27 protein-coding genes, 6 tRNA genes and 1 riboswitch are annotated in these 42,009 nt (G+C 72.3%); of the genes, 15 read left to right on the top strand and 18 right to left on the bottom strand.

What is annotated here, in order from left to right:
• Window positions 1–392 precede the first annotated feature (392 nt).
• Window positions 393–941, bottom strand: a complete 549-nt coding sequence (locus ACZ4Z4_RS32900; RefSeq protein WP_468335544.1) for a MarR family winged helix-turn-helix transcriptional regulator — start codon at window positions 939–941, stop codon at window positions 393–395.
• 135 nt (window positions 942–1,076) lie between these two features.
• On the opposite strand from ACZ4Z4_RS32900, the gene ACZ4Z4_RS32895 reads away from it, so the two are divergent.
• Window positions 1,077–2,363: an MFS transporter gene (locus tag ACZ4Z4_RS32895; protein WP_468335541.1), complete on the top strand. Its 1,287-nt coding sequence runs from the start codon at window positions 1,077–1,079 to the stop codon at window positions 2,361–2,363.
• Window positions 2,364–2,396: 33 nt separating this feature from the next.
• Here the strand turns inward: ACZ4Z4_RS32895 and ACZ4Z4_RS32890 are convergent, their stop codons facing one another.
• Together ACZ4Z4_RS32890 and ACZ4Z4_RS32885 are read right to left on the bottom strand one after the other, a co-directional pair.
• Window positions 2,397–4,094 carry an ATP-binding SpoIIE family protein phosphatase gene (locus ACZ4Z4_RS32890; RefSeq protein WP_468335538.1) on the bottom strand — a complete coding sequence of 566 codons (1,698 nt, stop codon included), beginning with the start codon at window positions 4,092–4,094 and terminating at the stop codon, window positions 2,397–2,399.
• A 165-nt stretch (window positions 4,095–4,259) separates the two neighbouring features.
• Complete coding sequence (locus ACZ4Z4_RS32885; RefSeq protein WP_468335535.1) at window positions 4,260–5,654, bottom strand: NAD(P)/FAD-dependent oxidoreductase; 1,395 nt, start codon at window positions 5,652–5,654, stop codon at window positions 4,260–4,262.
• Window positions 5,655–6,026: 372 nt separating this feature from the next.
• Here ACZ4Z4_RS32885 and ACZ4Z4_RS32880 point away from each other — a divergent pair, with 372 nt between their 5' ends.
• Together ACZ4Z4_RS32880 and ACZ4Z4_RS32875 are read left to right on the top strand one after the other, a co-directional pair.
• Entirely contained in the window at window positions 6,027–6,797 is a 771-nt protein-coding gene (locus tag ACZ4Z4_RS32880) for a TetR/AcrR family transcriptional regulator (RefSeq protein ID WP_468335532.1), read from the top strand.
• A gap of 203 nt (window positions 6,798–7,000) precedes the next feature.
• The gene (locus ACZ4Z4_RS32875; protein WP_468335529.1) at window positions 7,001–8,857 is read left to right on the top strand and encodes a sigma-70 family RNA polymerase sigma factor; all 1,857 of its coding nucleotides are present in this window, start codon (window positions 7,001–7,003) and stop codon (window positions 8,855–8,857) included.
• Window positions 8,858–8,868: 11 nt separating this feature from the next.
• Here ACZ4Z4_RS32875 and ACZ4Z4_RS32870 read toward each other — a convergent pair whose 3' ends face one another.
• Together ACZ4Z4_RS32870 and ACZ4Z4_RS32865 are read right to left on the bottom strand one after the other, a co-directional pair.
• Window positions 8,869–12,168 carry an ATP-binding protein gene (locus ACZ4Z4_RS32870; RefSeq protein ID WP_468335582.1) on the bottom strand — a complete coding sequence of 1,100 codons (3,300 nt, stop codon included), beginning with the start codon at window positions 12,166–12,168 and terminating at the stop codon, window positions 8,869–8,871.
• A 97-nt stretch (window positions 12,169–12,265) separates the two neighbouring features.
• Window positions 12,266–14,350 carry an asparagine synthase-related protein gene (locus tag ACZ4Z4_RS32865; protein WP_468335526.1) on the bottom strand — a complete coding sequence of 695 codons (2,085 nt, stop codon included), beginning with the start codon at window positions 14,348–14,350 and terminating at the stop codon, window positions 12,266–12,268.
• 813 nt (window positions 14,351–15,163) lie between these two features.
• On the opposite strand from ACZ4Z4_RS32865, the gene ACZ4Z4_RS32860 reads away from it, so the two are divergent.
• The 4 genes from ACZ4Z4_RS32860 (at window position 15,164) to ACZ4Z4_RS32845 (ending at window position 20,257) form a co-directional block, all read left to right on the top strand.
• Window positions 15,164–16,609, top strand: a complete 1,446-nt coding sequence (locus ACZ4Z4_RS32860; RefSeq protein ID WP_468335523.1) for an MFS transporter — start codon at window positions 15,164–15,166, stop codon at window positions 16,607–16,609.
• A 152-nt stretch (window positions 16,610–16,761) separates the two neighbouring features.
• A complete protein-coding gene (lhgO, locus tag ACZ4Z4_RS32855) occupies window positions 16,762–17,997 on the top strand; it encodes an L-2-hydroxyglutarate oxidase (protein WP_468335521.1) in 1,236 nt (411 codons plus the stop codon).
• A gap of 87 nt (window positions 17,998–18,084) precedes the next feature.
• Window positions 18,085–18,867, top strand: a complete 783-nt coding sequence (gene trmB / locus ACZ4Z4_RS32850) for a tRNA (guanosine(46)-N7)-methyltransferase TrmB (protein WP_468335579.1) — start codon at window positions 18,085–18,087, stop codon at window positions 18,865–18,867.
• A 43-nt stretch (window positions 18,868–18,910) separates the two neighbouring features.
• Window positions 18,911–20,257: a PrsW family intramembrane metalloprotease gene (locus ACZ4Z4_RS32845; RefSeq protein ID WP_468335518.1), complete on the top strand. Its 1,347-nt coding sequence runs from the start codon at window positions 18,911–18,913 to the stop codon at window positions 20,255–20,257.
• Between the two features lie 10 nt (window positions 20,258–20,267).
• On the opposite strand, the gene ACZ4Z4_RS32840 is transcribed toward ACZ4Z4_RS32845, so the two are convergent.
• From ACZ4Z4_RS32840 to ACZ4Z4_RS32825, 4 genes are all read right to left on the bottom strand, one after another.
• Window positions 20,268–21,212: an aldo/keto reductase gene (locus ACZ4Z4_RS32840; RefSeq protein WP_468335515.1), complete on the bottom strand. Its 945-nt coding sequence runs from the start codon at window positions 21,210–21,212 to the stop codon at window positions 20,268–20,270.
• A 116-nt stretch (window positions 21,213–21,328) separates the two neighbouring features.
• Entirely contained in the window at window positions 21,329–22,414 is a 1,086-nt protein-coding gene (locus ACZ4Z4_RS32835) for a M23 family metallopeptidase (protein ID WP_468335512.1), read from the bottom strand.
• Between the two features lie 11 nt (window positions 22,415–22,425).
• Window positions 22,426–22,573: riboswitch (cyclic di-AMP (ydaO/yuaA leader) on the bottom strand.
• A 221-nt stretch (window positions 22,574–22,794) separates the two neighbouring features.
• The gene (locus tag ACZ4Z4_RS32830) at window positions 22,795–24,021 is read right to left on the bottom strand and encodes a PP2C family protein-serine/threonine phosphatase (protein WP_468335575.1); all 1,227 of its coding nucleotides are present in this window, start codon (window positions 24,019–24,021) and stop codon (window positions 22,795–22,797) included.
• A 93-nt stretch (window positions 24,022–24,114) separates the two neighbouring features.
• Window positions 24,115–24,188 (bottom strand) — tRNA-Met (locus ACZ4Z4_RS32825).
• 144 nt (window positions 24,189–24,332) lie between these two features.
• Here ACZ4Z4_RS32825 and ACZ4Z4_RS32820 point away from each other — a divergent pair.
• Entirely contained in the window at window positions 24,333–24,878 is a 546-nt protein-coding gene (locus ACZ4Z4_RS32820) for a YceI family protein (RefSeq protein ID WP_468335509.1), read from the top strand.
• 56 nt (window positions 24,879–24,934) lie between these two features.
• On the opposite strand, the gene ACZ4Z4_RS32815 is transcribed toward ACZ4Z4_RS32820, so the two are convergent.
• The 5 genes from ACZ4Z4_RS32815 to ACZ4Z4_RS32795 all read right to left on the bottom strand — a co-directional run bounded on the left by ACZ4Z4_RS32815 (window position 24,935) and on the right by ACZ4Z4_RS32795 (window position 31,192).
• Window positions 24,935–25,007: transfer RNA gene (locus ACZ4Z4_RS32815), tRNA-Lys, on the bottom strand.
• Window positions 25,008–25,153: 146 nt separating this feature from the next.
• Entirely contained in the window at window positions 25,154–27,250 is a 2,097-nt protein-coding gene (locus ACZ4Z4_RS32810; RefSeq protein ID WP_468335506.1) for a LamG domain-containing protein, read from the bottom strand.
• A gap of 192 nt (window positions 27,251–27,442) precedes the next feature.
• Entirely contained in the window at window positions 27,443–29,704 is a 2,262-nt protein-coding gene (locus ACZ4Z4_RS32805) for a DEAD/DEAH box helicase (RefSeq protein WP_468335502.1), read from the bottom strand.
• 224 nt (window positions 29,705–29,928) lie between these two features.
• Window positions 29,929–30,477 carry a hypothetical protein gene (locus ACZ4Z4_RS32800; RefSeq protein ID WP_468335499.1) on the bottom strand — a complete coding sequence of 183 codons (549 nt, stop codon included), beginning with the start codon at window positions 30,475–30,477 and terminating at the stop codon, window positions 29,929–29,931.
• Between the two features lie 364 nt (window positions 30,478–30,841).
• Window positions 30,842–31,192, bottom strand: coding sequence for a metallopeptidase family protein (locus tag ACZ4Z4_RS32795; RefSeq protein WP_362991921.1), 351 nt, complete (start codon window positions 31,190–31,192; stop codon window positions 30,842–30,844).
• Between the two features lie 71 nt (window positions 31,193–31,263).
• On the opposite strand from ACZ4Z4_RS32795, the gene ACZ4Z4_RS32790 reads away from it, so the two are divergent.
• The 4 genes from ACZ4Z4_RS32790 to ACZ4Z4_RS32775 all read left to right on the top strand — a co-directional run bounded on the left by ACZ4Z4_RS32790 (window position 31,264) and on the right by ACZ4Z4_RS32775 (window position 33,180).
• Window positions 31,264–32,814, top strand: a complete 1,551-nt coding sequence (locus tag ACZ4Z4_RS32790; RefSeq protein ID WP_468335495.1) for a metallophosphoesterase family protein — start codon at window positions 31,264–31,266, stop codon at window positions 32,812–32,814.
• Window positions 32,815–32,895: 81 nt separating this feature from the next.
• A tRNA-Glu gene (locus tag ACZ4Z4_RS32785) sits at window positions 32,896–32,968 on the top strand.
• 39 nt (window positions 32,969–33,007) lie between these two features.
• Window positions 33,008–33,082: transfer RNA gene (locus ACZ4Z4_RS32780), tRNA-Asp, on the top strand.
• A 24-nt stretch (window positions 33,083–33,106) separates the two neighbouring features.
• A tRNA-Phe gene (locus ACZ4Z4_RS32775) sits at window positions 33,107–33,180 on the top strand.
• Window positions 33,181–33,476: 296 nt separating this feature from the next.
• On the opposite strand, the gene ACZ4Z4_RS32770 is transcribed toward ACZ4Z4_RS32775, so the two are convergent.
• The 4 genes from ACZ4Z4_RS32770 to ACZ4Z4_RS32755 all read right to left on the bottom strand — a co-directional run bounded on the left by ACZ4Z4_RS32770 (window position 33,477) and on the right by ACZ4Z4_RS32755 (window position 36,817).
• Window positions 33,477–34,601 (bottom strand): ABC transporter permease, encoded by a 1,125-nt coding sequence (locus ACZ4Z4_RS32770; protein WP_468335492.1) that lies wholly within the window; start codon window positions 34,599–34,601, stop codon window positions 33,477–33,479.
• Between the two features lie 38 nt (window positions 34,602–34,639).
• Window positions 34,640–35,509, bottom strand: a complete 870-nt coding sequence (locus ACZ4Z4_RS32765; RefSeq protein ID WP_468335489.1) for a cytochrome c biogenesis CcdA family protein — start codon at window positions 35,507–35,509, stop codon at window positions 34,640–34,642.
• Entirely contained in the window at window positions 35,506–36,324 is an 819-nt protein-coding gene (locus tag ACZ4Z4_RS32760; protein ID WP_468335486.1) for a DsbA family protein, read from the bottom strand. The genes ACZ4Z4_RS32765 and ACZ4Z4_RS32760 overlap by 4 nt, the downstream gene beginning before the upstream one ends.
• Window positions 36,325–36,439: 115 nt before the next feature.
• Window positions 36,440–36,817, bottom strand: a complete 378-nt coding sequence (locus ACZ4Z4_RS32755) for a hypothetical protein (RefSeq protein ID WP_468335484.1) — start codon at window positions 36,815–36,817, stop codon at window positions 36,440–36,442.
• Window positions 36,818–36,900: 83 nt separating this feature from the next.
• Here ACZ4Z4_RS32755 and hrpA point away from each other — a divergent pair, with 83 nt between their 5' ends.
• The 3 genes from hrpA to ACZ4Z4_RS32740 all read left to right on the top strand — a co-directional run bounded on the left by hrpA (window position 36,901) and on the right by ACZ4Z4_RS32740 (window position 41,680).
• Window positions 36,901–40,887, top strand: coding sequence for an ATP-dependent RNA helicase HrpA (gene hrpA, locus ACZ4Z4_RS32750; protein ID WP_468335481.1), 3,987 nt, complete (start codon window positions 36,901–36,903; stop codon window positions 40,885–40,887).
• 95 nt (window positions 40,888–40,982) lie between these two features.
• Window positions 40,983–41,057: transfer RNA gene (locus ACZ4Z4_RS32745), tRNA-Asp, on the top strand.
• Between the two features lie 392 nt (window positions 41,058–41,449).
• Entirely contained in the window at window positions 41,450–41,680 is a 231-nt protein-coding gene (locus ACZ4Z4_RS32740; protein ID WP_468335478.1) for a DUF6274 family protein, read from the top strand.
• The last annotated feature ends 329 nt before the right edge of the window (window positions 41,681–42,009 follow it).

Genomic DNA, 42,009 nt, shown 5'->3' with positions numbered 1-42,009 from the left:
CTATCAGACTCTTTCGTGTCCGATTTCCTCGGTGCCTTTCCGGTTCCCGCTCCGGCCTTTCGGCTTTCGCGTTTCCCTTTCCGGCGGTTCCGACTCTATCAGATCCTTTCGGGCCTGACTCCCAGTCAGCGGGAGGTGTCTTCGCGGCTGTTGGGCCGTTCCGACGTCTCAAACTCTAGCGGGTTTTCCCGGCGACTCATAATCGAGCCTTTGGAATTGAATTCGGGCATGCCGAATTGCATCCGTTGGGAGGTCGTGCTGAGTTTGGTTTGCCGCTCGATCAGCGGCGGGATGTGCTGTCGCAGAACCGTTACGGCTCCGTGGCAACCCGAAGAACCTTACGGATCCATTGGGTGGCTGTCAACCCCACCCTGTGCCCCGCCGGAGGCGGTTCAGTCCAGATCGGTGAGGCGTCCGCCGGCGTCCGGCTGGGCGTACTCCACGCGACGTAGAAGACGGGTGAGCACCTCGCCCAGGGCGCCGCGCTCCTCCTGGGACAGGTCCTGGAGGAGATCCTCCTCGAAGACCGTGGCCAGGCGCATCGCCTCCAGCCACTTCTCGCGGCCCTCTGCGGTCAGCTCGACGATCACGCGGACCCGGTTGGACTCGTCGCGGTCCCTGGTGACCAGGCCCTCCGCCACCATGCGGTCGATGCGGTGGGTCATGGCCGCGGGCGTCAGGCCAAGCCGCTTGGCCAGCTCACCGGGGCCCATTTGGTACGGGGCCCCCGAGAGGACGAGGGCCTTGAGGACCTCCCACTCGGCGTTGCTTATCCCGAGGGTCGCCGTCTGGCGCCCGTAGGCCACGTTCATCCGGCGGTTCAGGCGGCCGAGGGCCGAGACGATCTGCTCGACCTGCGGGTCGAGGTCCTGGAACTCGCGCTGATACGCGGCGATCTGTTCTTCAAGTGTCGGCTCGGTCGGGCCGGGGGTGTCACCCATGGGCCGAGTATGGCACGGGCCCGCTTGGCATTGAAGTCCTTCAGTGTGTACTGTTTAGATCCTAACTTTAGCTTCGAAGTCTTCACTTCTAAGGCTTCGCATCGACTCTCAAGGCAGGTGAAAGTGACCAGGGCGATGGGCGCAGCGATGCGTCGTATCCAGGCAGGCAGCGCGCTGAGCGCGTTCGGCATCGGTTTCACGGTCCCGTTCCTCTACGTCTACGTGGCGCAGGTGCGGGAGCTCGGATCCAGTGCGGCGGGCATCGTGCTCGCCGCGTTCGCCATGGCCGCGCTGATCGTCCTGCCCATCACCGGCCGCGTCATCGACCGTCGGGGTCCTCTCCCCGTGCTGGTGGGCGCGGCGGTCGTCGCCTCCGTGGGCGCGGTCGCGCTCGGCGTCGCGGACAGTGAGACGACGGCGATCCTCTCCGCGGCCCTGCTCGGCGCGGGTACGGCCGTGATGCAGCCCGCGCTGGCGACGATGATCGTGTGGTCGTCGACGCCCGCCACCCGTACGCGGTCCTTCGCGATGCAGTTCTTCCTCCAGAACCTGGGCCTCGGCATCGGTGGTCTCATCGGCGGCCAGATCGTCGACGAGGACCGGCCCGGCAGCTTCACGCTGCTGTTCTCCATCGAGTCCGTGATGTTCCTGGTGCTCGCGGCCATCGCGCTGACCGTGCGGCTGCCGCACGCGCCGTCCATCCAGGACTCGATGCCCAAGGACGCCTCGGCGCCGCGGGGCGGCATGCGCGCGCTCCTGAAGCACAAGGCCATGGTGCAGCTGTGCGTGCTCGGCTTCGTGATCTTCTTCGCCTGCTACGGGCAGTTCGAGTCGGGCCTCTCCGCGTACGGCGTGGAGGCCGCGGGGATCTCGCCGTCGACGCTCGGCATCGCGCTGGCCGCCAACACGGCGATGATCGTGCTCGCGCAGTTCGCCGTCCTGAAGTTCGTCGAGCGCCGCAAGCGGTCCCGGGTGATCGCGGCCGTCGGTCTGATCTGGGCCTTCGCATGGCTCCTCGCCGGGTACGCCGGGCTCGGGCACGGCAGCCAGGCGATGGCGACCGCCGCGTTCGTGTCGACGTACGCCCTCTTCGGGCTCGGTGAGGCGATGCTGTCGCCGACCGTCGCGCCGCTGGTCGCGGACCTCGCGCCGGGCGGCATGGTCGGTCAGTACAACTCGGCGTTCGCCCTGGTGAAGCAGCTCGCTCTCGCGGTCGGTCCGGCCGTGGGCGGGCCGATGGGTGCCGCGCTGCACGTCCCGTACATCGTGACGTTCGTGCTGTTCTCGCTGGGCATCACGGTGCTCGCGGTGCGGCTCGGGCGCGGGCTCACCCCCGTGCAGAACCAGCCGTCGCTGGCGAAGAGCCCGGTGGTGGCGCAGGGCGGCCCTACTGCGGCCGCGCCCGCCACGGCCGACGCGTAACACCCGCCGCGCACGGCCGGCGCGGGACGCGCGCTACTTGGGAAGCGCGAACTCGCACCAGACGGCCTTGCCGCCGCCCGGTGTGCGGCGCGAGCCCCAGTTCGACGCGATCGTGGCGACGATGGCGATGCCGCGTCCCGCCTCGTCGGCCGGTTCGGCGCGGCGGCGGCGCGGCAGGTGGTCGTCGCCGTCGGTGACCTCGATGATCAGCCGGCGGTCGGTGCGGCGCAGGCGGAGCCGCATCGGCGGGGTGCCGTGCTGGAGGGAGTTGGCGACCAGTTCGCTGGCGGCGAGGACGCCCAGGTCGTGCAGTTCCGGGGAGAAGCGCCAGCTGGCGAGGACGCCCGTGGCGAAGGCACGCGCGCGTGGTGCCGCTTCGACGCCGCCGAGGAGTTCCAGGGCCGCGTTCCTGAAGAGCTCGGCGTCCGAGCCGGCGCGGGCGGGGTGCTGGAGGACCAGGACGGCGACGTCGTCGTCGTGGTCGGCGGTCACTCCCAGGGCGCGGATCAGGCGGTCGCAGACCACTTGGGGGGTGCCGGTGGCGCCGGCCAGGGCGCGCTCCAGGGCGGCCACGCCTTCGTCGATGTCCTCGCTGCGCCGCTCGACGAGGCCGTCCGTGTAGAGGACGGCGGTCGAGCCGGGGCCGAGGGGTACGGAGCCCGAGGTGTGGAGCCAGCCGCCGGTGCCGAGCGGGGGTCCTGTGGGCTCCTCCGCGCGGTGGATGGTGCCGTTCTCGTCGCGCACGAGGATGGGGAGGTGGCCCGCGGAGGCGTAGACGAGGCTTCCTTCGTTCGGGTCGTGCACTGCGTAGACGCAGGTGGCGATCTGGCTCGCGTCGATCTCGGCGGCGAGGCCGTCGAGGAGCTGGAGGACCTCGTGCGGGGGCAGGTCGAGGCGGGCGTAGGCGCGCACGGCGGTGCGGAGCTGGCCCATGACGGCCGCCGCGCGGACGCCGCGGCCCATGACGTCGCCGATGACGAGGGCGGTGCGGCCGCCGCCGAGGGTGATCACGTCGTACCAGTCGCCGCCGACCGCGGCCTCGGTGCCGCCCGGTTGGTATGTGGCGGCGATGCGGAGGTCGTCGGGCTGCTCCAGCTCCTGGGGCAGGAGGGACTTCTGGAGGGTGACGGCTGTCTCGCGCTGGGCCCGCTCGCTGGTGCGCAGGCGCTCGGCCGCCTCGGCGTGGTCGGTGACGTCGGCGGCGAAGACCAGGACGCCGCCGCCCGCTCCGGGGCCCGTGGCGGAGCCGCCGAGGGGCAGCGTCACGGGGGTGCACGTGAAGGTGTACGACCGGCCGGTGGGGGCCTTGCGGGACTTGACGGTGCGCGGCTTGCGGCTGCGCAGGACCTGGTCGAGGAGGGGCAGCAGGCCCAGCTCCTCCAGCTCGGGCAGTGCCACGCGCGCGGTCTCGCCGACGGGGCGGGGGCCGAAGGCGGCCACGTACGCGTCGTTGACGTACGCGATGCGGTGGTCGGTGCCGTGCACGAGGGCCACGAGGGCGGGGATGCGGTCGAGCACCTCGCGGATCGGCAGTTCGTCGACGCCGTCGGGTCCCGGGCCGCCCGCGGTGCCGTCCGGGGGTGCGGTCTCCGCTCCGTCGGTGGGCCGCTCGGCGCGGGCCGCGGGGACGGAGCCGTCCCCGCGCGGTGCCGGGGCGATCGCTTGTTCGGTCCGCGCTGCTGCGCGGCGCTGCGTTCCGGGGAGCCGGGCGCTCCAGCGCGTGAAGTTCACTGCGGTAGGCCTCGTGGTGTCGCTTCTGGATCGGGAACACAGCATGTCGCGAGCGGACGTCCCTGGTGTCGGCCTGACGGCCTGCCCATGGTCACACGGACAGTCTGGCCGAACGGACTGACAACCGTCAGACGCCGGTGCCGTGCGGGGAGTTCCTGACTCCGGTCAGGAGGACTCCTTCGGGCGTTCGCCACCGGCTGCGAGTTCGAACTCCGCACGGGGGTGTTCGAGCGACCCCAGGGAGACGATCTCGCGTTTGAACAGGCCGGACAGGGTCCATTCGGCGAGCACTCGGGACTTGCGGTTGATGGTCGGCACTCTGCTCAGGTGGTAGACGCGGTGCATGAACCAGGCAGGGTAGCCCTTTAGCTTGCGTCCGTAGACGTGCGCGACACCTTTGTGCAGTCCCAATGAGGCGACGGAGCCCACGTATTTGTGCGTGTACTCCTGGAGGGGCCGGTCGCGCAGGGACGCGACGATGTTGTCGCCGAGGACCTTGGCCTGGCGTACGGCGTGTTGGGCGTTGGGCGCGCACTCCGTGCCGGCCCGGACCGCCGTGACGTCGGGGACCGCGGCGGCGTCTCCCGCGCCCCACGCGTGCGTGGTGCCTTCGACGGTCAGCCGTGCGGTGCAGGTGAGGCGGCCGCGTTCGTTCAGCGGCAGGTCCGACGCGGCGAGTACGGGGTGGGGTTTGACGCCCGCGGTCCAGACGACGGTGCGGGTGGGGTGGCGGGCGCCGTCGCTGAGGACGGCCACGCGGTCCTCGCAGGAGTCAAGCCGCGTGTCGAGGCGTACGTCGATATTGCGCCTTCGCAGTTCGCGCACCGTGTACTTGCCCATTTCGTCGCCGACTTCGGGCAGGATCCGGCCCGTCGCCTCGACGAGGATCCACTTCATGTCCTCGGGCTTGATGTTGTGGTAGTACCGGGTGGCGTAGCGCGCCATGTCCTCCAGCTCGCCGAGCGCCTCGACGCCCGCGTAGCCGCCGCCCACGAAGACGAAGGTCAGGGCGGCGTCGCGGATCGCGGGGTCGCGGGTGGAGGAGGCGATGTCCATCTGCTCGATGACGTGGTTGCGCAGCCCGATGGCCTCTTCGACGGTCTTGAAGCCGATGGCGTACTCGGCGAGGCCGGGGACGGGCAGCGTGCGCGCGATGGAGCCGGGGGCCATGACGAGGTGGTCGTACGCGATCCGGACGGGCCCGGTGCCCTCCTCCTCGGTGGCGAGGGTGGTGAACGTCGCGGTGCGCTTGGCGTGGTCGACGGACCCGACCTCGCCGATGACGATGCGGCACTTGTCGAGGACGCGGCGGAGCGGCACGACGACGTGGCGCGGCGAGATGGAGCCGGCCGCCGCCTCGGGCAGGAACGGCTGGTACGTCATGTACGGGTCGGGAGTGATCACGACGATCTCGACCTCGCCCCGCTTGAGCTCCCGTTTCAGCTTTCGTTGGAGTCTCAGCGCGGTGTACATGCCGACGTAGCCGCCGCCGACGACGAGAATGCGCACACAGTCCGGAGGTACGGGGGTCGTCCCCCGGGAGATCGCAGCCTTCACCATCCCATGACGCACCCGGCTCCGGAGTTTGTCCACAGGCCCGGCAATTTGTGTGACCGGACGCGGTGTGCGGGAAAGGCCCGGCGGCGTGCCGAGGGGTGGCGGAGGTGCCCAGGTCAGCCTGGGCGGGGAGGGTGCGGAAGAGGGGTGCGACAAGGCCTGAAAGGGCGCGTACTCCGATCGGGGGGCGCGCTGTGCGGAACCCGCCTCTTCTGAATTGACTCCCGCTCAACTATGTTCGTGGGACGTCGGGGTGTCGGGGGATGCGCTCGTCGGGCCGGATTCCCGGCTCACGGAAGGGCTCGCTCCTCACACGTCGGTAGTCAATGGCGGGGAGTGTCTCCGGGGGGAGACGTCATTACCGGGGGAACGTGTATGCACATTCAGGAGACTCACTGGACTTCCGCCGCCGTGCCGGCGTCAGCCGTCGGCCCGAGCGGGAACGGACGTGACATGGGGGAAGGAGCGCGCACGACACCGCTGCGTGTCGACGCACAGCGCAATCTCGAACATGTGCTCAGGGCGGCACGCGAAGTCTTCGGCGAGCTGGGGTACGGCGCGCCGATGGAGGACGTGGCGCGCCGCGCGCGGGTCGGTGTCGGCACTGTCTACCGACGCTTCCCGAGCAAGGACGTGCTGGTCAGGCGGATAGCCGAGGAGGAGACCTCCCGGCTGACGGATCAGGCGCGTGCGGCGCTCGGGCAGGAGGACGAGCCGTGGTCGGCGCTCTCGCGCTTCCTGCGGACGTCGGTGGCGTCGGGTGCGGGGCGGCTGCTGCCGCCGCAGGTGCTGCGGGTGAGCGTCGAGGACGGTGCCGCCAAGGAGGACGAGGCGCGGGTGCCGCAGCAGCGGCAGCCGGCCACGGACTCTCCCGAGCTGCGTCTGATCGAACAGCGCCAGGCACCCGTGGAGGAGTCGGCCTCCCTGGGTGACGACGCGGGGGCGGCGACTCTGCTCGAGGTCGTCGGCCGCCTCGTGGACCGGGCCCGGGCCGCGGGCGAGCTGCGCGCGGACGTGACGGTGGCCGACGTCCTGCTGGTGATAGCGACGGCGGCGCCCTCGCTGCCCGACGCGGCACAGCAGGCGGCGGCCTCTTCGCGGCTGCTCGACATCCTGCTCGAAGGGCTGCGGTCCCGGCCCGCGTAACCGGCCGGGCCGTTCGGCGGAAGGCTCGACCTCGCGTCAGACAGCGAACGTTGAGCCTTCCCCGAACGGGTGAAAGGTAGTGCTCCATCGCGGTAAATCGCCCCGGACGGGTGGTTGAACGTCCGCACCGTCGGCCTCGGCACGCCCGTGTGCCACTCTTTCCCGGTGGTCGGGTCTGAGTGTGCAACCGGGGGCGGTCCGCGATGAGTGTTGACGGTCCGGACGAGTCGTCCGCCGGGCTCGGCGAGGGGGCTCCCTCGGACGGCGGCACGGAGACCGGTGGGTCGCGCGTGCCACCGCAGCGTGAGGGCGGCGAGGCGGCCCCACGGTCCGACGCCGACCTGATCGCCCGGATGCGCTCCGGCGACGACTCCGCGTACGAGGAGCTGTACCGCCGGCACGCCGGTGCCGTGCGCCGCTATGCGCGCACCTGCTGCCGGGACGCCCACACCGCCGACGACCTCACCGCCGAGGTGTTCGCCCGCATGTTGCAGGCGGTGCGCGGCGGCAGCGGGCCCGAGCACGCCGTGCGCGCCTATCTGCTCACCACCGTGCGGCGGGTCGCCGCCGGGTGGACGCAGTCGGCGAAGCGGGAGCAACTGGTCGACGACTTCGCGGTGTTCGCCGCGCAGGCGGCGCGCGGCACCGAGGTCTCGGACGACGACACATTGGACCTGGGCGCCGACGTCCGCGCGATGCACGAGGCCGAGCAGTCGATGGCCATGCAGGCCTTCCGGAGTCTGCCGGAGCGCTGGCAGGCCGTCCTGTGGCACACGGAGGTCGAGGAGGAGTCCCCGAGCGAGGTCGCCACGCTCTTCGGCCTCGACGCGAACGGCACGCGGGTGCTCGCGAGCCGCGCCCGCGAAGGCCTCAAGCAGGCCTATCTCCAGGCACACGTCAGCGCCACGCTCACCGAGAGCGAGGAGTGCGCGCGCTACGCCGACCGGCTCGGTGCCTACGCCCGCGGCGGCCTGCGCACCCGTGCCGAGCGGGGGCTGCGCAAGCACCTGGAGGAGTGCGCCAAGTGCCGGCTCGCCGCGGGCCAGATCAAGGACGTGGCCAGCGGCATCCCGGCGGTCGTGCCCATCGCCGTCATCGGCTGGTTCGGTGCCGCCGGGTACGCGAAGGTGGCGGCGCTCGTCGGTGGCGGCACCGCGACAGCGGGCGCCGCGGGGGCCGCGGGTGCGGCCGCGGCGAGCGGGTCGGTCGGCGGTTCGGCCGCGGGCGGTGCCGCCGCGTCCGAGGGGCTCGGCGCCCCCGCGAAGGCGGGTATCGCGGCGAGCGTCGTCGTGGCGGCCGGGGTGGCCGCGGCGATCGCCCTCTCCGGAGGCAGCGGCAAGCCCAAGGAGGATCCGCCGCCGAAGGCCAAGGACCCCGCGGTGTCCGAGTCGATCGTGCCGCAGAAGCCGCCGTCGTCGAAGCCGAAGCCCGAACCGCCCCCGCCGCCCGTGCCGGCCGCGAAACCCAGCCCCACCCCCACCCCGTCCCCCACGCCGAAGCCGAAGCCTCCCGCGAAGGAGAAGCCTCGGCCGAAGCCGCCCCCGCCGGCCCCGAAGCCCACCCCCACCCCGCCCGAGCCGACCCCGACCCCGACCCCGACCCCGAAGCCGCCGCCGCCACCGGCCCCGAAGGTCTACCAGTGGAACGAGCTGAAGTACGGCCTCACCGGCGACGGCACCGAGCCCGAGATGCGGCTCGGCGAGAGCAGCTGGGTGTGGCAGCGCTGGGGCCTTTCGATCGGCGACAAGCGGTACTCCCACGGCGTGACCGTGCACGGCAGGTCCTCCGTCACCATCGATCTGAACCGCAGCTGTTCGACGTACGACGCGGTCGTCGGGGTCGACGACATGACGATGGGGCTCGGCAGGGTGCGCTTCTCCGTGTTCGGGGACGGGGCGCGGTTGTGGCAGTCGCCGCTGGTCAAGGGCGGTGACCCGGCGGTGGCCGTGCACGTGGACCTGACGGGCCGCAAGACGGTCCGGCTCGTCGTCGAACCGCACACGCCGTTCGACACGACGGCCCTCGCGGACTGGGCGCAGTCGCGGATGTCCTGCGTCTAGATGCCCTGCGTCTAGGTGTCCTGCACCGGGTTGTGCGGGGGCACCGCCTCGGCTGCCTCGGCTGCCTCGGCCGCCTCCGTGATCGCCTCGTCGACCGTCAGGGCGCTGCCCGCGGCGCGCTCCCGCTCGTACCCGTCCGGGCCGAGCACGGCCAGTGCCTCGCGCGCCACGCGGTCCGCGTCCACGGCCTCCGGCCTGGGGCGCGGGTTGCCGTTGCGCAGGGAGGTGGCGACGGCGAGCAGCCGGGCCGCGCGCGGGTGGTCGCCGAGGTCGCTGAGGAGCACGGCGGCGCCGTCCATCAGGGACGCCACGATCACTTCGGAGCACCGGGCCGTCCACGCCGTGCGCACCGCGGCGACGATGAGCGGCAGGCCCGCGGCAGGCCCCGACTCGGCCGCGACGACGCGGGCCTCCACTCCGTCGAGACCTGCTTCGAACTGCGGGGGCGGCGAGTTGCCGTACGAGGCCTCGCTGCGGGCCTCCTGGAGCAGCCTGCGCGCCTCGACGACGTCCCCTTCCTCCAGGACCATGATCGCGCGCAGCAGTCGTACGAAGGCACGGGAGTCCGTCACCCCGTACCGCTCGGCCTCGCGGCTCGCCTCGTCGAGCACCTTCAGCGCGACGTTCCTGTCGCCCTCGCGGTAGGAGATCTCGGCGAGCCGGGCGAGCAGGAACGGCGCCTCGGCATGGGCGCCCACCTCGTAGGCGAGGCGGAGCGCTTCCTCGTACTCCCCCCGCGCCTCCTCGTGGTGGCTGCGGGCCAGGGCGGCCTCGCCCGCCGCGCCGCACACCTGGGCCCGCATCCAGCGGTCGCCCACGCGGCGGCTCAGCTCCCGCAGCTCCGCCAGGTCCTCGTCGACGCCCGAGAGGTTGCCCGGCATGTCGACGGCCATGTGGGTGCGGAACATGAGGATGACGCCGAGGTCCCAGTCCCCGCCGTACCTGCGGCAGTTCTCGATCGTCCGGTTCAGCGGGGCGAGCGCGTCCTCGTGGGTGCCGCCGGTGAAGAAGACGGTGAACGGCCAGAGCAGCCCGGGGAAGCGGGCGGCCTCCGGCACCGGCCTCTCGAAGGCGGCCCGCAGCGCCGCGACGCGCTCCGGGTCGGTCCGCTCGCCCTGGTGGGTCAGGGAGTCGGCGGGGCTGGACTCGGCGATCAGGCACAGGTGCAGCAGGTGGAGGTTCATCCACGGCCAGTAGAGCGGGTCGTCCTCCGCAGGGAGGCCGGGCGGGGCGAGCTCCAGGACGCGGGCCATCCAGTCGGAGCCCTCCCTGCGGTAGTTGCGCAGCCACCAGAACCAGCCCGTGTGCAGCGCCATCGCGATCGCCGACGCCGTGTCACCGGATTCGACGGTGCGCTGGAGGGCCGCCCGGATGTTGTCGAGCTCGGTCTCCATGCGGGTGATCCACGGCAGTTGCTCCGCGGAGCGGAGCAGCGGCTCGGCGCGGGCGACGAGGTCCGCGAAGTACGCCGAGTGGCGGGCCTCTGCCGCGGCGAGGACGCCGGGGGTCTCGGCGGCGCGCTCGGTGGCGTACTCGTGGATGGTCTCCAGGAGGCGGTAGCGCATGCCGCCGTCCGCGGGGCCGGCGTCCGGGACGGCCACGATCAGGGACTTGTCGACCAGGGCGCCGATGAGGTCGGTGGCGGGCGCGGTGCACACGGCCTCCGCCGCGGGGAGGTCCCAGCTGCCCGCGAAGACGGACGCCTCGCGCAGCACGGTCCGCTCGGCGTCGTCGAGGAGGTCCCAGGACCAGTCGACGACGGCCCGCAGGGTCTGCTGGCGCGGCAGGGCCGTGCGGGCGCCGCTGGTGAGGAGGCGGAAGCGGTCGTCGAGGCGGTCGGCGATCTGGCGCGGGGTGAGCAGCCGCAACCGGGCGGCGGCCAGCTCGATGGCGAGCGGCAGCCCGTCGAGCCTGCGGCAGATCTCGGCGACCGCCGCCGCGTCCTCGCCGGGGTCGAAGCCGGGGCGCACCGCCATGGCCCGCTCGGTGAAGAGCCGGTGGGCCGGGTCGGGCGGGAGCGGCTCCACGGGGCGCACCGACTCGCCCGGCACACCCAGGGGTTCGCGGCTGGTGGCGAGGATGGTGAGGCCGGGGCAGTGGGTGAGGAGGGCCTCGGCGAGCTCGGCGGCGGCACCGATGACGTGTTCGCAGTTGTCAAGGAGCAGGAGCAGGCTGCGCGGGGCGCAGTACTCGACGAGCAGGGCGATCGGGTCGTCCTGCGGGGCGGACAGCTCGCTGGTCATGAGCACGGTCTCACGCAGACCGAGCGCGCTGACGACAGCGCCGGGCACCGCCTCGGGGTGGTCGAGCGGGGCGAGCTCGGCCAGCCATGCCTGCGGATGCCCGGCGGCGGCTTCCTCGGCGAGGCGGGTCTTGCCGGAGCCGCCCGGTCCGGTGAGGGTGACGAGGCGTGCTCTGTGCAAGTCTGAACGGATGGCCGCGAGTTCGGGTTCCCGGCCGACGAAAGACGTCAAGCGGGTGCGGATGTTCCCGTTCTGCCCGGTTCTGCCCGGGGGCCGGTGTGCGTGCGACGGCGATGGTGACGGCGACGGATCGGGTTCGGCCGGTTCCTGTCCCTCGTGCGCCGGTCGCTCCGGCCCCGCCAGCAACTCCGCATGCAGCGCCCGCAGTTCCGGCCCCGGATCGGTGCCGAGTCCGTCGGCGAGGGAGCGGCGCGCGTCCTCGTAGGCGGCGAGGGCGTCCGCCCCGCGCCCCGCGTCGCGCAGGGCGCGGATCAGCAGGGCACGCAGCGTCTCGTCGTACGGCTGGGCGGTGGTCAGTTCCCGCAGCTCCGGTACGACGTCGGGGGCGCGGCCAAGGAGCAGGTCCGCCTCGATCCGCGCGCGGACGGCCTCGGCGCGCAGGGCCTCGGGACGGGCCGCGGTGGTGCGGTCGGGCAGGTCGGCGAGGGCGGGGCCGCGCCACAGGGCGAGGGCGTCGCGCAGGGTGCGGGCGGCGAGGGCCGGGTCGTCGCGGTCCAGGGCCGACCTGCCCTCGCGCGTGAGCTCCTCGAAGCGGTGCAGGTCGACGTCGGCGGGGGCGACGGCGAGGCGGTAGCCCCCGGGGGCCGACGCGACGGCGTCCTTGCCGAGCGCGCGGCGCAGCCGGCCGACGAGGGCCTGGAGGGCGGCGGGGGCGTCGGCCGGCGGGTCGTCGGCCCAGACCTCGTCGATGAGGGCGCCGACGGTGGCCGTGCGGTTCGCGTGGAGCGCGAGGGCGGCGAGGAGGGCGCGCAGCCGCTGGCCCCCCACGGGCAGGGGGGCGCCTTGGTCGTCGTACGCCTCGGTGGCGCCCAGGATTCGGTACCGCACCACGTCATTCTCCCCGTACGGGTGCGTGAGGGCCCGTGCTTTCTTTCCCGGCGTATGTCGCCGGGTGTGCCTGACGGTGAGGTGCTCCGGCGTACCGCTACCGCCCCGCCCCTAGTGCGCCCCTCTCCGGAACCACACTCCCCGTAGGAACAGCCCGCTGCCGTGCTGGAGTGCCCGTCCAGCACGTTCCTCTTCGCGACAGCAGCCGGCGCAGCCACAGCTCGGTGGAGACCAGATCGGCCAGGCCGTCCAGCGGGAGCGGCTCCCCCTCGGCGGCCGCGCGCAGGGCCTTGCGGACGACGCGGGCCTCGACCAGTCCCGCCTGGGCGAGGAGCGGGGTGTCGAAGAGGGCGACGAGGTCGTCCACCGCGAGGCGGAGCCCGGTGCGGGCGGCGACCGTGTTCGAGGTGTGGGACGGAGCGCCCCAGCCGGCCGGCAGGTCGGCGACTCCGGCGCCTTCCAGGACGGTGCGCAGGATGGCGGCCCGCGCGCCGGGCTGGACGCGCAGGGCCTCGGGGAGCGCGCGGCAGGCGCGGACGACCTGGTTGTCGAGGAAGGGCGCGTGCAGGCGCTGGAAGCGCACCTCGGCCGCCTGTTCCAGGACGCGCAGGTCGGCGGCGTGCCGGGCGAGGGCCGCCCGCGCGCGGAACTCGCCGGGGCGCTGGCCGGGGCCGCCGGGACGCATGGTGGTGTCGTGCAGCCGAACCGATACTTCTGCGAGGGCCTCACCGGTGAGCCAGCGCGCGGCGGGTCCGGGCCGGGCCCACGCGAGGGCGGCGAGCGACGCCCCGACCGCTCCGCCCGGCTCGTCGAAGCGGCGGTGCAGCAGCTGGTCGGCGAGCGATTCGACGCCCGCCCTGTGCGGCATCCGGGCGAGCTTGCGGGCGGCGCCGTACACGCGCGCGGGGACCAGCACCGAGCCGTCGGCCTTCGCCAGCGCCGCGACGGGGCGCACCATGTGGCGCCGTCTGCGGTCCATGAGGAGGTCGGCGAGGCGGGCGGGGTGGGCGTCGAGGACCTGCCGGGCGCCGTGGCCCGTGAAGTGGTCGGCGCTGCCCGACGAGAGCCGTGCGCGGTGGCGCTGGGCGGTCACCAGGGTGGAGCTCGGCTCGTCCGTCAGCGGTCCTTCGAGGTCGGCGTAGGGCAGGGCTTCCTCGCCCGCGGCGACGACCACGTGGTGCAGGCGGGGGTTGGCCGCGATGGCGCCGGCCCGCTCCAGTTCGGCCTCGCGGCCGTTGACGGCCAGGTCGTTGAAGGTGACGGCGAGGAGGCGCTCGCCCGCGCCCGTGCCGTGCCCGAGAACGGTGCCGGGCATCCCGGGCAGGCCGGCAGCGAGGAGGGCGAGGGTGCCCGAAGCGGGTCCTCCGGAGAGGTCGGCTCCGATGCCGGGCACCGGCATGCCGCGCGCCGCGCGCCGTTCCGCGGGCCCCATGCCGGGCACCGGTCCCGGGTCGACGTCCATGCCCGGCACGTGGCGTGGGGCGGTGAGGCGGGCGCGTACCGCCTCGATGAGGGCGTCGCGTACGCCGTCCACGGCGCTGTCGGCGTCGGCCGTGGGCGCCGCGACGGCCAGCGAGGCCACCGGTTCGTACCCGGCGATCTCCCGTGCGCCCGCGCGCAGGATCAGCGCGTGCCCCGGTGGTACGCGTCGCACTCCCTGGTACGGGGTGGAGTCGTGCAGGGCCTCGGGGACGTCGGGGGCGGCGAGCAGTGCCGCGAGGTGGCCGATGTCCAGGTGGGCCTCGATGAGGTCGGCCAGCGGCAGCGCGGCCGTCGCGTAGGCGGTGCCGCCCGCCCAGGGGGTGAAGAAGACGGGGCGGGCGCCGGCCAGGTCGCCTGCGATCATGACGCGGCGGCCGACCTGGACGACCGCCGTGTAACTGCCGGACCAGGCGGTCAGATGGCGCAGGGCGCCGCCGCGGGCGGCGAGGAGGCCGACCCGCAGCTCCTCGTCGGAGGCTCCGCAGACGCCGAGGACCGCGATGCGGGTCTGCTCGTCGGCCGTCACTGTGCGTACTTCGTCGGCCCGCCAGTCGCCGACCGCCCAGAGGGGATCCGGGTCGCCCCACAGGAGTTGGGAGCCCACGGGGTGCACGGTCTCGCCGTCGTCTCCGGTGGCTCCGGCCGAGCCCACCACCGAGGGTCTCGCGGTGGTACTGCTCCACCCCACCAACCACCGCATCGCTGCCTCCACAGGCTGTGGACAGATCTGGGGGTCCCATGCTGCCACGAAGGAGGCGTGCGGGAAGGGCCGCGGGGCCGCTGGAGCGGCGGTGAATACGCCCCTGGAGGGCGGTGGTTGAAGCGCAGAACGAAGGTGCTCTCCTTGGAAGCACCTCGGGTCTGCCTCGAGGATGCCTTGCGAGCGACCTGTGCGCAGGGCGTACGCGGTCCGCACGAGGGTGGGCGCACTCCACACTCGTGGGCGAAATGCCGGTTCTTGTACAGAGATGCTTTTCGGCCAAATCGGCCTGTGATGGGCCCACGGCGGAACCGTTCGAGGGCAACACACAGCCCGGGAGGCGGTGTTCGCCTCCCGGACCGGTCCGCCGCCCGCGGGGATGGAGGCGGCGGTGTCCCCCAGCCCACTGACTCCAGCGCAGCGGGCCGACCCACGCATCGCCAATGGAAGCGCTCCCCCCATGGCCGGAGAAGAGCGCACACACGGGCGCACGGCCACACGGCGGGAGCACGCGGAGCCGTCCGCGCACTTCCGCACGGACAACAATCTCGCCATCCGGAACTGCGCCTCTTAACGCTTGGGATGCGGCGAACTACGCTGTGTGTGCTGATGTTTTCGCGGAGGCATATACCTGGAGGATCGGCCAAGCGCTCTTGCGGCCGCCATTCCGGCCACCGCGCGCGGAGCCCGGGGGCGGGACGCCCGGAATCGCGGCGCGCGACGGCTCGGGCAGGGCTGCCCCCGGGGGAACGCAGCACGAATGCCGAGCGGTCCAGCACCGCCCGGCAGCCGTCTGTGTCCGAGGGGTGGCGCATGTCCAGGGAGCAACGCGGGCCGAACGAAAAGCTCGGCACCGTTCTCGCCCTCGCGGGAATCAGCAATGCGGGACTCGCCCGCCGGGTCAACGACCTCGGCGCCCAACGCGGGTTGACGCTCCGTTACGACAAGACGTCGGTGGCCCGCTGGGTGTCCAAGGGCATGGTGCCGCAGGGCGCCGCCCCGCACCTGATCGCGGCGGCCATCGGACAGAAGCTCGGCCGCCCGGTGCCGCTGCACGAGATCGGCCTCGCGGACGCCGACCCCGCGCCGGAGGTGGGCCTCGCCTTCCCCCGTGACGTGGGCGCGGCGGTGAAGTCCGCGACCGAGCTGTACCGCCTCGATCTGGCGGGCCGGCGCGCGGGCGGCGGGATCTGGCAGTCCCTGGCCGGCTCCTTCGCGGTCAGCGCGTACGCGACACCCGCGTCACGCTGGCTGATAACCCCGGCCGACAGCTCCGTCGCCCGCGACGTCTCCCGCGAGACGCCCCGCGACGCCGTGCACGCCGACGACAGCGGCGCGCCGATGAAGGTCGGCCACAGTGACGTACTGAAGCTGCGGGAGGCCGCCGAGGACGCCCGCCGCTGGGACTCCAAGTACGGGGGCGGCGACTGGCGCTCCTCGATGGTCCCGGAGTGCCTGCGCGTCGAGGCGGCTCCCCTGCTCCTCGGCTCGTACTCCGACGAGGTCGGACGCGCCCTCTTCGGAGCGTCGGCCGAGCTGACCCGCCTCGCCGGGTGGATGGCCTTCGACACCGGCCAGCAGGAGGCCGCCCAGCGGTACTACATCCAGGCGCTGCGCCTCGCGCGTGCGGCGGCCGACGTCCCCCTCGGGGGGTACGTCCTGGCGTCCATGTCCCTCCAGGCGACGTACCGCGGCTTCGGGGACGAGGGGGTCGACCTCGCGCAGGCCGCCCTGGAGCGGAACAGGGGCCTCGCCACCGCCCGCACCATGAGCTTCTTCCGCCTCGTCGAGGCACGGGCACACGCGCGTGCCAACGACGCGCAGGCCGCGGGGGCGGCGCTGCGGGCCGCCGAAGGGTGGCTGGAGCGGGCCAGGGACGGCGACCACGACCCGACCTGGCTCGGCTTCTACTCGTACGACCGCTTCGCCGCCGATGCCGCCGAGTGCTACCGCGACCTGAAGGCCCCCCGGCAGGTGCGGCGCTTCACGGAACAGGCGCTGTCCCGCCCCACGGAGGAATTCGTCCGGTCCCACGGCTTACGCCTCGTGGTGTCGGCGGTCGCCGAGCTGGAGTCCGGGAACCTCGACGCGGCGTGCGAGCAGGGCACGCGGGCGCTGGAGGTCGCCGGGCGCATCTCGTCCGCGAGGACCACGGAGTACGTGAAGGACCTGCTCCACCGCCTGGAGCCGTACGGGGACGAGCCGCGGGTGGTCGAGCTCCGCGAGCGGGCCAGGCCCCTCCTCGTGGCCCCGGCGTAGATCCGGGTCCCCCCTAGGGCCGCCGCCGCGCGGTGAACCGCCGGCTGAGGCCGGGTGAACCGGCGCGGAGCGGCGGGGGAGCATCCGGCGCCCGGGGTTTGGCGGCGTTGTCAGTGGCGCAGGGCAGTATCTGTGGTGGGAGGTGAGGCGCGGTGAAGAAGGTCGCGTACGACTGCGACGTGCTGGTGATCGGCGGCGGCATCGTCGGGCTCGCGACGGCGTATGCGCTCACGCGCGGCGCTCCCGGCACCACGGTCACGGTCCTGGAGAAGGAGCCGGGCCCCGCCCGCCACCAGACGGGCCGCAACAGCGGCGTGATCCACAGCGGGATCTACTACCGCCCGGGCTCCCTCAAGGCGAGGTACGCGGTCCGCGGCGCCGCCGAGATGGTCAAGTTCTGCGCGGAGTACGGCATCGCGCACGAGGTCACCGGCAAGCTGATCGTCGCCACGGAGCGCGCGGAGCTGCCCCGCCTGCACGCCCTCGTCCAGCGCGGCAGGGAGAACGGCATCCCGGTCCGCGAGCTCGGCCCCGCCCAGATAGCCGAGTACGAGCCGGAGGTCCGCGGCCTCGCCGCCATCCACGTCGGGACGACGGGGATCTGTGACTACGGCGCGGTGGCGCGGCACCTGGCCGACGCCTCCGGCGCGGAGATCCGCTTCGGCGCGGCCGGCGAGGCCGTCCACATCGACCGCCGCCCCGAGCGCGGCGTCGCGGTCCGCACCGCCGACGGCTCCGTCGTCCGCGGCAAGGTCCTGGTCAACTGCGGGGGGCTGCACTGCGACGAGATCGCGCGCCTGACCGGCGACGACCCGGCCATGCGGATCGTCCCGTTCCGCGGGGAGTACTTCGAGCTCGCCCGCCCCGAGCTGGTGCGCGGCCTCGTCTATCCCGTGCCCGACCCGGCCTTCCCCTTCCTCGGCGTCCACCTCACCCGAGGCATCGACGGCGGCGTCCACGTCGGACCGAACGCGGTCCCCGCCCTCGCCCGCGAGGGGTACGACTGGTCGGTCGTCCGCCCCCGCGAGCTCGCCGGCACCCTCGGCTGGCCCGGCTCCTGGCACCTGGCCCGCCGCCACTGGCGGTACGGAGCGGGTGAGCTGCGCCGCTCCGCGTCCAAGTCCGCCTTCACCGACGCGGTGCGCAGGCTGCTGCCCGCGGTCCGCCCCGCCGACCTGGTCCCGGCCCCCGCGGGCGTCCGCGCCCAGGCCGTCCTGCGGGACGGCACGCTGGTCGACGACTTCCTGATCCGTGAAGGCGCCCACACGGTCCACGTACTGAACGCGCCCTCGCCCGCCGCGACGGCGTCCCTCCCCGTGGGCAGGGAGGTCGCCCGCCGGGCGCTGGGCGTGCTGCGGGGCACGACCCCACCCCCGCTCGCCCCGTAAAATTGCCGCACTGTGTCTGACTCTTCCCGTATCCCTGACGCCTCCGGCGGTTCCGGCAGCTCCCACGTCTCCCGGTCCGGCGGCCGCGTGCAGGCCGCGCCGCGGTTCCCCGGCGGCCCCTCGCCCGACCCCGCGGGCTCGCACCACGAGCGGCGGATCCGCAGCTTCCAGCCGCGCCGCAGCCGGGTGACCACCAGCCAGGGGGACGCGCTGCGCCGGCTCTGGCCCCAGTGGGGCCTGGACATCGACGGGCTGCGCACGCTGGACCTCGCCGAGCTCTTCGGGGACGGCGGGACGCCGTTCACCGGGCCCGTCGTCCTGGAGATCGGCTTCGGGATGGGCGAGGCCACCGCCAAGATGGCCGCCGCCGACCCGGACACCGGCATCCTCGCCGTCGACGTGCACACCCCGGGCCAGGGCAACCTCCTCGCCCTCGCCGAGCGGCACGGCCTGACCAACGTCCGCGTGGCCAACGGCGACGCGATCATCCTCCTCCGCGAGATGCTGGCGCCCGCCTCACTCGACGGCCTCCGCGTCTACTTCCCCGACCCCTGGCCCAAGGCCCGCCACCACAAGCGCCGCCTGATCCAGCCGGAGTTCCTGACGCTGGCCGCGCCCTCCCTCAAGCCCGGCGCGCTGCTGCACTGCGCGACGGACTGGGAGCCGTACGCCGAGCAGATGCTGGAGGTGCTCACCGCGCACCCCGACTTCGAGAACACACAGGCCGACGGTGGGTTCGCGCCGCGCCCCGACTTCCGCCCCCGCACCCGCTTCGAGGGCCAGGGCCTGGACAAGGGGCACGTCGTCCACGACCTGCTGTTCCGCCGGGTCGCCCCGCCGCAGGACCCCACCGCCCCCGCCCAGGGCTGAGGCACCGTCGCGGCCGCCCGCCACCCTCGTTAGGGTCGACGACGTGGCCACCAGTCCGTCGTATCCGATACCCCCGGAGGCGCCCGCCCCGGGGGCGCTGCGCCACGTCCACTGGTGGCAGCGGCGCGCGATACGCGTGGCCGCGCTCGTCACCCTGCTCGCCCTCTCCGGCCTGGTGATCCTCGCCCTGGTCAGGGAGCAGACCGGCACCGAGGGCTTCCTGGTCGGGCTCGGCCTCGCGACCGTGCCCGTGCCGCTGCTCGTCGCCGCGTTCCGCTGGCTGGACCGGGTGGCACCGGGCCCCTGGCGGAACCTCCTGTTCGCCTTCTCCTGGGGCGCCTGCGCGGCCGCGCTCATAGCGATCGTCGCCAACAGCTTCGCGATCCGCTGGATAGCCACCGCCACCGCCGACCCCAGCAGCGCCGACACCCTCGGCGCCACCGTCATCGCCCCAATCGTCGAGGAGAGCGCCAAGGCGGCGGCCGTACTGCTCATCTTCCTCTTCCGCAGACGCGACTTCACCGGCATCGTCGACGGCATCGTCATCGCCGGCGTGACCGCGACCGGCTTCGCGTTCACCGAGAACATCCTCTATCTGGGCAACGCCTTCGTCACCGACCAGCTGAGCCGCGACAGCGGCCTCGCGTCGGTGACGGCCGCCACGTTCTTCGTCCGCGTCGTCATGTCCCCGTTCGCGCACCCGCTGTTCACGGTCCTGACGGGCATCGGCTTCGGCATCGCCGCGCTCTCGGCCGAGCGCCGGCACCTGCGCCGCGTGCTGCTCCCGCTCACCGGACTGCTGCTCGCGATGGGCGTGCACGCGCTGTGGAACGGCTCGGCGGTCTTCGGGGAGTACGGCTTCTTCGCCGTGTACGCCCTCTTCATGCTCCCGGCGTTCGGCCTGCTGACCTGGCTGGCGATCTGGACCCGGCAGCGCGAGCTGCGCATGGTCCGTACCGAGCTGCCCGTGTACACGGCGGCGGGCTGGCTCACCCCGCCCGAGCCGTACGCGCTCGGCTCGATGCGCGCCCGCTCACTGGCCCGCGACTACGCCGCCCACACCTGGGGGAAGGCCGCGGCCCGCACGGTCGCCGAGTACCAGACGTACGCGACGTCGCTCGCGCTCCTGCGCCACCGGGGCCGCCGCGGGCGAGCCGGTGCCGACTTCGTCGTACGCGAGCGGGAGCTCCTCGAAAAGCTCTGGGAGCGCCGCGGACCGGCCCGCCCCGCCCTGGCGTACGCGGCGGGGGCGACGGCACCGGTGAGGCCCCCGATGCCGTACGCGCCGTACGGCCAGGCCCCGCCCCCGTACGGACAGCCGCAGCCCTACCCGGCGTACGGCTACCCGGTGCACGGCCACCCGGCGTACAACCCCTACCGCGACAGCTGACCGCCGGGCGTCAGGCGGACGCCGCGGTCAGCGCCGCGACCTCCGCCTCCGTCAGTTCGAGGTCGCCGACCGCGAGCAGCGCGGGCAGCTGCTCCACCGTGCGCGCGGAGGCGATCGGCGCCGCGACGGTCGGCTGTGCGGCGAGCCAGGCGAGCGCCACGGTCGCGACCTCGGCACCGCGCGCCCCGGCGATCTCGTCGAGGGCGGCGAGCACCCGGTCGCCCCGCTCGCTCCCCACGTACTCCTCGACCCGGCCGCTGCGCGCGCTCTCCACCCGGGCGCCTTCGCGGTACTTGCCGGTGAGGAAGCCGGACGCGAGCGCGTAGTACGGGACGGCCGCGAGGCCGGAGCGGGAGGCGACCTCCTGGAGCGGGCCCTCGTAGGTGTCGCGGGAGACGAGGTTGTAGTGCGGCTGGAGCGCGACGTACCGCGCGAGGCCCTCGCGGTCGGAGAGGTCGAGGGACTCCTGGAGCCGCTCGGGGGTGATGTTGGAGGCCGCGATCGCCCGCACCTTGCCGGCCCGCACCAGCTCGTCGAGCGTGCCGATGATCTCCTCGACCGGGACCGAAGGATCGTCGTAGTGGGTGTAGTAGAGGTCGATGTAATCGGTGCCGAGGCGGCGCAGCGAGGCGTCGACCGCGCCCTTGACGTTGGCCGCGGAGAGGCCCTTGTACTCGGGGTGCGCGCTCACCTTGGTGGCGATGACGACGTCGGAGCGGTTGCCGCGCTCGGCCAGCCACTCGCCGATGAGGGTCTCGGACTCGCCGCCCCGGTTGCCCTCCGCCCACGCCGAGTAGACGTCGGCGGTGTCGATGAAGTTGCCGCCGGCCGCGGTGTAGGCGTCGAGGACGTCGAAGGACGCCGTCCGGTCCGCGGTCCAGCCGAAGACGTTGCCGCCGAGGGAGAGCGGGAAGACCTCGAGGTCGGAGGAGCCAAGCTGGCGAAGAGAAGTCATACGTTCTCCAACACCACCACCGGAAACACCATTCCGTTCCCGGGACCGGCAGCCCTGGCGTCGGGGGGTTGTCGCCAGGACCGCCGGAGTCTTTCAGAGGGGTCAGGCACAGGCTCTCAGGGGTTCAGGCCCTTGCTCTGAAGCCAGCCGAGCGGGTCGATCCCGGAGCCGCCGGGCGTGTGGACCTCCATGTGGAGGTGGGGACCGGTGACGTTGCCGGTCGCGCCGACGCGGCCGATGACGTCGCCCGTGCTGACCTTCTGACCCGCGCTCACGTTGAGCGAGGACTGGTGGCAGTACCAGACCTCCGTGCCGTCCTCCAGTTCGAGCACGGTGCGGTAGCCGTAGGCGCCCGCCCAGCCGGCCTCCTTGATGGTGCCGGTGTGCACGGCCTTGAGCGGGGTACCCGTGGGAGCGGCGAAGTCCAGACCGGTGTGGTGCCCGGAGGACCACATGGAACCGGCGTCACCGAAGTGCGACGTGAGGGTGTACGAGGAGGTGGGCAGGGCGTAGCTCTTGGCGAGCTTGGCGCGGCGCTCGGCCTCGGCCTTCGCCTTGCGGGCCTCCTCCTCCTTCTTCTTCTTGGCCGCGGCCTTGGCGTCCGCCGCCTTCTCGGCCGCCTTCTGCTGCTCGGCGGCCTCTTCGGCGGCCTTCTTGACCGCGGCTTCCTCGGCGGCCGTGCGCACGGCGGTGTCCGCCTGCTCCTGCTGGTTCTCGGCCTGCTGCATGATGCGGGCGCGCAGCGCCTCGCCCGCGTCGGTGGTGCCCTGCTCGGCGTCGCCCGCGCCGACCCCGGCTGCGGTGAGCGGAGCGGCGGCCGCGGCCGTGGTCGTCTCCGGCGCGTCGTCGGACATCAGCGCGCCGACGCCCGGCAGGGACTCGGCAGCCGGCAGCGAGTCCGCGACGGCACCCACGCCCGGCAGGTCGGGCAGGGATATGGCGACCGGCGGCTTGCCGTCCTGCGCGGTGGCGATGCCGCCCGCACCGACGGCGGCGATGACGCCCACGCCGAGCACGGTGGAGCTGCGGGCGAGTCCGCCGCCGCTCTTCTTGTGCACGCGGTGCCGGCCGCGGACGGGGCGGACGGACTCCTCGGTGGGGTTCCACTCCTCGGAGGAGGCGAGGGGGCCCTCGTCGTACGCGCCGAAGTCGTCGTCATTCGGAACGTACACGGCTCGGGGGGCAGGCCGGTTGGACGCCACTGGGGCGCGCTCCTTTCCTTCCTTCTCGCCTACCGGGTTAGCTGACGGGTTCGGAGCAGGAAGGTCTCCTACGAGCACCTGGCACGGAGGCACAGCTGCCCGATTCACCCCAAGTTGGTGGTTCCCCGGCTCCCTTGCGGGATTAGGCGCGTGCGCGCGGAGCCGCCTCGAGTGACGGCTGGGACGACCGCGCTGCGTTATCGAACGTTAATAGACAGGGGGTCCGTATTCCAAGCCGTTCCGGTTGATCGTTAACGCTCATCGGCCGTACGTACCGGGACACGAAGGTGCGGACCGGGGCGAGTTGACCCCCGGTCTTCAAACACCGGAGCTTTACATTTTCTTGACAGTGTGTCAGTCGTTATGCGGAGCGGTGTACTTCAGTCACCGGCGGTGACCTCCGCATCGCCGGCCGCGGGCCGCCGCACCGCGAGCAGCGCCATGTCGTCCGTCATGGCGCCCCCGGTGTGCCGCCGCACCTCCCCCGCGAGGGCGGCGAGCAGCGCGTGCGGGCCGCCCCGGCCCGGGAAGATCCGCCCGCCGAGCCGCGCCGCGGGATCGTAGAACTCCCCCGCCGCGTCGCGCGCCTCCGACAGGCCGTCGGTGTAGAAGAGCAGCGTCGCGCCGGGCGGGAACTCCGACTCGTCCGCCCGGTCCGGCCAGACCCCCAGGTCGCCCATGCCGAGCGGCAGCGCGGGTTCGCTCGGCGACATGACGCACAGCCGCCCGTCGCCGCGCAGCAGCAGCGGCGGCGGGTGCCCGCGGTTGATCAGGCGTACGGAACCCTCGGCGTGCCGGATCTCCGCGAGGACGGCGGTGGTGAACCCCTCGAACGCGTCCAGTCCGTCGCGCCGGGTGCCCTCGCGCGCCAGCGCCCGCTCCAGTCGCTGTGCCACCGCCTCCAGGGTGGCCTCCTGCTCGGCGGCCTCCCGGAAGGCGCCGATGACGACGGCGACCGCCGCGACCGCGCCCATGCCCTTTCCGCGTACGTCGCCGACGATGAGCCGCACGCCGTGCGGGGTGTCCTGCACCGCGTACAGATCCCCTCCGATGAACGCGTCGGCCTGCGCCGCCTCGTACCGTGCCGCGATGTCCAGGCCGCCGATGCGCGGATCCGGCGCGGGCAGCACAGCGCGCTGGGTGGCCTCGGAGATGGAACGGGCGATGGCGAGCCGGTCGTTGCCGCGGCGCACGACACGGTTGATCACGATCGCGAGGGCGGCGACGGTCGCCACGGTGACCACTTCGGTGACGGTCTCGACATGGCTGCTGACGCTGTTGCCGTAGTGCAGGAAGAGGACGGCGCCGGTGGCCGCCACGCCGGTCAGGACGGTGCTGAGCAGGGAGTAGAAGGGAGCGGCGATCAGCGGGGCCGCCGTGAAGAGCGGAGCGGCGGTGAACTCCGGCGGGGTCGCGATGTCGTAGCCGGCACCGACGATGAGCAGCAGGAGGGGCAGAACCCGCACGAAGGCACGCTCGGTCCCGCTGGCCCCCCTGGCTTCCCTGGCCCCCCTGGCCCCCCTGTCGCCGGGTACTCCTCGCTGCCCCACCGCTTGTCTCCCGCCGACTCCGCGCCCATCACCGCGCTCCACCCAGGGTTCCCGCAGCGGGGTGGGGGTGCGACCTGGTGGGGGCCGGTCGGGTGACAAAAACACCCAGGGCCCGGAACCATGTGCTGGTTCCGGGCCCTGGGTCTTCAGTAGCGGGGACAGGATTTGAACCTGCGACCTCTGGGTTATGAGCCCAGCGAGCTACCGAGCTGCTCCACCCCGCGTCGGTAAACACAACAGTACGCCATCCGGAGGGGTGCGTCGAACCACTTGATTCGGGGTGGTCCTGCGCTCGAGCACCCCGAAAGGGTGCGGACCCCGGCGGTATGTTCAGGCATCCACGACCCATCCACGGGAGTGAGCAAGCAATGCCTACCATCACCAAGCTCAGTGAACTGAGCGGCGAGTACGTCCTCGACACCGCCCGCACCCGGCTCGGCTTCGTCGCCCGGCACTCGGTCGGGCCCCAGGTCCGGGGGCACTTCGAGGAGTTCGAGGGCAGTGCACAGCTCGACGGCGACGATCCCTCGAAGTCCGGCGTCCGGCTCACGATCCAGTCGAAGAGCCTGCAGAGCCACAACAAGTTCCGCGACGACCCGGTACGCGCCAAGTTCCTGGACGCGGAGAACCACCCCGTCATCACCTTCGCCTCGACCGAGGTGGAGCAGGTCGGCGCGACCACCTTCAAGGTGACCGGCGACCTGACCCTGCGCGGCACGACCAGGCCGCTCACCCTGACGGTCGAGACGACTGGCGGCGAGCACGACGCGCGGGGCGAGCTGCGCGTCGGCTTCAAGGGCAGCGTCCTGATCAACCGCAAGGACTGGGGCGCGACCGCGAACGCCCTGGACGTGCTGTTCGTCAGCCCAAAGGTGACGGTCGAGTTCGAGATCGCGGCGCTCCGCCGCCCCTGACCCCCCGAACACACCGAAAGCCCAGCCGGAGACCTCTCCGAGCTGGGCTTTCCCCGTAGACCGTGTGGGACTCGAACCCACAACCAATGGATTAAAAGTCCACTGCTCTGCCAATTGAGCTAACGGTCCTCACCGGTGCACCCCCGAGCATAGCGGGACGCGGCCCGCCATCCGATCGGGTATCGCCGACGAGGACCGGCGCGCTTACGGAACGAGAGGTTCCGAGCTCTGCGGAAACCTCCCGCGGAAGCTTCCGCGGGAGCCCCTGCCGCACGTCACCTCGACACGCGCAGCCGCGCCACCTCCTGCTCGCTGATCACGCCCGTGTAGGCGTGCACGTCGTCCACGGCCCCGAGCAGGTACTCGCCCCGACCGTCCGCCGTCGTGGCCCGGCCGACCTCAAGCCCGCCGGTGGCCTGCCACGCGTGGTGGAACGGCGCACGGGCCCCTACCTCTCCGTCGACGTACAGCAGCACCTCGTCGGCCCCGTCGTCGTACACCACCGCCACATGCTGCGCGTCCCCCGGCGAGGCCCAGACGTTGTCCGCCTTGAGCGTCGTCGTCTCCGCTCCCGCCCGGTCCTCGTGAGCCAGGGTCAGCTCCCATATCTGCCGCTGCGGCGTGTACCGCAGCGTGGCGAGGTCGCTGTTCTTCCCCGGCAGGGAAAGGACCGTCATCGTCCGGTCGGCGCCGGCCGGGTCGAGCCGCACGTGCGCGGCCAGCGAGAAGCTGTCGCCGGTGTCCACGACCGGGGCGCCTGTCGCGGCGAAGTCACCGTCGCCGTCGAGGACCAGCTCCCCCTTGCCCACCATCGGAGGGTTCCCCGGACCGCACTCGGGGTCCATCGCCGGGTCGCACGTCTGCTCGTCGTGGCGGATCTTCGCGTCGCCGCCCAGCTTCAGCGGCTGCCCGCCGTCCTCCTCGGGGCTCGCGCCCCCGGGCGCCTCGTCGAACCGCCAGTGTCCCGCGCGCACGGTCGCGCGCTCCGCGAGCTTCGCCGCTTCCGCCGGAACGACGACCCGGTTCCACGCGCGGACGTCGGCGATCCGGCCGCTCCAGTTCCCGCCCTGCCCGGACTCGCCCAGGGCCCGGCCGATCTGCGCGGCGCCGGTTCCCCGGGGCGCCGGAGCGTTCTCCGCCTTGTCGACGAGGCGGCCGTTCACGTACAGCCGGGCCGTCTTCACCGCCGGGTCGTAGACACCTGTCAGCTGCGCCCACTCCCCGCTCTCCGGAGTGCCGCCCTTCGCCCGCACGACAGCGCCCTCCGGGCCGCCCAGCGCGAAGGACCACGACCCGTCGCCGTCGGTCCCCAGCCGGTAGGCCGCCGCCCCGTCGCCGTCCTGGCTCACCGCGGCCATGCTCCGACCCACCTCGTCGGGCCGCACCCAGGCGCTCACCGCGAAGGCCCCGCCGGTGTCCACGGCGGGGGCGCCCGGCGACAGATACGCATCGGCCGAACCGTCCAGCCGCGCCGCCGACTCCACCCCCGTACGAGTCGGCCCTGCGGCGCCGAAGGTGACACCGGAGCCCGCCCCGGCGGGCTTGCCGCCCGCTTCGGCGGCGCCTTCGGAGGCCCCCGCCGGGTCGGCGAGCTTCCAGTGGGCGGCCGGTGCGCTGCCCTTCTTCAGGCGGAACTGGTAGTTCGTCGGCTCGCTCCTGTTCCCGGCGCGGTCCTGCGCCTGGACGCTGACCGTCATCGGGCCTTCCCGCTCCGGCAGCCAGCTGAATTCGGCGGGCCCGCCCGGCCGTGCGGGCTCGACGGTCTTCGGCGTCTCCCCGATGAAGCTGTAGACGTAGGCCACGGTGTCTTCGGAGTCCGAGTCGACCGTGAACGTGCCGCGCACGCCGACCCCGTCGTGCCACACGAGATCGTTCGGATACTGCGGCGACGTCACCGAAGGCTTCGCGGGCACCTCGTTGTCGTACACGAACTCGCAGCCGCCGGAGGACCCCTCCGCGCTCCACGGCCCCCACGCCGAGCCGTCGAAGGCCCGCACGCGCCAGCTCACCTCGGTGAGCGCCGGCAGATCTTCCGGAACGGACCAGCTGAACGGCGAACCACTCCCCTTGGACGTCGTCCGCGCGGAGCGCACCTGCCGCTCCCCGTCCTTGCCCGTCCAGGAGACCTCGAACTCCGCGGAGACCGACTGCGCGTCCGGATCGCGGAGCACCGCCCTCAGCTGCGGCCGGGTACGGACATAGGGTCTCTCGGCGCCGGCGGCACACTCCTTGTCACCGGTTTTCAGATCCGCCCGCACCGGCTGCTCCGGCGGCCCGTTCTCCGCCGCCCCGGCAGCCCACGGTGTGACGACGACGGCTGACGAGGCGAGTGCGACAGCGACTGCGCAGCGCACGAGGACATGCCGAACCACGGGGACCCCTCCCTGTCGGCCCGGCTCCCCACCGGACCACCAATTCCAACGTGCCCGAAGGTAACAGTGGGTACTGACATCGGTACGCCTGCGAGGAGGGGACCGGTCCGGACATGCCGAAGGGCCCGCACGACGCGTACATCGTGCGGGCCCTTCCGTCAGACAGAGCCGGTCACAGCTCCCGGCCGGGGATCAGCCGTTGCGCTTCCAGCGCGGCTTGTCGTCGCGGCGGCCGAAGGAACCCGTGCCGGAGCCGGTGCGGTCGTCGCGGCGGTTGTACGACGGGCGGTCGTGGCCGCCGGAGCGGAAGCCGCCCGAGCCGCCGGAGGGGCGGTCGTCGCGACGGTCGCGGTTGAACGGACGGTCGCTGCCGCGGTGGCCGCCGGAGGGGCGGTCGTCACGGCGGAAGCCACCGCCGCGGTTGTCGTCACGACGGTCACGGCCGAAGCCGCCACCACGGTTGTCGTCACGACGGTCGCGGTTGAAGCCGCCACCACGGTTGTCGTCACGGCGGTCGAAGGAACGGCCGCCACGGTCGCCGCCGGAGGGGCGGTCGTCACGGCGGAAGCCACCGCCGCGGTTGTCATCGCGGCGGTCACGGCCGAAGCCACCGCCACGGTTGTCGTCGCGACGCTCGAAGGAACGGCCGCCACGGTCACCGCCGGAGGGGCGGTCGTCACGGCGGAAGCCACCGCCGCGGTTGTCGTCACGACGGTCGCGGTTGAAGCCGCCACCGCGGTTGTCGTCACGGCGCTCGAAGGAACGGCCGCCACGGTCGCGGCGCTCGTAGTTGCCGCGCTCGTCGCGCTGCGGGCGGCGGTTGTCGTACGAGGAGGAACGGTCCTCGCGGGCCGGGCGCTCGGAGCGCTCGGCGACGGGCTGCTCGGGGACCGACACGGCGGCCTCCACGACGGCCTCGGCGGCGGCAGCGGCCTCGGCGATCGCCGTCTCCGGGTCCTCGCCGCGCTCACGGGCGGCACGCGCGGTGAGGCGGTCGGCCTCCTCGCGCAGCTCGGCGGCGCGGCGCGTGGCGCGCTCCAGCTCCTTGGTGAGCTCCTTGACCTCGCGCTCGGCCTGGGTCGCGGCGTTGCCCGCGGAGTCGGCCTGCACCTCGGTCATCGAGCGGGCGCCGGTGATCTCGGCGACCTCCGGGTCGAAGGTGCCGCCGCCGTTGATGATGTGGCGCGTGGCGTCGACGCCCGCGTCCTCCATCAGGCGGAAGATCTGGCGGCGCTGGTGCGGCAGGGAGAGGGAGACGACCGTGCCGGAGCGGCCGGCGCGCGCGGTGCGGCCCGAGCGGTGCAGGTAGTCCTTGTGGTCGCCGGCCGGGTCCACGTTCAGGACCAGGTCGATGCCGTCGACGTGGATGCCGCGGGCGGCGACGTCGGTGGCGACGAGGGCGTTGACGTAGCCCTTCTTGAAGTCCTCCAGGACGCGCGTACGAGCGCCCTGCGTCATGCCGCCGTGCAGCGCGTCGGCCTTCACGCCGGAGTCGCAGAGCTGCTCGGCGATGCGGTCGGCGCCCAGCTGGGTGCGGACGAAGATGATCGTGCGGCCCTTGCGCGCGGCGATGGCGGCCGTGACGGGCGCCTTGTCGCGGGGCTTCACGATGAGGATGTGGTGCGTCATGGTCGTGACGTTGCCCTGGGCGCTGTCGACCTCGTGCGTCACCGGGTCGGTCAGGTAGCGCTTGACCAGCGTGGAGATCTCGTTCTCCATCGTGGCCGAGAACAGCATGCGCTGGCCGCCGGACGGGACCTGGTCGAGCAGCTCGGTGACCTCGGGCAGGAAGCCCAGGTCCGACATCTGGTCGGCCTCGTCGAGGACGGCGATCTGGGTGTTCTCCAGCGAGCAGGCGCCGCGGTTGATGATGTCGCGCAGCCGGCCCGGGGTGGCGACGAGGATGTCGACGCCGCGCTCCAGGGCGTAGATCTGGTTGCCCATCGACGTACCGCCGCAGACGACCTTCATCTTCAGGCCGAGCACGTCGCCGTAGGGCTGGAGGGCGTCCGCGACCTGCATCGCGAGCTCGCGGGTCGGCGTGAGGATGACGCCGCGGGGCTTCTTCTTCTCGGTGCGGCCCTCGGCGGCCAGCGTCGCCAGCATCGGCAGACCGAAGGAGAGGGTCTTGCCGGAGCCGGTGCGGCCGCGGCCGAGGATGTCCTTGCCGGCCAGGGCGTCCGGGATGGTCGCGGCCTGGATCGGGAAGGGCGTGGTGACGCCGTTCTGCGCGAGCTTGCGGACGATGCCCTCGGGCAGGCCGAGGTCGGCGAAGGTGAGCTCGGGCTCAGTGTCGGCGTCGGTGTCGGCGGCCTGGGGGGCCTCGGGGGTGACCTCGGTGGTGTCCTGGGCCTCGGCGGACTCGACGATCTCGGCGGCGGCCGCTACGGCCGCGTCGTTCTCGACGGTCTCGTTCTCGGGCAGGACGGCGTGGTCAGAACTGAAAATGGACATGCGAAATGCGAAACCTTCCGGAGTCTCGGCACGCGCCCGTCAACTCCGTGATTTCGCAATGGACCGCCTCGATGCGGTCAGCCACGGCAAGGGAGAGTACGCGCCACGCGGCGCTCTTCTGTGTCGGCGCCGGGCAAATGGGATCAAACGATCTACCACCATACGCACCCCCCACCCCATATGGCAAACCGCCCCCGCCAAACCCCCTCTCACCTGCGCATACGTCAGTGGGGTCCCGCTTCCGGCGACGGCTCACGCTCCGGGAGCTCCGCGCTCCGCCGCTGGAGCTGCGCCCCCTGCCCTCCCGACCCCTCCGAGGACGACGGCTCCGGAGTGGTCGGATCCGGCGTCGGGGTGGGGGTGGGCTTCGGCGGATCCGGTGTCGCGGTGGTCCGCGTCGGGGTCGGCTTCGGCCGGGTCGGAGTCGGCTGGCCCGGCCTGCCCGGCTTCGGCGGCTTCTCGGAGGCCGCCGCCGTCGAGGACTCCGAGGGCCGCGCGGCCTTCGCCCCGGCCCGGTCCTCGCGCGAGCTCCCCTCCCTGCCCTTCTTCTTGCCCTTGTGCCGCCCGCGGCCCGGCCCCTCCTCGTCCCCGGGCGCCGCGTCACCGCCCTGCGTCACGGGGTCGCCGTCGGGCGCGGCGGCTCCGCTGCGCTGCCCCGCGGAACGGTCGGGCGCCGGAGCGTTCCCGTCGTCACCGATGCTCATGCAGCCCGCGGTCGCCGCTACGGCCACCGCGACCGCGGCCCAACGGACGGGAACGTACAACTGGCGCACGGCCGAGCACCTCCTGAGGCGCGAGAGCCTGTGTCGTAACCCCGGTCGGATCAGTGGGCGTCGTCTGGTGCGTGCGATCGCAAGGCGCCGGAGCGTCCTCGGTGGGGGTCCCCCCCGGGCCCTTCAGGCCTGGGGGAGGAGCTACCAGGGCGTTTCGGCAACGCGGCGAGCGTGCGTGCCAGGCGGCGACCACCCGGCCGGGGTTATGACACAGGCTCTGGGAATCGAGACGCCCTGCCCAACTCCCGCGGCCCGCAAGAGGACACGGACCGCACTCCGGCCCGCCCGCCCCCGCACACCAGGGCGGGCGCCTTCGCTCACCCGTACCCGGCACCCGTACCCGGCGCCCGCTCGGCCCGAGGCCTCACCCGTACCCGAGCGCGTGCAGCCGGGCGTCGTCGATGCCGAAGTGGTGGGCCACCTCGTGCACCACGGTGATCTCCGTCTCGGCGACCACCTCCTCGCGCGACCCGCACATCCGCAGCGTCGGCCCCCGGTAGATCGTGATGCGGTCCGGCAGCACCCCGGCGTACCACTCGCCGCGATCGGTCAGCGGAGTCCCCTCGTACAGCCCGAGCAGCTCGGGGTCGTCGGACGGCGGCTCGTCCTCGACGAACACGGCCACGTTGTCCATCAGGCGGGTCAACTCCGGCGGAATCCGGTCGAGAGCCTCGCCGACCAGTTCCTCGAACTCCTCGCGCGTCATCTCCAGCACACCCCCATTGTCGGCCACACCGTCCGCCCCGTCCCGGCATACCCGCACCGGCACTTGGGCATACGGGACCAATGGCACGCGGCTACACCGGCGTTCTCCGCGGCGTACGACGGGTGGGCGGCGCCCTCGTCGGCCACTACCGCGCTCACCGCACCCATCCCACGACCGAGCTGATCAGCCCCCCGCACCCCTACGCCCGCGCGCTGGGCCTCATCACGGTCGTCGTCCTGGGCGCCTGGCTCGGCCTGCTCATCGTCGGCAGCGTGCGCGCGCCCGTCGGCCCGATGGACACCCGCATGACGCTCCGCCCGTCCATCTCCGGCGGCACGAAGATCAACGTCTCGCCGCTCGGCGCCCTGGAGCTCCGCTCCCACGTGGCGCCCATCCGCCTCGACGTCGACGTGGACCGCCTGGACCCGGTCCGCGCCCAGGCCCTGGTCGACCACCCCGAACGGCTCTCCGGGCTCCAGGACGAGGTCACGGACGACGTCGGCCACGGCACGCTCGACCTCGCCGTACGCTCCTGCGTCGCCGTCGTCTCGGGCGCCACGGCCCTCGGCCTCGCCGTCTACCGCCGCCCGCGCCGCGCGCTCGCCGCGGGCGGCCTGGCCCTCGCCCTGCTCGCCGCGTCCGGGGCGGCCGCGTACGCCACCTGGAACCCGAAGTCCGTCCTGGAGCCGAAATTCTCCGGCCTGCTCAGCAGCGCCCCCTCCGTCGTCGGCAACGCCCGCAGCATCGTCAGCGAATTCGACGTCTACCAACAGGAGTTGGCGCGCCTGGTCACCAATGTGACGAAGCTGTACGACGTGACGTCCACGCTCCCCGCGTACCAGCCGGACCCCACCACCATGCGGGTCCTGCACGTCTCGGACATCCATCTGAACCCGGCGAGCTGGAAGATCATCTCTTCCCTGGTCACCCAGTACGACATCGACGTCATCGTCGACTCGGGCGACACCATGGACCACGGCTCGGCCACCGAGAACGGCTTCCTCGACCCGATCGAGGACCTCGGCGCGCCCTACGTGTGGGTACGCGGCAACCACGACTCGCTCACCACCCAGCGCTACCTGGAGCGCTTCAAGAACGTCCACGTCCTCGACGAGGGCAGGGCCGAGACCGTCGCCGGCCTGCGCTTCGCCGGCATCGGCGACCCGCAGTACACCCCCGACCGCTCGGAGAAGCCCGAGGGCGACTCGGTGGAGCACATGGCGGGCATACGGCTCGCCTCCGCCCTGCGCGCCGAGCGGGCGGCCGGCACGCCGGTCGACGTGGCCGTCGCACACAACCCGACGGCGGCGCGCGAGACGGACGGCGAGGTCCCGCTGGTCCTCGCGGGCCATGTGCACCACCAGGAGATGGAGGTCATGGACGGGGGCACGCGGCTGCGCATCGAGGGGTCGACGGGCGGCAGCGGGCTGCGCGCGGTCGAGGGCAAGTACCCCGACCCCGTCGAGGCGTCCGTCCTCTACCTGGACCGTACGAGCAAGCGGCTACAGGCCTGGGACGAGATCAAACTGGGCGGGCTCGGCCTCACGAAGGCCGAGGTCAGCCGCCACCTCCCCAAGGAGAACCGCCCCGGAGCGCCCTCCTCGCCGACCGCCCCGAGCCCCTCCGACTGAACCGTTTTGGCGATAGCTCCCCGCATCCCATATGCTTCTCACGTCCCCGACGCGCTGCAAAGCGCCCAGGCGGGCCTCTTAGCCCTCATCGTCTAGTGGCCCAGGACGCCGCCCTTTCAAGGCGGTAGCACGGGTTCGAATCCCGTTGGGGGCACGTAACACCTTGTGCGAGACTGGTGCTCGCACAAAGCTTGGTCCTGTGGAGCAGTTTGGAGTGCTCGCCACCCTGTCAAGGTGGAGGCCGCGGGTTCAAATCCCGTCAGGACCGCTTGCGATTCCACGCGGATCGCGTGGCTGGGTAGCTCAGTTGGTACGAGCGATCGCCTGAAAAGCGATAGGTCGCCGGTTCGATCCCGGCCCCAGCCACCTCTCCAGAAGCCCCGCCCTTCCCGGCGGGGCTTCTGCCGTTTCCCCCGCGCCGTCCCCTTCGGTGGGGCTGCCCCGTGACGTCCAGCGGGAGTGGGGGCGCTCGGCCCCCACCGGCCGGGCAGGCGCAAGCGCTCCCGAGGGGACGTGGGGGTATGTGCGAACGGAGCACCGAGCGCACATCGGCGTCTTTGTCCGTGTGCCGCGGCGCAGGGATGGCGAGTACGCACATGCCCCCGCGGCCCCGCCCCAGAGGCAAACAGGAGGCGCAGGCCCGTACCGAGGCGGCCAGCGCCTTACCCCGCGTGCGCGGGAGAAGAGGTGCGGCCGCCCGGGTGGCGGTGGCGCCAGACCCAGAAGACCGCGCTGGAGAGCAGCGCCCAGCCCCCGAGCACCAGGAACGGAAACGCGTGCTGGTGGCCGCCGAAGTACACCGCCGTGTGCTGCGCGTTGACCGACGCCCCCGGCGGCAGCCACTGCCCGATGTGCCCGAGCACCGAGGGAAGCAGCGGCCAGGACACCGCGCCGCCCGACGACGGATTGCCGAGGAGCACCATCAGGCCCCACGTCGGCAGCATCGCCCACCGCCCGAACATCGTGTTGAACATCGAGAAGACCATCCCCGACGCGAACATCGTCAGCGCCAGGATCAGCCAGGACTCCACGAAGGGCAGCCGTACCGCCCCGAGCCACCAGTCCACGACCGCCGCGATGACGAACGCGCCCAGCAGGGCGTACAGCGCCGTGAACCCGATCCGCTCCGCCGGGTTCAGCCCGCGCGCGTGCACGCTCAGCTGAATGGCCCCCACGAAGCCGATGATCACGGCCGCCAGCGAGATGTAGAAGATGGCGAGCCCCCGCGGGTCGCCCTCCTGGAGCGGCTTGATGTCCTTCACCGCCACCGGCACGCCGACCTTCTCGCCCACCTTGGGCGCGGTCTCCGCGAGCACCTGCGCCACGGACGCGCCGGACGCCCCTGAGACGTCCAGCGTCACCTTGTCCCCGCCCCCGCCCCCATCCCCGCCGCGAGCCACATCCAGGACCGCGAAGACCTTCTGCTCCTCCACGTCCCGCAGCGCCGCCGCCCGGTTGTCGTACCGGCGCACCTCCAGCGACGCGTTCAGCGCCTTCTCCATGCCGTCGAGGAACGCCTTGCCCCGCTTGGAGTCCGGCGCGTCGACCACCGCGGTGGGGATGTGGTGCGGGGTCGGGTTCGCCATGGAGTACGTGTACGAACCGGCGAAGAGCCCCGCAGCCGCCGCCAGGATGAAGACGAGCACGATCGCCGGCAGGAAGGGCGACTTCTTGAACGCGTCCCACCGCTCACTCCGGGTGGGGACGCGCCCGTGCGCCCCGTGCGCGCCATCCCGTTGATTCCGCTGCTCCCACTGCTCCCGCTGCTCCGGCTCGTGATCATGCATACGAACACGCTAAACCAAACACCCCATAAGCAGCCTTCTCACTCAGCAGGCGACGCATCCGGCGAAACGGACTCGTCCCGCCTCCGACCCCCCTGTCTCCGCCACCCCCGCACCCCGAGCACCGCACCCACCACCACGACCACGCCGACCAGCAGCACCGCGTCCGGCACCGCACGGCCGACGCCGCCCGCCCACTGCTCCACGGCGAACGAGTCGTCCACGTCCAGCAGACCGGGCAGCGCGGTTGTCCCGTCGTAGGCGAGGAAGAGCGCCCCGAGCGCGACGAAGAACAGCCCCGACAGGAGCGAGGTCGTGTGCAGCTCGAACCGCCCGACGCGGAACGTCCGCCCCCGCAGCCACCTGCGCCGCCCCAGGTCGAACCGCTCCCAGAGCAGGGCGAGCAGGAAGAGCGGCACGGCCATTCCCAGCGCGTAGACGGCGAGCAGCAGCCCTCCGTAGACCGGGCTCCCGCTCACCGCCGCCACCGTCAGGACGCTGCCGAGGATCGGCCCCGCGCAGAATCCGGCGAGCCCGTACACCGCCCCCAGCGCGTACACGGAGAAGGCGGTGGTGGGCCGGATGCGGCCCGACAGCTCGGCCATCCTCCGCGAGGCGAACCCCATGCCGAGGATCTGGAGCACGCCGAGCCCGATGATCAGCCATCCGGCGGCGAGCACGAGCTGGTCGCGGTGGCCGAAGAAGAACCGTCCGGCGTAGGAGCCGGCCGCACCGAGCGGCACCAGGGTCGTCGCGAGTCCGGCGTAGAAGATGCCGGTCCGCGCGACGAGGCGCGAGGCGGAGTCGATCGAGTAGGCGAAGAAGGCGGGCAGCAGCAGTGCGCTGCACGGGCTCACCAGGGCGAGCAGCCCGCCGAGGAACGCGGCGAAGTACCCGACGTCGGCGGTCACTCGGAGCCACCCTTGCCCGCCGAAGCACCCGCCGAAGCACCCGTCGAAGCCCCTGCCGAAGCCCCCGCAGCACCCTTGCCCGCCCGCTTGGCCGCCGCCTCGATCGCCTGGTCGAAGACCTGGTCCGGCTGGGCGCCCGAGATGGGCCGCCCGTTGATCAGGAAGGACGGCGTCGAGGCGGCGCCCAGCCCGTACGCCTCCTCCTGGTCCTTCTTCACCGCGGCCTCGGCGGCATCGCTGTCCAGGTCCTTCACGAACCGGCCGACGTCCTTGACCCCGGCCTCCCGCGCCAGTTCCTTCAGCCGCCCTTCGCCGAAGCCCTTCTCCTTGGCGCCCTCGGCGTACGCGGCCTCGTGGAACTGCCAGAAGCGGCCCTGCCGCCCCGCCGCCCACGCGCCGCGCGCGGCCCGCTCGGAGTCCTCGCCGAAGATCGGGAAGTTGCGCCATTCGATGCGCAGGGTGCCCTCGTCGACGTACTTCTTCACGAGGCCGGGCTCGGTGTCGCGGGCGAACTTGCCGCAGAAGCCGCACTTGAAGTCGGCGTACTCGACCATCACGACGGGCGCGTCCGCGCGCCCCCGCGCGAGCGGGTCCTTCGCGTCGCGCCGGGCGAGCTTCTCCAGCTCGGGGTAGACGCCGGCCTCCTGCTCGGCCTCGGCGGAGGGCGCGGCACCCGCGGCCTCCTCCGTCACGGTGCGGCCGGCGTCCTCCGGCTTGGTCGCGGTGTACGAGGCGACGCCGAGCAGCACCGCCGCGACGGCGACACCCGCGCCGATGGCGATGTTGCGGCTCTTCTTGTTGTCGTTCTTGGGCATGGCTGTGCTCTCACTTGTCCTGTTGTACGTACGTACGAGGCGTCCGAGACGTACGAGGCGTCCGAGGCGTCTGTACGGCGATGTCGATGCAGGGGTCCCTGATGGTCAGGGACCCCTACACCCGCAGGACCGAGAGATCTATCGGTGAGGGTGGGGTGAGCTCGGGCGGTGCGCGGCCCGGCGTCGTCAGGAGCACGGCCTGGTCGGCGGCCCATGAGCCGGAGCCAGCGCGGGCGTCGTGCAGCGCGGGCAGCAGTTCGTACGCCGCTCCGGGGCGCTGCGGGGTGCCCGGCGCCTGGTCGGCGTCCCGGTCGGCGCCCTTGCCGCAGCCGGGCGAGCCCTGCGCGTCGGCGGCGACGGCCCGCAGGGCGCCCGCGGCCTCGGCCACCGGCTGCTGCGCGGCTGCCGCGGGCCCGCAGAACATGCCGAGCCCGAGCACGACGAGGAAGACCACCGCGAGGGGGCTCCAGGGCGCGCGCGTACGGGTCGGCATGCCCGGAATCGTACGTGCACGGGCGCCCTGCCGGAGAAATCGGTTCGCCACCGCCGAGCCGCGGGTGAGATCCTGGACGGCGTATGTCTACGCAGCCCGCCCTCACCCTCGACGCCCTCGCCTCCCGCCTCTCCGAGCTCTCGCTGCGCGACGAGCACCGGATCGGCAGGCGGCTGGAGGGTGCGCGCCGGATCCGCAAGCCCGAGGCCCGTGCCGCCGTCCTCGCCGAGATCGCGGCGGACGTCGACAGGGCCGCGGCGCGGATGGCCGAGCGGGGCAGCAGGCTGCCCACGATCACGTATCCGGAAGAGCTGCCGGTCAGCCAGAAGAAGGACGACATCGCCGAGGCGATCCGCGACCACCAGGTCGTGATCGTCGCGGGCGAGACCGGCTCGGGCAAGACGACGCAGATCCCCAAGATCTGCATGGAGCTCGGCCGGGGCGTGCGCGGCATGATCGGGCATACGCAGCCGCGCAGGATCGCGGCCCGCACGGTCGCGGAGCGCGTCGCCGACGAGCTGGACACGCCGCTCGGCGAGGCCGTCGGCTGGAAGGTCCGCTTCACCGACCAGGTCGGCGCGGACACCTTCGTGAAGCTGATGACGGACGGCATCCTGCTGGCCGAGATCCAGACGGACCGCGAGCTGCGCGCGTACGACACGATCATCATCGACGAGGCGCACGAGCGTTCGCTCAACATCGACTTCCTGCTGGGCTATCTCGCCCAACTGCTGCCGAAGCGCCCGGACCTGAAGGTCGTCATCACCTCGGCGACGATCGACCCCGAGCGGTTCTCGCGGCACTTCGGGGACGCCCCGATCGTGGAGGTCTCCGGGCGTACGTATCCCGTGGAGGTGCGTTACCGCCCCCTCCTCGAAGAGGAGGGGGACGACTCCGACCGCGACCAGATCACCGCGATCACGGACGCCGTGGAGGAGTTGCAGGCGGAAGGGAAGGGGGACATCCTCGTCTTCCTCTCCGGAGAGCGCGAGATCCGGGACACGGCGGACGCGCTGAACAAGAAGAACTACCGGTTCACCGAGGTGCTCCCCCTCTATGCCCGGTTGTCGCACGCCGAGCAGCACCGCGTCTTCCAGCCGCACACGGGAAGACGCATCGTCCTCGCGACGAACGTCGCGGAGACCTCGCTGACCGTCCCCGGCATCAAGTACGTGATCGACCCGGGCACGGCCCGCATCTCCCGCTACAGCCACCGTACGAAGGTGCAGCGGCTGCCCATCGAGGCGATCAGCCAGGCCAGCGCCAACCAGCGCAAGGGCCGCTGCGGGCGTACGTCGGACGGCATCTGCATCCGCCTCTACAGCGAGGACGACTTCCTCTCCCGCCCCGAGTTCACGGACGCGGAGATCCTGCGCACGAACCTCGCGTCCGTCATCCTCCAGATGACCGCGGCCGGCCTCGGCGACATCGAGAAGTTCCCCTTCATCGACCCGCCGGACCACCGCAACATCCGCGACGGCGTCCAGCTCCTCCAGGAGCTGGGTGCGCTGGACCCCGCGCAGAAGGACCCGAAGAAGCGGCTCACCGAGCAGGGGCGCAAGCTCAGCCAGCTGCCCGTCGACCCGCGGCTCGCCCGGATGGTCCTGGAGGCCGACAAGAACGGCTGCGTGCGCGAGGTCATGGTGATCGCGGCCGCGCTCTCCATCCAGGACCCGCGCGAGCGCCCGGCCGACAAGCAGACGCAGGCCGACCAGCAGCACGCCCGCTTCAAGGACGAGACGAGCGACTTCCTCGCCTTCCTGAACCTGTGGCGGTACATCCGCGAGCAGCAGAAGGCGCTCGGCTCGTCGGCCTTCCGCCGCATGTGCAAGCGGGAGTACCTGAACTACCTCCGCATCCGCGAGTGGCAGGACATCTATTCGCAATTGCGTACGGTCGCGAAGCAGATGGGCATCGGCCTCAACGAGGACGACGCCCCCGAGCAGCACGTCCACATCTCGCTCCTGTCCGGCCTGCTCTCCCACATCGGGATGAAGGACGTGAAGGAGTCCAAGGAGAGCAGGTCCGCCAAGGACGGCGACCCCAAGCAGCGCGGCGGGCGCAACGAATACATCGGCGCGCGCAACGCGAAGTTCGCGGTCTTCCCGGGTTCGGCGCTCTTCAAGAAGCCCCCGCGCTTCATCATGTCGGCCGAGCTGGTGGAGACCTCGCGCCTGTGGGCGCGGGTGAACGCCCGCATCGAGCCGGAGTGGGTCGAGCCGCTCGCCCAGCACCTCCTGAAGCGGACGTACAGCGAACCGCACTGGGAGAAGGACCAGGCGGCGGTCATGGCGATAGAGAAGGTGACGCTGTACGGCGTCCCGATCGTCACCGACCGCAAGGTGAACTACGGCCGCATCGACCCCGAGGTCTCCCGCGACCTGTTCATCCGCAACGCGCTGGTCGAGGGCGACTGGCGCACGCACCACAAGTTCTTCGCCGCCAACCGCAAGCTCCTGACCGAGGTCGAGGAGCTGGAGCACCGCGCGCGGCGCCGCGACATCCTCGTCGACGACGAGACGCTCTTCGACTTCTACGACCAGCGGGTGCCCGCCGACGTCGTGTCCGGCGCGCACTTCGACTCCTGGTGGAAGAAGAAGCAGCGGGAAGAGCCCGAGCTGCTCGACTTCGAGCGGTCGATGCTGATCAACGAGAAGGCGCAGGGCGTCTCCAAGGACGACTACCCCGACGCGTGGCGTCAGGGGCAGCTCAAGTTCCGGGTGACGTACCAGTTCGAGCCCGGCGCGGACGCGGACGGCGTGACCGTCCACATCCCGCTCCAGGTCCTGAACCAGGTCACGGACGAGGGCTTCGACTGGCAGATCCCGGGGCTGCGCGAGGACGTGGTCGTCGAGCTGATCCGCTCCCTGCCGAAGCCGATCCGCCGGAACTACGTCCCCGCGCCGAACTTCGCGAAGGCGTTCCTGGAGCGTGCCGTGCCGTTGCAGGAGCCGCTGCACGTCACGCTGGCGCGCGAGCTCCAGCGGATGGTCGGCGTGCCGGTCTCGCCGGACGACTTCGACCTGGCGCGCGTGCCCGACCACTTGAAGATCACGTTCCGCATCGTCGACGAGCGGCGCAGGAAGCTCGCCGAGGACAAGGACCTCGAAGCGCTGAAGCTCCGGCTGAAGCCGAAGGCCCGCAAGGCGCTCTCGCAGGCCGCCGCGGCGACGGCGGAGCGCACGGGCGGCTCCGCGGTCGAGCGCACGGGCCTGACGGACTGGAGCATCGGCACCCTCCAGCGCGTCTTCGAGACGCGCCGCGCAGGCCAGCCGGTGAAGGCGTATCCGGCGCTCGTCGACGCCGGCGACACCGTTTCCGTACGCCTCTTCGACACCGAGGCGGAGCAGCAGCAGGCCATGTGGCGCGGCACCCGCCGCCTCATCCTGCGCAACATCCCGGTGAATCCGGCCAAGTTCGCCTCCGACAAGCTGACGAACCAGCAGAAGCTCGCCCTCTCCGCCAACCCGCACGGCTCGATGCAGGCCCTCTTCGACGACTGCGCGACAGCCGCCGCGGACAAGCTGATGACGGACTTCGGCGGGCCCGTCTGGGACGAGGAGTCGTACCGCAAGCTCTTCGACAAGGTGCGCGCGGAGATCGTCGACACGACCGTGCGCACGGTCGGCCAGGTCCAGCAGGTCCTCGCCGCCTGGCAGGCCTGTGAGCGCCGCCTGAAGTCGACGCAGAGCCCGGCCCTGCTCCCCAACCTCGCGGACGTGCGGGAGCAGCTGAACTCCCTCATCAAGCCGGGCTTCGTGACGGAGACGGGGCTGCGCCGCCTGCCGGACCTGATGCGCTACATGGTGGCGGCGGACCGGCGCCTGCAACAGATGCCGACCGGCGTCCAGCGGGACACCGCGCGCATGGAGAAGGTCCGCGAGATGCGCGACGAATACCTGTGGCTGCTCGAACAGCTGCCGCAGGGCAGGCCCGTGCCGCAGGAGGCCCTGGACATCCGCTGGATGATCGAGGAGCTGCGCGTCAGCTACTTCGCGCACGCGCTCGGCACGGCGTATCCCGTCTCGGACAAGCGGATCGTGAAGGCGATCGACGCACTGGCCCCGTGACGGCCCGGGTACGCAGGGTGAGTTCGACCGCCGGGCCTGCACTGCTGTAGAGTCCTGTCTCGCAGCACAGCGCGCAAGCGGGTGCAGCGAAGCAAGGTCCTGTGGAGCAGTTTGGAGTGCTCGCCACCCTGTCAAGGTGGAGGCCGCGGGTTCAAATCCCGTCAGGACCGCAGTGAAGAGTGAGGGTCGCATCCATCGGGTGCGGCCCTCAGTCGTGTACGCCGTCCGCGCCCGCGGCGGAGCCGCAATCAGACACAGCAAATCCCGTCAGGACCGCAGTGAACGTGAGGGCCGCACCCATCGAGTGCAGCAGCCCTCAGCCGTGCACGTCGCCCGCGCCCGCGGCGGAGCCGCAATCAGACACAGCAAATCCCGTCAGGACCGCAGTGAAGACTGAGGGCCGCACCCATCGAGTGCGGCCCTCAGTCGTGTTCGGGGGTCGCACTCACGCCGGGTGCGACCCCCGTCGCGTCCGGGGCCGTGCCCCGGTGGGTTGACGGAGTCACATTCCGCCGGTAGTCCGGAGAGCAGGGGCCGGCGGGAGGCCCCCAGGAGGTGACGCATGTCTGCTTCTTCGGCGTCCGCGCGGCACGAGACGCGCGCCCTGCTGCGCGCCCACCTCGCGGCGGCCACCGGCTACCGCCACGCGACCCGGCACTGCCCCATCTGCCACCGACTGCTGAGACTCGCCCTGGAGGCCCCTCAGCGCGCCCCGGGCGGACCCGAGGACCCCGAGGAGGGTTCCGTGCGAGAGAGCGCCGCAGACGGCCCGGACGGTCCACCCGGCACATGACCGAAAGCGCAAGAACCCCTCTAGCGCAGGGGAGTTGCCCACAACAAGATTCCCGGCGTGTGACGGGTGTCACCGAACTGGTTTGCAGAACCCCGGAACTTACACCCTCCCTACAACCAGCCAATTTAATATGTGCAATTGCACCACCCCCCAGGGCGCTCCCCCCGAGCTTCCGCCGGTCTCCCCCGGCCCCCGCCGACCACCCCCAGGGCCGCCCACCTGCGCATCCTCGGCGCATCCCCCGGCGCACAAAAAAGATCGCGCTGGACCCGGCGGAGTCCAGCGCGATCGAACGACTCACCCATGTGTGTCAGGCGTGGCTCCCGTTG

It is taken from the genome of Streptomyces sp. NPDC030245, assembly GCF_055572995.1.
Note: the sequence above shows the minus strand (reverse complement) of the source record. Positions and strands in the feature narration are given on the sequence as shown.

Excerpts from the sequence above, each read along its gene's own strand:
- ACZ4Z4_RS32865 (WP_468335526.1), bottom strand. The coding sequence starts at position 14,350 with ATGCGGTGGTTGGTGGGGTGGAGCAGTACCACCGCGAGACCCTCGGTG.
- ACZ4Z4_RS32740 (WP_468335478.1), top strand. The coding sequence starts at position 41,450 with ATGTCTGCTTCTTCGGCGTCCGCGCGGCACGAGACGCGCGCCCTGCTG.
- ACZ4Z4_RS32820 (WP_468335509.1), top strand. The coding sequence starts at position 24,333 with ATGCCTACCATCACCAAGCTCAGTGAACTGAGCGGCGAGTACGTCCTC.
- ACZ4Z4_RS32760 (WP_468335486.1), bottom strand. The coding sequence starts at position 36,324 with ATGCCCAAGAACGACAACAAGAAGAGCCGCAACATCGCCATCGGCGCG.
- ACZ4Z4_RS32805 (WP_468335502.1), bottom strand. The coding sequence starts at position 29,704 with ATGTCCATTTTCAGTTCTGACCACGCCGTCCTGCCCGAGAACGAGACC.
- ACZ4Z4_RS32900 (WP_468335544.1), bottom strand. The coding sequence starts at position 941 with ATGGGTGACACCCCCGGCCCGACCGAGCCGACACTTGAAGAACAGATC.
- ACZ4Z4_RS32880 (WP_468335532.1), top strand. The coding sequence starts at position 6,027 with ATGCACATTCAGGAGACTCACTGGACTTCCGCCGCCGTGCCGGCGTCA.
- ACZ4Z4_RS32770 (WP_468335492.1), bottom strand. The coding sequence starts at position 34,601 with ATGCATGATCACGAGCCGGAGCAGCGGGAGCAGTGGGAGCAGCGGAAT.
- ACZ4Z4_RS32755 (WP_468335484.1), bottom strand. The coding sequence starts at position 36,817 with ATGCCGACCCGTACGCGCGCGCCCTGGAGCCCCCTCGCGGTGGTCTTC.
- ACZ4Z4_RS32790 (WP_468335495.1), top strand. The coding sequence starts at position 31,264 with ATGGCACGCGGCTACACCGGCGTTCTCCGCGGCGTACGACGGGTGGGC.
- ACZ4Z4_RS32885 (WP_468335535.1), bottom strand. The coding sequence starts at position 5,654 with ATGGTGAAGGCTGCGATCTCCCGGGGGACGACCCCCGTACCTCCGGAC.
- ACZ4Z4_RS32840 (WP_468335515.1), bottom strand. The coding sequence starts at position 21,212 with ATGACTTCTCTTCGCCAGCTTGGCTCCTCCGACCTCGAGGTCTTCCCG.
- ACZ4Z4_RS32860 (WP_468335523.1), top strand. The coding sequence starts at position 15,164 with ATGTCCAGGGAGCAACGCGGGCCGAACGAAAAGCTCGGCACCGTTCTC.
- ACZ4Z4_RS32895 (WP_468335541.1), top strand. The coding sequence starts at position 1,077 with ATGGGCGCAGCGATGCGTCGTATCCAGGCAGGCAGCGCGCTGAGCGCG.
- ACZ4Z4_RS32875 (WP_468335529.1), top strand. The coding sequence starts at position 7,001 with ATGAGTGTTGACGGTCCGGACGAGTCGTCCGCCGGGCTCGGCGAGGGG.
- hrpA (WP_468335481.1), top strand. The coding sequence starts at position 36,901 with ATGTCTACGCAGCCCGCCCTCACCCTCGACGCCCTCGCCTCCCGCCTC.